Genomic DNA, 57,671 nt, shown 5'->3' with positions numbered 1-57,671 from the left:
CTATTGTTAATCGTGGCTATATTGCTTTTTATGAAATTTTGAATGACGAATTGTATCTTCGAGATATAAAAGTAGAAAGTTCTAAAGATTCGACAAATCTTGTTAGTGTTCGAGAAAAATTCAGCCCTTCAACCGAAGAACTTATTCCGTTGAGATGGGTAAATGGTGTTGTTCAGATTGGGTTAGGAATTGATGATTTCAAAAATGATTCGTTACGACCGTTAAATGATAATAATCTGATATTTGAAATTCAAAGAGGAAAAATAAAACGCAAAGTACAATTTAATAAAGATGAAATGAGAATTTTTAAAAATTTTCAATGGAATAAATTTAGAACAACTAATGAATATTTGCTTATTTACAGAAGATTACAAAATATGGGACTTTCTGAATCAGAAATAAATGTTCATATATATAATAATGTTTTGTATTATTCAAAGCGTATTTTTTTACAGAAGTAAATTTTAAATGAATTTTAATTCAATATAATCATAAAAAAACGCTGCTAAAAAAATGATTTAGCAGCGTTTTTTGATTTTATAATAGAACTAATTTTTATTAATGTGATCGTAATATTCTTCTTTTAAATCTTCTATTTTATCTTGTATTTTTCCTTGAATTTTTGATGAAATATTTTTCAATTTTTTTAATTGAAAAGCCAAAACAATTGTAGAAAAACCAACAAAAACAAAAGCTAAAGAAGTTAATACAACCAAGTAAGCTTCAGCAAAAATAGGATTAAAAATCAATAATAAAGAAAAAATTAATCCAAGCGCACTAGCAAAAGCTAAACCTCCCCAATTGTTTGAACCGTAGTTTTTGTGTTCGAATGCAAATCCTAATCCTTGCATTGAGCGGAATAATAAAGTAAAACCAATGAAAATTGGAAGCATTGCTGCCGAAACAGCAGGATGTGTTAATAAGATAAAACCAACAACAGTATCAAAGATTCCTCCCATTAAATACCAACCCCAACCTTCAATATTTTTCTGATTTTGTATAGCAAAAGCTAATTCCATTAAACCTGTAAATAAAAATGAAATACTAAAAATTATTGTTAACGTTGCGTAAGTCGCAATTGGAGTAGAATACGTGTAAATTCCAACACCAATTAATAAAACTCCAATAATTGCAGGAATGTACCAGTGTTTTACTGATTTTTGAATTGTTTTTAAAAATGTACTCATGTTTTAAATTTTGTTTTGATATATGAATTGTGAAATTACGATTTTTTAAATTAATTTAGAAGAATTGAAGTTAAGAATCTACTAAATTTATGAGTTTTTAGGTTGAAAAATCAATAAATTAATCTTGATAAATTCATTATTTAAATTCAACTTTGAAAGACGAAATGTTTACTCCTGTGTTTCTTTTGAAAAATCTACTGAAGCTAGAAACATCTTCAAATCCTAATTCAAATGCGATTTCTTTTGCTGTTTTGTCAGTGTAGTTTAAATATCTTTTGGCTTCAAGCGTAATTCGATTGTGTATTAATTTTGAAGGAGCTTGTTGTTTTAAAATCGAAAAAATATTACTTAATGTTTTAGGAGATTTATTTAACGCATCAGCATAGAATTTTACGCTATGTTCTTTTTTATAATTTAATTCGATTAATACAGAAAGTCTTCGGACAATATCTAGTTTATCATCACTAAAACTTTGGTAAATTTCAGATTGAGATTTAGCTAATCGTGTAATTTTAATTATTAAATGTTTTAATAAAGTTCTTAACATTTCGCCTTGAAACCGATCGTTAGATTCCCATTCTATTTGAAATCTACTTTCCAAGAAAATAATTTCTTTGTTTTCGTCTTCAGTTAATCTGATGAACATTGGATGATTTATTCCATAGAATAAAAATCCAACACAACCAACTTCTGTATCGTGATCTAAAATACAATAAAATTCCCTGTTAAATTGCCAAGCAACAAGATATTCAGGATATTCGAAATTAAATTTTTGATTGACAACTAAAGGCAAAAAAGATTTTTCAGGGAAGTTATATTCAATTCCATCAATGGTTACAATTTGCTGTTTTCCTTTGTTGTAGACTAATGTTTTTAAAGGTTCTACAGATTTGATTACTCCTAAACCACAAAAATCTGGATTATTCTTGTGCATAAAAAACTCTCCAGCTGAAATATCAATATATTTTCTAGTCATATTACAGTAACTTTTTGAATAAATATTTGTATTTTTTTTAAAATTTTAATAAAAAAAATAATTTTTAATTTAATAAAGCTACAGTTTTTTTTACAATTAAAATTGATTTTTTTTCTGTTTTTTTATTCTATTTACTTTTTTTTAATCATTTTAATTACAGTTAATTAGTTTTTTATTCTATTTTTTTTTGTAGTTAAGTAATTGAATGATAGTTGATTAATGAGCAAAAAAAAGAAGAGAGTTTCCTGTCTTCTTTTAATTTTTTACAACTTGAAATGAATTCAATAGAATCTCATAAGTGTTGATTAAGTTGAGGGCGATTTGTCAAATTAATTTTTTTCTTCTTAGCAATTTTTACTGACAAATTTCATTATCTATATTCCAAAGCTACACTATTTATTGAACTTTTAGATTACTTTTCTTCCCAAAAAGATGTCATATATTCCTGAATTTTAAATTTTAACATTTTTATATTTTTGAGATTTTAAGTGTGTTTTTAGTTTTTAAATGTTAAATAATTTATTATTTAACATTTAATTTATTTTTAATTTTACAATTAGTTTGTTGTGTTTTTCTTGAAACATTTTTTTATTGATTTTGAGTATTTATTTTTGTTTAAAATGCATTTTTATGAATGAATTAAAAATAGAAAATATGTTTTTTTATGTTTGTTCAAATAAATTTAAGAAAGAAAATAGAAAAAAACATTAATTAAAACAGAAAAAATATCTATAAAACTTATATTTAATAGTGTTTTTTTTAATTATATTTTATTTATAAGTGATTTTTTTATTTAATTAAACTTTATTTTTAGTTTATTGTTTTGTTTTTTTAGTAAATTTGAAGACCAAAAAAAAACATTTACATGAAAAACAAATTATTTCCATTAGCTTTTGCTTTAATGGGGAATCTCGCGTATTCCCAATTTGGCATTGGAACTTTACAGCCAAACAATTCTTCGCAATTGGATGTAGTTTCTGATAATCGAGGAATTTTAATTCCTAGGGTTCAATTAACTTCAACTACTGATTCATCAACAATTACAGCTGGTAATACTAATTCTTTGTTAGTTTTCAATTTGACTGACAATTCATTTATTAAACCAGGATTTTATTATTGGTTTGATAGTAGTTGGAAAAAACTTACAAATTCGACTGATTTAGAACAAATTATTGATCCGCATGTAGGAGATGTTACTTTACAAGTTATTAATGGAAATTTAGTTTTTGTAGATGTTCATGGTAATATCGGACAAATTCCTATTTCTGATTTGAATATTATTACAAATCTTGTCAATAATAATGATGGAACCTATAATTATACCAACGAAATTAATCAGCTAACAACGATTGATGTGCCTCAGGATGTAATTAATAATTTCGAAGATATTATTTCTAATACAACTGTATTGGAATCAACGGTAAATTATCTAACAAATACTAAAGTTGGTGGAAATTTATCTTATAACGGATCTATTTTTAGTTACATTGATTCCAATGATACTGTTCAAAATTTTACCATTGCTGATATTGAAACTACTACATATCTAACATTAAGTGATGATCTTCAGTCTTTTGAATATAAAAATGAAGATAATGAAATTGTAACCGTTAATTTATTAGCTGGACCGCAAGGTATCGAAGGTAAATCTGCATATGAGATATGGCAAGGTTTACCTGGAAATGATGGAAAATCTGTCATTGAATTTATGAATAGTTTAAAAGGAGAAATGGGATTAGTTGGTTTAACTGGACTAACAGGCGCAACAGGACCAACTGGTGCAACAGGACCAAAAGGCGCAACTGGTGCAGCTGGACCTTCAGGTGCAGTGGGACCTGAAGGACCAGAGGGACCAGTAGGACCAGCGGGGCCCGCCGGAACCAAAGGAGATACAGGTGTTGCTGGACCGGAAGGACCAACAGGACCAACAGGTCCGATGGGACCAACAGGACCAGTTGGAGCTATGGGACCAACAGGTCCAACAGGACCAACAGGACCTGCAGGAATCGGTGGGAAAACTACTGCTGGTGATGCTATTGGATTGACAGGTAATGGTTCGAATATGGATCCGTATCACTTGTCTGTAAGAGTTGATAACGGTTTAATTATCGATGATAACAAAGTAAAAATTGGTGGACAATTATCAGAATCAATTACTTTAACGACAACCTCTTCAAATACTTTGTCAATTGTCGGTTTAGAATCTGGTAAAACTTCAGATAAAATTCTTGTTACAGATAGTAATGGAGTTTTGAAATCGGCAAAAGCTGTTGCGCCAAATTATTTTAATTTACCAACACTTGTTTTACCAACTACGAATTCCAATCTTCCGAGTTATGTAACTTACACTTCTGGTATTTTTTCAGTGGATTTATTTGATTTATACACCAAGCAATTTGGTATGGTAGGTAATGTCGTAGGTACTTCAAGATCTGCTATAAGAAGCGAAAATGCAGAATCTACTTTGCCATTGTACGCTCAAAATGAATTAGAATATTTCATAACGTATTTTGATAATACGGTTTATAATCCTTTGACAATTACATTGTCTGAAGATGGTATTTTGACTTATACGATTGTTCCTTCAGGAGTTGCTACTTCAAAAACATATATGAATGTAGTTTTTAAAGTAAACTAAGAATAGATTATATATAATAATTTTTTTAGAAAACTCTTGAACTAAATGTTACTCAATTCATATTGAATAATTTTTCAGGACAAATTTATATTTAGTTTTTTCTTTTTTGAATTTTCATTGTTCAAAAAAGTTGTCATCTATTTTATTTATTCTGGATTGTTTTCAATTCGTATTTCATGAAACATGTAAAGGAACAAATATGAGAAAAATAGTAAATACAATAGCATTATTGATTTTGGGTTTACATTGTCAAGCTCAATCCAATGAATCGATTAATCGTGGACTTATTTTTACAAATGCTGGAACTCAAATTTCAACTAATTTAAATTTCACGAATGAATCTACTGGTAATTTCATAAACAATGGACAATTTCATTTTTATGGAGATTATAAAAACGAAGGGTTATTCAGTTTTTCATCTGCCTCAAATTCTGGGCATGTATTTTTTGAAGGAAAAAATAATTCATCCCAAAAAATTTCTGGAGATTCTCCAAGTTTCTTTTTTGATGTGACGTTTGAAAAACCAAATACAGATGAATCTTTTCAATTATCAAATGAAATTGAAAGTTCTGGTGTTGTAAATTTTAATAATGGAATCGTTAAAATAGAAAATACAGGTTCTTTTATGTTTTTAAAAGGAGCGAATCAAACCAATGCTTCGCATAAAAGTTTTGTGGATGGTTTGGTTACCAAACAAGGAAACGATGCTTTTAAGTTTCCAATTGGAGGCTCAGGTAAATATCGTTTTGCAAGTATTTCTGCTCCAGCTCTTGTTGTTGATCAATACAATGCGCAATATTTTTTCGAAAACACAAACAATTTATATCCACATAAAAATAAAACAGGTGTTATAGATCAGATTAATGAAAAAGAATTTTGGATTATCAATCAAGAGATTCACAGTAAAACCTCTGTGATACTTACATTATCATGGGAAAATAATGTAACACCTGCCGAATTACTCGTTGAAAACGCAAAATATTTACATATTGTCCGTTGGGATTCTAATCAAAATCTTTGGGTAGATGAAGGTGGAATTGTTGATTTTTCTAACAAAACAGTTTCTACTCCAGTTGAAGTTGATGGATTTGGTGTTTTTACTTTAGCTACAATAAAATCAAATTTAATTAATCCAGGTGACGTCGTTATCTACGATGGTGTTACGCCAGATGGTGATGGTATAAATGATTATCTGATTATTGATAATATTCAAAAGTTCCCAAAAAATTCGGTTAGAATATTCAATCGTTGGGGAGCAGAAATCTATAAAACAATCAATTACGATAGTGATAATAATGTTTTCAATGGTTATGCAAATACAGGAAATGTCATTGATGGATCTGAAAAGTTACCAACTGGAACTTATTATTATATTTTAGAATATGAATATAATCGAAATGGAGAATCTTTTGTGGTAAACAAAGCAGGTTTTTTACATTTAGAAACAAGTAATTAAAACTAACAAAGCATGAAAAAAATAATATTAATAGCATTGTTAGCTTTAAATAGTCTAACCGTAAATGCGCAACAAGATCCACAATACACACACTATATGTATAATACCACTAACATAAATCCGGCTTATGCTGGATCTAGAGGAACAATGAGTGTTTTTGGATTGCATCGCGAGCAATGGGTTGGTTTAAATGGTGCGCCAAAAACAAATGCTTTTTCTTTAAACACCCCAATTAAGAATAGTAATTTAGGTTTAGGAATCTCATTTGTTAACGATGAACTTGGTGTGATGAAAGAGAATACATTTTCTATTGATCTTGCTTATACAGTAAATTTAGATGGATATGAAAATAAATTAGCTTTCGGGTTGAAAGGATCTGCAAATTTATTAGATGTAAATTATGGTAATCTAAATTTACATAATCCAAATGATCCACGGTTAGGTAAAGATATTGCTAACCAGTTTACACCAAATATTGGAGCAGGAATTTATTATTACAATACCAAAAGTTATATCGGTTTTTCGGTTCCAAATTTTTTAGAATCTGATCGTTACGATGATAATATTTATGCAACACTTCAAACAAAAATGCATTTTTATTTAATGGGAGGTCATGTTTTTAATTTAAATCCAAATTTGAAATTCAAACCAGCAGTTTTATTTAAGGCTGTCCAAGGTGCTCCTTTACAATCGGATATTACTGCAAATTTTTTGTTCAGCGAAAAGTTAACTTTAGGTGCAGCTTACCGAATAGATGCTGCTTGGAGTGCTTTAGCGGCTTTTCAGATTACAAATGGTTTAATGATTGGATATTCTTATGATGGAGATACCACAAAATTAGCTCATTACAATTCGGGATCGCATGAAATTTTTTTACGATTTGAATTGTTTAAAAAATACGATCGTTTAATGTCACCTAGATTCTTCTAAAAATGAAAGTTATGAAAAAAGGAATAAAAATTCTCAGCTTCGTATTTGCGTTGGTTCTTGGAAATACGGTTGTTCAAGCTCAAGTTGGATTAAAACGTGCAAATCGCGAATATGATAATTTGGCTTATTATTATGCGATTGATACGTATGAGCAAATTGCAAATAAAGGTTTTGTAAGTGCAGAAATTTTACAAAAGTTAGGTAATTCTTATTATTTCAATGGAGAATATGCCAAAGCAAATAAATGGTATGAAATTTTATTTTCTGAATTTGATATTGACTCTCTAGATTCAGAATATTTTTATCGTTATGCAGAAACATTAAGAAATATTGGTGATAATTCAAAAGCTGATTTTTATTTTAAACAGTTTGCAATTCATAATCAAAATGCAATTCGAACGTCATTAATCAATTTAGATCATGATCAAAATGCTGCGATTGATAAAAATTCAAACAGATATATTTTGAATTCATTGAAAATAAATTCTCCATATTCAGATTACAGCGCAAATTTTCATGGAAATACATTATTATTTACTTCTGCTCGTGATACCGGAAATTTCGTGAAACGTATATTTAGTTGGACCGGTGGTTCTTTTTCTAAAATTTATCAAACAGAAATCGATTCGCTAGGTAATCTGTCTAAACCAAAGCGTTTTAAAGGAAAAGTTACTAGTATATTTAATGAATCTTCGCCAGTAATTACCAAAGATGGTAAAACCATGTATTTTACAAGAAATAATTTTTTACATGGCGAACGCGGTTATGATCATAATAATATAACATTATTAAAAATTTATCGTGCTGAATTTATCGATAATAAATGGACAAATGTTATTGAACTACCGTTTAACGATAATAATTTTAATACAGCACATCCAACTTTAAATGAATCCGAAGATATTATGTATTTTATTTCTGACCGTCCAGGTGGATTCGGAAATTCTGATATTTGGCAAATTCCAATCACAGCTGATGGTTTTGACAAACCAATGAATTTAGGTGCTGAAATTAATACAGATGGTCGAGAAACTTTTGTTTTTTTAACGGATAATAACGAATTGTATTTTTCTAGTGACGGGCGACCTGGTTTAGGAGGTTTAGATGTTTTTGCTACTAAAATCATGAAAGATGGAAGTTTCAGTCCTGTTCAGAATGTGGGTGCACCAATCAATAGTGAATTTGATGATTTCGGATACATCATTAATAGACAAACCAAAAAAGGTTATTTTTCTAGCAATCGAAAAGGAGGCGTTGGTAAAGACGATATGTATGGCTTTCTTGAAACTAAAAGCTTAAATTTCAATTGTGCTCAAGAGTTAGGATTAATTATCATTGATAGTAAAAGTAAAAACATACTTCCAAATGCAAAAATTGATTTGTTTGATATGGGCTATGATTTGAAGGCTTCAACAAATCGAATGAAAGATGGGAGTTATTATTTTGATATTGATTTTGAATGTAACGAAAGTTATCGCGTTCGAGTTGATTTTCCTGATTATGAAATCAAAGAAGAGGTTGTATTATTGGATAGCGAACCTGGTAAAACATTCAGAACAATTGAGATAACTAAAAAGAAAATCGAAATCAAACCTCAAGATGATTTGTTTAAAGTATTGAGTTTAAATCCAATTTATTTTGATTTTGATAAAGATTACATTCGTCCAGATGCTGCTATTGAATTGGCTAAAATTGTTTCGGTAATGAAAGATAATCCTAATATGATTATTGATATTCGTGCTTTTACTGATAGTAGAGGAAATGATGAATATAATTTGAAATTATCTGAACGTAGAGCTAAATCTACTGCCGAATGGATTATCTCTCAGGGTATTGCTTCAGAACGAATAACTTATAAAGGATTCGGTGAAACACTTCTTTTAAATCATTGTAAAAATGGTGTCAATTGTTCTGAGCAAGAACACGAACTAAATAGAAGATCTGAATTTATTGTAATTAAAATTTAATCTTTTTTTTTTTGAAACTGTCTTAATTTTTTTAGGGCAGTTTTTTTTATTCTTTATTCGTGTTGTTGTTTTTTGTGTAAATTTGTTAAATATTTAAATTAAATGTTATGAATAAAAAAGAGGGTAAATATAATGTTGGGGTTTTAGTTATGATTTTATCAACTATTCTGATTTTACTATGGTTGGGAGCAGCTAAATTCTATGATTTTGAGGCCAAGGCAATACAAGGTTTAGTGCAAAATCATCCTTTAATGAGTTGGACTTATAATGTAATGAATTACAGAACAGTTTCTAATTTAATTGGAATTGCTGAAATTTTAACCGCAATAATTTTGATTGTCGGTTTATTTAAAAAGATTTTTTTGAAATGGGCGGGCGCACTTATGATTATTACTTTTTTGTTTACAACAAGTTTTTTAATAACAACACCAGATGTTTTCAGTTTAAAAGAAGGATTTCTAGTAACAGATTTTTTTATACTTAAAGATTTAGTTTTTCTTGGATTGGGAATCACACTTTGGTGCGATGTAGATAAAAGCAAATTATATTAAATAATAAAACCGACAACGAGTCGGTTTTATTATTTATTTGAAGCAATCAATTCTACTAATAATTTTTTTGCTCTAAGTAATTTTATTTTTACATTATTCAATGGTTCATTGATTTCATCGGCAATTTCATTATAGCTCATTTCTTGAAAATAGCGCAACTGAATAACTTCTTGATAATGTGGTTTCAGTTGTTTGATACAATTTTTTAAAGTAGCTAAATTCTGTTCAAAAATCAATTCATCTTCCAATGTTGGTGAATCATCTGCAATGTTTTTGTAAATGAATTCTTCGTCTTCTGTCATTTCAACAAATTGAGTAGCTTTTCGTTTACGTAACATATCAATATGTACATTTTTAGCTATGCTGATTAGCCATGTATTAAAAGCATATTCCGGATTGTAATTTTTAATTTTATCAAATGCTTTTGAAAATGTTTCAATGCTAATATCTTCAGCATCGGTTTCATTTCCACTGCGTTTTAGCATAAAATTATAAACCTCGTTCCAATAATAATTTAGAATAGAAGTAAAAGCAACTTGGTCGCCTATTTTAGCCAATTCAATTTTTTCCTTAATGTTTATTTTCTTGTCCAATCTAGGCTATTTTTTTTCTAAACATGTTATTTAACGAATATTTCACTTGATTGATTGTTCGATGAAATTCTAAAATCGGAAACATCCAAATCAAATCTTTTTGTTGAAATTTTCCAAGCGATTTTCCAACAACAACCCAACTGATTACATATCTAAAACAAATGATGATGGTGGTTATAATCCATTCGATTTGTAAGCTCAATAACGCAATTGCCAATAGAAAAAACAAAAACTGCGAGGCGTTGAAAAATCTAACTTTAAATCGAGTTCCGTTGTTTAATTTCGACAAAACCATTTCGTCTTCATTTTTTTTAGATTGCCATTCATTTAACTTTGTGATGGATTCTAAATAGACAAATGCATTTTTTGAAATTGTATAAGTTGTGTTTTTACTCAGAGAAGCTTCATTTATAAAAAATTCATGTTCACCTAAACGATTATTCATATGTGTGATAAATCCGTTTACTTTGTAAAATTCTTCTTTTTTATAACCAAGATTTTTAGAAAAATATGAAAATGGAGCACCGTAATTTACCCAAGAAAAACTGTGTAATTGCGAAAAAACAGAATCGTATCGGATTATTTTATTAAAAAAACCTTTTGCTTTTTTGTACATCGATGGACCTAAAATTATGGTTTTATTAAAGGTGAAATTAGACGCCATGGAAATAATCCAAAACTCATTATCGATATTTTGTTCAGCATCAATAAAAAGTAAATATTCGTTTTTAGAAGCTTTAATTGCTAGCGTGTGAGCGTATTTTTTATTATTCCAAAAAGCTTCATTATTTTCAACTCGGCACAATCTAATGTTTGAAAACATTTGAGCATATTCTTTGAAAATATCCAATGTTTCATCTGAAGAAGCATTGTCAACCAAGACCAATTCGTAATCATGATAATTTTGATTAACTAAATTCGGAAGTAAACGTTTTACATCTTCTGCCTGATTTCTAGCATAAACAATTACAGATACAGGAATGCGTTTTGGGTTGTTCTCGTTTTCTTTCGAAAAAGAAAAACTTGAAAATACGCCTAAATAATAAAATAATTGAACAATAACTATTGCTATAAATACATAAAGTAATAGCATAGGTGCAAGGTTTAATAACTCAGGTGGTAAACTTAAATTTTCTTTCAATTTTTTTGATTCTTTAAATAATATTTACTTCAGGAACGATTTTAATGTTATAAAGTTCGTCAACTTTAGCTTGAATCTGATGTGCTACTGCTAAAATTTCAGCACCAGTAGCGTTTCCGTAATTTACTAAAACCAAAGCTTGATTTTTATGAACGCCAGCATCGCCAAATCGTTCACCTTTAAAACCTGCTTGTTCAATTAACCAACCTGCCGGAATTTTTATTTCATTTTCCGAAACAACATAATGTGGCATGTTCGGATTTTTTTCTAACAAAACATTAAATTCTTTTTTGGTAATCACCGGATTTTTAAAAAAGCTACCGCTATTTCCAATTTCTTTTGGATTTGGAAGTTTGCTTTCTCTGATTCGAATTACAGCTTTACTAACATCTTGAATCGTTGGATTAGAAATTTGCATTTTTTCTAATTCTTGTTTTATTGCTCCGTAATCGATATGTAAATTATGGTTTTCTTTTGTAAGTTTAAATTGAACGGACAAAATGATGTATTTTCCTTTTAATTCATTCTTGAAAACACTTTCGCGATAGCCAAATTTACAATCAGCATTATAAAAAGTTTCAATTTTTAATGTTTCTATGTTTAAAGCCTTACATGAATAGAAAAAGTCTTTGATTTCGATTCCGTAAGCGCCTATATTTTGCATTGGAGATGTTCCAACATTACCTGGAATAAGGGAAAGATTTTCTAAACCACCAAAATTATTTTTCAATGTAAATTGAACAAATTCATGCCAAACTTCACCAGCCATTGCTTCAACAAGTACAAAATCTTCTGATTTTTCAATTATAGAGATACCTTTCAAATTCAATTGAATAACCAACTTTTCGATATCATTTGTTAAAAGAATATTGCTACCACCTCCAAGAATAAAAAAATCGTTTTTAGAAGTACGTCCGATTAAATCAATTAATGGGTCAATTTGTTCTACAATAGTGAATTCACGAGCTTTTGCATCAATTCCAAATGTATTGAAAGATTTAAGTGAGTGGTTTTTTAAGATTTCCATTTTGTATATTTTGGTTTGCAAAAATAAGGAAACAAATGAAATTTTAATTTTAAAGTTGAAAGATTTCGTAATCTAAATGTGTCGATTTGACAATCAGTTCCGTACGATCTTCATGTGTGTCCGTTATGAACAATTGACCAAAAGTTTCATCGTTTACCATTTCAATAATTTGTTGTACTCTAAAAGCATCTAATTTATCAAAAATATCATCAAAAAGCAATATCGGTAGAACGCCACTTTGTTTTTTTAGAAAATCAAATTGTGCTAGTTTCAACGCAATTAAAAAAGATTTTTGTTGTCCTTGCGAACCATACTTTTTTATCGAATGATTTTCAATTTCCAACAACAAATCGTCTTTGTGAGTTCCAGCCGTGGTATAATTTACTGCTCGGTCTTTTGGCAAAGTTTGTTTCAATAATTCCAATAAAGGCATTTCGTCCAACTGACTGAAATATTTTAATTGAACTTGCTCTTGCGAATTGGTAATTTGCTGATGGTATTTTTGAAATGTTGGAACAAATAATTCCATGAAATCTTTTCTTTTCTGATGAATCGAAGTTCCTAAGTGGTGTAATTGTTCATCGTAAATTGATAAAGTTTCGTTGTCAAACGTGTAGTTTACCGCAAAATATTTCAAAAGCGCATTACGTTGTGTTATGATTTTTTGATATTGAATCAATTCTTGAAGGTAAACCGAGTCTAATTGCGAAATCACGGTATCTATGAATTTTCTTCGAGTTTCACTGCCTTCTGAAATTAAATCTTGATCCGATGGAGAAATAATCACAAGTGGAATCAATCCAATGTGTTCAGAAAAACGATCGTAAGGTTTTCCGTTGCGTTTGATTACTTTTTTTTGCCCTTTTTTTAAACTGCAAACAACATGTTCATTTTTTTCTTGTTTATCGAAAACACCATCAATAACAAAAAAATCTTCATTGTGTTTAATGTTTTGTAACGCAATCGGATTAAAGTAACTCTTACCGTTTGCTAAATAAAAAATAGCATCTAAAATGTTGGTCTTTCCAATACCGTTTTTTCCAACAAAGCAGTTGATTTTATGATTAAATTCAAAGCTTTTGTCACTAACATTTTTATAGTTTAATATCGTAAGATTTTTTAAATGCACGTTTTCTTTTTTTGTAAAAAATTAAAAATAAATGAAGGTGTTGCAAATTTCTGAAAAATATCGTTAAGAAAGACTTTTATATATGAATAAAAATCCTATTTTTGTGGCTTTAAAAATTCTAAAAAATTATGGCAACATATAATAAAAGAGGATATAAGGCTCCAAAACCTGAATTAGAAGCAGATGAAACTGTTACAGCTCAATATATTAATGATAAAGATAGTGAAACAGCAGAAGTTTTTGATACATTAGATTCTACTGCATCTAAAATGGGTAATTGGTTTACTAAAAATCAAAAGTTTATTTTTGGAGGTATTTTAGTGTTGGCAGTTGCAACTGTTGGATATTTAGGATACAACCATTTTATTGTTGAGCCTAATGAAGAAAAAGCTGCTAACGAAATGTTCCAAGCGCAGCAATATTTTGATCAAGCTGTAAATGGACAAGATACAGATTCTCTATATAACTTAGCTCTTAATGGTGGTGAAGGTAAAATGGGATTCTTGAAAATCGCTCAAGATTATTCAGGAACTCAAGCTGCATCAATTTCTAATTATTATGCTGGAATGGCATACTTGAATATAGGAAAATTTAAAGAAGCTATTCAACATTTAGAGAAATTTCAATCAGAAGATTTAATCTTAAAAGCCACTTCTTTAGGTGCTATTGGAGATTCTTTCTCTGAATTAAATCAACCAAACGAAGCTTTTGAATATTATGTAAAAGCCGCAAATCATAATAAAAATGATTTTACGACACCTCGTTTTTCTTTCAAGGCAGGTTTAACAGCTTTACAATTAGGTAAAAAAGAAGAAGCTTTAAAATTATTTACTTTAATTAAAGAAGAATATAAATCATCTCCTGAAGCTGCAAACGTAGATTATTATTTAGGAATGTCACTTTAGATTATGGCAACAGCTAATAAAAATTTATCAAACTATGACAAAACAAAACTAATCGATGCAAAACCTTTTCGATTTGGAATTGTAGTGTCTGAATGGAATGATAAAATAACGAACGGTTTATATCAAGGTGCAGTTGATGCATTGTTAGATTGTGGTGCTTTGCCTGAAAATATCATTCGTTGGGATGTTCCAGGAAGTTTTGAGTTGATATTTGGTTCTAAAAAAATGCTAGAAACACAACATGTCGATGTTGTAATTGCAATCGGTTGTGTGATTAAAGGTGAAACCATGCATTTTGAATTTGTTTGCGAAGGTGTAACTCAAGGAATCAAAGATTTGAATATTAAATTTCATGTTCCAACCATATTTTGTTTGTTGACAGATAATAACGAACAGCAATCAATTGATAGAAGTGGAGGAGTTCACGGTAACAAAGGTACCGAAGCTGCGGTTGCTGCCTTAAAAATGATAGCATTAAATCAATAAGATTTATTAAAATATTTTAAGCCTGTTTTTTTAAACAGGCTTTTTTTATGACTATTTAACAAGTTATAATTTAGTAAATACTAAGCGATTTGTTTATTTTTGTTAATTAATATAAAATCAAAAAATTCATGTCAAGTATAATCCGTTTGCTTCCAGATCACGTAGCCAATCAAATTGCTGCAGGTGAAGTGGTACAACGACCGGCTTCGGTTGTGAAAGAATTACTTGAAAACGCTGTCGATGCTGGAGCTACGATAATTAAATTGGTAATCAAAGACGCAGGTAAAACCTTAATTCAGGTTATCGACAACGGAAAAGGAATGAATGAAACAGACGCTCGTTTGTGTTTTGAACGTCATGCAACTTCAAAAATTGCAATTGCAGAAGATTTATTTAAGCTTCAAACTAAAGGTTTCCGTGGCGAAGCTTTAGCTTCTATTGCAGCTATTGCGCATGTTGAATTAAAAACCAAACAAGCCGATGCCGAATTAGGAACGCACGTAATTATCGAAGGAAACAAAATTGTTTCGCAAGAAGTTGCTGTGGTTCCTGATGGAACTTCATTTATCGTAAAAAATTTATTCTATAATATTCCTGCGCGAAGAAATTTCTTAAAATCTGATACGGTTGAGTTTCGTCATGTGATTGATGAATTCGAACGTGTGGCATTAGCTCATAATAACATTCAATTTGTGTTGATTAATAACGGAAGCGAAATGTTTAATCTTCCTGCTTCTAATTTTCGTCAACGCATCGTAAATGTTTTTGGAGGTAAAACCAATGAAAAATTGGTTCCTGTTCAAGAAACAACCGAAATTATCGAAATCAGTGGATTTGTCGCTAAGCCGGAATACGCCAAAAAGAGTAGAGGAGAACAGTTTTTCTTTGTAAACGATCGTTTCATTAAAAGCGGATTTTTACATCATGCGGTTACAGCAGCGTTTGAAGGTTTGCTGAAAGAAGGTACGCATCCAAGTTATTTTTTGTATCTAACATTGCCACCAAATAGCATTGATATCAACATTCATCCGACCAAAACAGAAATTAAGTTTGATGATGAGCAAGCTTTGTATGCGATTTTACGCGCAACAATTAAGCACAGTTTAGGTCAGTTTCAAGTGGCACCTGTTTTAGATTTTCAACGTGATGAAACTTTAGATACGCCTTATGCTTTGGAGAATTCTAAATCGGTTGAACCTACAGTTCAAGTCGATGCAGGTTTTAATCCGTTTTTAGATACCGATGTAAAATTAGGCTCGTACGAATATCAAAAAAACAATCGTTCGTATGAAGATGTTTTTTCGAGCAAAAGTTCAGGTTCATCTAAAAGTTTTAATTCAGGTGGATTATCTTCAAAGATGAATACTTCGAGCTTTCCATTTTATACAAAAAATACCGAAGTAAGTTCAAGTTGGGAAACCTTGTATGATGGAATAAAACCGGCAACAGAAGATATTTTAATTGCTCAAGGACATACTTTTGAATCTGAAGTTAAAACAGCAGCTTTGTTTGAAATGGATGATACAGAACGTTCTGTGAAAAATCAATCGTATCAAATTCAGAAAAAATATATTGTTAGTCCGATTAAATCCGGAATGATAATTATTGACCAACGTCGTGCGCATCAGCGTATTTTGTACGAACGTTACTTAGAAAGTTTATCGTTGCAAAATAATTCGAGTCAGCAATTACTTTTTCCGTTAACTTTATATTACGCAACTTTTGAAATGGAATTGCTTAAAAGTTTAGAAAAAGATTTGATTCAAATGGGTTTTTTGTTTGAAACTCTTGATAACGAAAAAATAATTATTTCTGGAATTCCAGTTACGATTTCAGAAAGTGAAGTTTCGATTGTTTTAGAAGATTTATTAAACGAATTACAAAGCGAATTTCCGGATGAAAAAGATGTATTAAAAGATAAAATAGCTAAATCGCTTTCGCAAAGTTTAGCTGTAAAAACCGGAACTTATTTAACCGACAAAGAACAAGAAAACATTGTAGATTCTTTATTTGCTTGTAAAGAACCAAATGTTTCACCATTTTTAAAACCTACATACATCACGATGCGTGTTGAAGATATCGATAAAAAATTTATGTTATGATGCCAATTACCAATGTTGTTAAGCAACTTTTAATAATCAATATAATCTTATTTGGAGCAACTTATTTTGTTCCTGTTTTAACCGAATATTTTGCGTTGTACTATTTCGAAAATCCGTTGTTTAGATTTTGGCAAATTTTAACGCATATGTTTATGCACGGCAGTGTATTGCATATTTTCTTTAATATGTTTGCTTTGTATTCGTTTGGTTCAACAATTGAACATTTTTGGGGCGGAAAGAAATTTTTATTTTTCTATATTTCATGCGGATTAGGAGCAGCGGTTTTGCATACGGCAGTGAATTATTATCAAGTAAATACAGCCGTTGATATTTTAGTTTCAAACGGATTTACAGAAAATTCTATTTTCGAAGTTTTAAATTCAGGTCGTGGTGTTTATAATACGAATTGGACTCATTTTTTATCACAAAGTCAATTAGAAGGTTTATTAAGTTCATACAATGTTTATGCAGTTGGAGCTTCGGGTGCAATTTATGGATTGTTAGTTGCGTTTGCAGTAATGTTCCCGAATGCAGAATTGGCTTTGATGTTTATTCCGATTCCGATTAAAGCAAAATACTTTGTTCCGGCGATTTTATTGTACGATTTATATTCAGGATTCAATGGAGGAGCTATTTTCGGAACAAGTACCGGAGTGGCACATTTTGCACATTTAGGAGGTGCTTTGATGGGCTTTATTATGGTTTTAATTTGGAAGAAAAATCAGTTTAACAACATGCGTTGGGATAGTTAATATGGAAATATTTCAGAATTTAAAACAAGGTTATAAATTAGGTAACATTGTACAACGTTTGTTGTATTGGAATGTTGGTATTTCTATTGTTTTTATTTTATTAAAAAGCTTTTATAAACCTGGCTATTTATTATTAGTTGCTAATACAAGTTTAAATTCTAATTTAGAAATTTTTATAACCAAACCTTGGACTTTAATTTCATATAGTTTTTTACATGCCGATTTTATTCATCTGCTTTTTAATATGCTGATGTTATATTTTATTGGTCAGTTGTTTCAAACTTTTTTTAATAAATTTCAGTTGCTAGCGGTTTATTTTTTTGGTGGAATTTTCGCTGGAATTATATTCTTAATAGGTTCACTTTTATTCGAAAATAACATGGAAGTCGTTGGTGCTTCTGGTGCTATAATGGCTTTGCTTTTTGCGATTACAGCTTATCGTCCGAATATGAATGTGCGATTGATGCTAATCGGAAATGTAAAAATTTGGTACATCGCTGCTTTCTTTGTTTTCTTAGATTTGATTCAAATTCCGTTGAATAATGCAGGTGGACATATAACTCATTTAGGCGGCGCTTTATTCGGATTTATTTATATTCAGTTGTTAACCAAAGGATTTGATTTAGGAAAATTCTTTGTATGGTTAAGTGATTTATTTTCAAAAGATAAAAAGAAATATACTAAATTTAAAAACGTTTACACAAACACAAATAAGAAACAAACATCGTACGCAAAATCGAATAATCAAAAAGATGATAATCAAAAACAAATCGATGCGATACTAGATAAAATAAGTAAATCTGGTTACGAAAGTTTATCAAAAGAAGAAAAAGAATTTTTATTTAAGCAACGCTAACCACATGAAAAACCTTTCTTGGTTTAACAAAATTGTTTATGTGCTCAATGTAATACTTGCTGTATTTACATTGATTGGTTATGTATTGCCTTTTTTGGCTCCAAAATTATTTCCTTTTTTGGCTGTTTTAACTTTAGTTTTACCATCGTTAATCATCTTAAATATTTTCTTTTTAATTTACTGGATTCTTCAATTTAAAAAACAATTTTGGCTTTCAGGTTTAATTTTTTTACTTGGAATTACATTTTTTACGAAGTTTTTTAAATTCTCAGAACAATCATTAGCAAAAGAAGAAGATGATTTTACGGTTTTAAGTTATAATGTTCGATTATTTAATTTGTTTGAATGGATTCCGAATGAAAATGTTTCAGAAAATATCAAACGATTTGTAGAAGAACAAAATCCGGATATCATTTGTTTTCAAGAATATTCTAAATCTGCAAATTTTGAGTTTGACGATTATAAGTTTAAGCATATTGTGATGCACGGCAATAAAATCAAATCTGGACAAGCAATTTATTCAAAATTCAGAATGATTAATGAAGGAGAAATTACGTTGCCAAATTCTGATAATAATGTGGTTTATGCCGATGTTATCAAAGGAAATGATACAATTCGTGTTTACAGTATTCATTTGCAATCGATAAATATTAGTCCCGACATCAACGAAAAGATTGATGAAAGTAAATCGAAATTGATTTTTAAACGAATCAGTAATGCCTTTAAAGAACAGCAAGTACAATCGGAATTGATTCAATCACATATGAACGATTTTAAAGGACGAAAAATTATTTGTGGCGATATGAATAATTCGGCTTTTTCATACGTTTACAACAATATTAAAGGTGATATGCAAGATGCTTTTGTCGAAGCCGGGAAAGGTTTTGGTAAAACATATAATTACAAGCATTACCCAGCACGAATTGATTATATTTTAGTTGATGATATTTTTGAAGTCAAAGAATTTGAAACTTTTAATACGTTTAAAAATTCCGACCATTTTCCAATTTTGGCTCGATTAAAAATTAAAAATGAACCTAATTAAGGTTCATTTTTAATTTTTAATCTATCAAGTTCTAAATCTATTTCTTCTACAAAAACTTCGTCGAAACGTTCAATATAAGGTTCGTACATTTTAGTTCCTTTTTCTATCAATTGTTTGGCTTTTTTTAAATGTAAATCTGCCTTATCAATTTCATTTTTATCTAAATATATTTTCCCTAATTGATAGTGCATTTCAGTAAAATTATCATAAACGGCTAATTGATTTTGATAATATTCAATAGCTTTGTCTATATTTCCGATTTTTGTGTAGCTTCTTGCAATATAAAAATAAGCTAAGAAATTATCCAATGGGTCAAAACCTCTTTTTTTGTCAAGTTCTAATAGTTTTTCTAAGGTTTCAATAGCTTCTTGATTTTTATCTAATTGATATAAAGCTTGTCCTTTTATCAATAAACAAGGTTCGCCATGACATGCAATTAGAGGCTGCTCTTTTTTCATTTCAAGAATTAAATCGACATCTTTGATTGCAGCTTCGTAATCTCTATAAAAATATAACATTGACCAAGCTTTGTATTCCAGTGCGTTGGTTTTGTTATTTTCTAAATCCATTGCAACTGCTTTGTTCAATAGTTTCATTGCTTTAATATGTTCGCCTGCTTTTTTGTAAGAATATGAATATCTTTCGGTGTATTCAGCATTTTTTGGATTAGCCATTAAAGCAGAATCTTTATAAATACGATGCATTTCTGAGGTTTGATATTTCTCCATCGAAAGCTTATGATATTTATCTGCTAATTGATTTCGTTCATCTAAACTAAGATGTTCAAATGGATTATTTTGTGCAAAACATCCAACAGCAAATAAACTTATTGCTATTATGTATAAATTTTTTAAGGACATAAATCTATTATTTTACCGTTTTCTATTTTGAACATTAAAAAGTAATGAATATCGATTTCTAAATTTCTTTTAGAATTCCAATCTTTGATTTCTGCTATTTTTGTGATTAGATGCTTGATTAATTCTTTGTCATATTTGGCTGCATCATAATTCATGTCCATCTGTTCTAGACCAAACCTACCAATTTCATAATTACAATTAATTGTAAAATGTATGGTTATATATCCATTTCCTTTGGTTAAAGGAGCGTCTTTCGCTAGCAATTGCATCAAACGTTTATTACCTTTTTTATAACGAATATCAGGGTCAAAAGAAAAATATTCTTTTGGTCTAAAATCCGTGCAAGTTTGGTATATATTCGAATTTTCTAGGTTTGGCTGAACCGATTTATATTCATCATAAATTGTTTTGGTTTCAGCGTAATGTACCAAAGTAAATTGATTGTTTTTGAGTTTGATGATTTCGTAAATTCTGTTTGGATACGTTTCACTATTTAAAATCTGTAGAAACAAACTTTGTTTGATTTTTTTTATTTCAAATTTATGTGTTTCAAATTCAGAATACATGAGTTCGTTATCGTAGTAATAATCGTATGTAATTTTAACTTCATTATTATTAAAATTCAATTGCTTAAATATTTTAAAATCGCTATTTGGACTTGATGGAGTTTTCTCTATTTCAGCTTGAAAGGTTTTATGATTTACTTTTTTTATAAATTCTAACGAATCTCTATCTCTTTCTTCTTTAACATTGAAAAAGAATGCTTGAAAATTTAATTTATTGTCTTTGTAATGTTCAAATTTGGCATTAGATTTTGACTTTTGAATAATTAATTTATTATTGTCAAAAGTGACCGTGTCTGTTTTACTTTTAGGAGTTTTAAATCCTAATAAAGCGTTACTATCTTTATTGAATAAATAGACAGAATCATTCTTAAATCCTAAAAAAACTTCATTAGGAACATTAAAATCTTCGGAAAAATATCCAGATACATAAAGTTCTGAATTGTTTTTGTTAGTTGTTTTACAACTTATTAATGCAAATAAACTAAATAGTAAAAGTATTTTTCTCATAATAATATAAACGCAACAAGCGATTAACTTAAAAGTTAATCGCTTGTTTTTTTAGATAATCTATTCCGTATCTTCCTTCGTTAAAAAGTAAATCCAGAATACTTAAGTTATTAATAAAACCGTATTTTTCTTCGAATACTTGCGTATAAGGTTCAAATTGGTTGGTATCTTTTTTTCCGTCAATCAAAGGTCTTAAATCTATCAAATTGGTTACTTGTTTGTGGTATTCATCTGTTTTTTCAAACGGAAGTTGAATTCCGAAACTGTCTGTAACTAATAGATGTGTTTCTAAATTTAAATCCAATAAAAACTCATATTTCTTATCGTATAAACTTCTAAAATCATCTTCGAAATATTCAAAGAAAGGCGAAGTTCTGTATGCTGATTCTAACGATTTAAAATGTTGTTTTCTCCAATTAAAATCATATTCAATACGAACGTCTTTATATTTTTGATTGTGTTCTAAACCTTTCTTAATCGGAATATTTAATAATTGAGTTCCGTTTGCTCCGTAAATATACATACGGTTTCGATTGGTTTGTTTTTGAAAATTATCGTCCATTTCAAAAGTAATTTTATCTGCTTGAATCATCGCAACAAAATGACTGATGGAAGGAAAATAACTCGGATGAATTAAAATATCCATTTTTTGATTTTAGTATTTAAAACTATCTTTCTTTTTCTTTCTGTATTTCACAAAAGAATAAACACCCCAAATTCCCATTAAAATCACAAAGTAAATAAAGAACGAATAAGGAGTTCCTGTTCCATGAACGGTTGTGAATAATCTTTCCCAACGAACTTTATCAAAGAATTTTCCCCAAGGAACATTTTGGTCTAAACTCATCCAAACGAATACTGGTTTACCAACGATATGATCTTGTGGTACAAATCCCCAATAACGACTGTCTTCAGAATTATGACGGTTATCTCCCATCATATAGTAATAATCTTGATTAAAAGTGTACGAATTTGTTTCGTTTCCGTTTATCAATATTTTTCCGTTTTCTACTTTTAGTTCGTTATTTTCGTATTCTTTAATAATTCCTTTGTACATCGGAAGATTATCCAATGTTAATTGAACCGTTTCTCCTTTTGCTGGAATATGAATAGGACCTAAATTATCTCCAGTCCAACCTGGTCTATTATGTGGGAAAATACGTGTTCCTTCATTTGGAAGTTCGTATTTTACGATAGAATCAAAAACGTTTTGACTTTTTAAATATTCAACATCGTTAGCTGTTAAGTTGATTAAAACTTCTTTGTCTAAAACAGCTTGTAACGGAATTTGATTGTTTTGAATTACACTTGCAGGTAATCCCATCGTTTTGATAATAAAAGTTCCATTGTCTTGTTTTTTTGCATCTCTAACATAAGGTTCAATAGCTTCTATTTGCCTTTGGTTAGTGAAACTTGCGATATAAGTAGACATGAATTCATTATAGCCTAAATTTGCAAAATAATTCAAATCAACTCCTTTGTCTGAATAAACAGTATAATAAAACTGAATTTTTGCACGATCACCTAAGTCTAGTTCTTTTCCATCGATATATACAATTCCATCTTTAATCTGAAGATTATCTCCTGGTAATCCAACGGTTCTTTTTACATAGTTCGATTTTTTATCAATTGGTTTATCAAAACGTTCCGTACCTCTATATCCAAAATATGGAATTGTATCTGTTGGCCAGTTGAAAACCATAATATCGTTATGAGCAGGTTTTTCAAATCCTGGAAAGCGGAAGTTTGGTATTTGTATCGAGCTTAAATATGATTTTTTATTAATAAAAGGAATGGTATCATGAACCATCGGAAAAGCTACAGGTGTTTTAGGCGTTCTTGCTCCGTAATTTACTTTACTTACAAATAAAAAATCTCCGACTAAAAGTGTTTTTTCTAATGACGATGTCGGAATGGTAAACGGTTGAATAATATAAGTATGAATAATTGTAGCAACTACAACTGCAAATAAAATTGAACTTATGGTTTCTCCTGTTTCAGTCTTAGGTTTTAAACTTCTGTCTTTGATGTATTTTACGTCCTGAACATAGTTTACAACATAAATATAAAATCCAAAAGTAACAACTCCTAAAATGGTATCTAAGGTTGAATTTTTACCAAAACTTCTTAAAGTTTCAACCCAAACTACCGGAAACATAATTAAGTTTACAACCGGAATAAATAACAAAATTACCCACCAAGTCGGTCGGTTTATGATTTTCATTAAAACAATTGCGTTGTAAATTGGTATTGCAGCTTCAAGAGGTTTTCTACCAGCTTTTATATAAAGTTTCCAAGTTCCTAAAAAGTGAATTACTTGTATAATTAAAAAAATAATCAACAATTCTGTTAATGCCATATTTTATGTTTTTTGATAAACGAAAGTAAAAGATTATTTTGATTTAACCTAAATTCAAGACATCTTTCATTGAATAAATTCCTTTTTTGTTAGCGATCCATTCAGCAGCAATCACAGCTCCTAAAGCAAAACCTTCTCTAGAAAAAGCTTCGTGTTTAATTTCTATTTCATCTACTTCTGAACGATAAAAAACGCTGTGTGTTCCAGGAATATTTGCAATGCGTTTGGCATCGATTAAAATATCAGTTTCATTTGGATTTTCAAGTGTCCAATTTTTGTAACGCGAGTTTTCGATGATTCCATTTGCTAATGAAATAGCGGTTCCTGAAGGTGCGTCAAGTTTTTGAGTGTGATGAATTTCTTCCATTGAAACTTTATAATTGTTCAATTTAGCCATCAGTTTAGCTAGATGATTATTCAGTTCAAAGAAAATATTTACACCAACACTGAAATTAGAAGCGTAAAGAAATGCTCCGTTTTTAGATTGACATAAAGCAGTTATTTCAGGATAACTTTCTAACCAACCTGTTGTTCCAGAAACAACTGGAATGTTTATATTAAAGCAAGTCGAAATATTTTCTATCGCAGTCGAAGGTAAACTAAAATCGATAGCTACATCAGCATTTTCAAGACCGTCAAAGTTGGTATTGCTTGTTTTTTTTAGGATTATTTGATGGCCACGAGTTAAGGCAATTTTCTCAATTTCTTTGCCCATTTTACCATAGCCTAATAATGCTATTTTCATTTTTTAAAATTTAAAAGTTAATTGAGCACCAAATTGGTAGGTTCCATTGAATTCATTATATTGAATAGAAGGTCTGAAACTTAAATCATCATCTACATTAAATTGTTGTAAATGTGCATCTACATTGGCGTCAACAATGTTTAAAGCGTAAATTGCTATGGTAATTACCAGTGATAAATCTCTGTTTTTTTGATGATACCGTTGGCCTCTAATCAAACGGTCATTATCTAAACGACCAAATTTTGGATCATTAGCATCATGAATTCCTTGAAGTCTTCTCTTGTATTCATTTCTGTAATCTAGGTATTTCTTTTGATTATCAACGTAAAAATAAATTCCTGTTCCGATTCCAGCATAAACAATGGGTACTTTCCAATAACTTTTATTGTAAACTTGACCCAATCCAGGAACAACAGCAGAATAAAATGCTGCCTTAGCTGGCGATAACGGATCAATTGCTTGTTTGGTCAAGGTGTTTGTTTTTAGCTTTAAACTATCCGCTTCTTGAGCAGAACAAACGCCATAACAAAATAAGCTGATAATAAAAAAACAAATTACTTTTTGCACTATTTTTCTAATAATTTAAGAATACGTTCTAAATCTTCTGCAGAATGGAACGGTACATTGATTTTACCTTTACCATTTGCAGCAATTTTGACATCTACTTTAGCACCAAAGAAATCTGTGAAAACTTTCTTTTGTGTTTCTGAAATGGTATAAGAAAATTTCTTTTTTGGAGCTTCTTTTTCGTTGTTTTCAGGCGTTCCTTCGTGATATGCTTTTACTAAAGCTTCAGTTTCACGTACAGATAAATTTTCTAAAATAATTTTTTGATAAATATCTGTTTGTGCATCCTGATCTTCAATATTAATTAAAGCTCTACCGTGTCCCATTGTAATAAAACCATCTCTAATTCCTGTTTGAATGATCGGATCTAGTTTTAATAAACGAAGGTAATTAGTAATGGTTGAACGTTTTTTTCCCACGCGTTCACTCATTTGTTCCTGAGTTAATTGAATTTCGTCAATTAATCGTTGGTACGATAAAGCAACCTCAATCGGATCTAAATCGTGTCGTTGAATGTTCTCAACCAACGCCATTACTAGCGATTCATTATCGTTGGCAATACGTATATAAGCTGGAATGGTTGTTAATCCAGCTAGTTTTGATGCACGTAAACGACGCTCTCCAGAAATTAATTGATATTTATTAAAGTCTGTTTTTCTTACTGTGATTGGTTGAATAACACCTAATTCTCTAATAGAAGTTGCTAATTCTTTTAATGTTTCTTCATTAAAATTTGTTCTAGGCTGAAACGGATTTATTTCGATAGAATCAAGTTCTAATTCAATTATGTTTCCAACAACTTTATCAGCATTTGTATCTTCTACAGATTTAATATCGTTTTCAGGATCTTTCAATAATGCTGAAAGTCCTCTTCCTAAAGCTTGTTTTTTTAATGCTTTGGCCATATTTAGTTGGCGTTTTTGTTAATTATTTCTTGTGCTAAATTTAAATAATTTGTAGCACCTTTACTTGTTGCGTCGTAATTGATAATGCTTTCTCCGAAAGAAGGTGCTTCACTTAATTTAACGTTACGTTGAATAACCGTTTCAAATACCATATCGTTAAAATGTTTTTGAACTTCTTCAACCACTTGGTTTGATAAACGTAAACGTGAATCATACATCGTAAGAAGTAATCCTTCGATGTCTAATTCAGGATTGTGAATTTTTTGAACACTCTTAATAGTATTCAAAAGTTTACCAAGTCCTTCAAGTGCAAAATATTCACATTGAATTGGAATAACAACTGAATCAGCAGCTGTTAAAGCATTTAATGTTAATAGACCTAAAGACGGAGCACAATCGATAATGATATAGTCGTATTGTTCTTTTATTTCAGCTAATGCTTGTTTAAGCATATATTCTCTATTTTCTTTATCTACTAATTCAATTTCAATCGCAACTAAATCGATATGAGCAGGAATTAAATGAACATTCGGAGCTGTACATTCTAAAGAAGCTTCTTCAGGTGTTACCGAATGCTCTAAAATTTGATAGGTTCCATATTCAACAGCTTCAACATCGATTCCTAAGCCAGATGTAGCATTGGCCTGTGGATCGGCATCGATTAATAATACCTTTTTTTCTAAAGCACCTAATGATGCAGCTAAGTTAACAGAAGTGGTTGTTTTACCAACTCCACCTTTTTGATTGGCAACAGCTATGATTTTACCCATTTGTATCTATAAAATTTAGAAATGTAAAAATACGATATTTTATGAGTTTAAGAAATCTAAATTATTAACAATTTGCTAAATGTTATGTTTTGAGATAATTACAAACTCTTAAAGGTTTTAATTTGTTGTAATTCAAACTCTAGAAGTATTTTAGCTGTTCTTTTTTTGTTTGATCATTGCTTCAAGCATATCCCACATTTCTGTTGGAATTTTTTCGAGCATATTAAACTCGCCTGCACCCTGAAGCCATTCGCCACCATCGATAGTTACTACTTCTCCATTGATGTAAGCCGAAAAATCAGAAACTAAATATGCAGCTAAATTGGCTAATTCTTGATGGTCTCCAACTCTACGTAATGGAACACGTTTTGTAATGTCGAATTTGTCTTTTAAATCGCCAGGTAAAAGTCTATCCCAAGCACCTGCTGTAGGAAATGGTCCAGGCGCAATCGCGTTCATTCGTATGCCATATTTTGCCCATTCAACTGCTAAACTTCTTGTCATAGCTAAAACACCAGCTTTTGCAGTAGCTGATGGAACAACATAACCAGAACCTGTCCAAGCGTAAGTAGTAACAATATTTAAAACGTTTTTATTGGTTTGTTTGGTATCGATCCAATGTTTACCTAAAGCTAACGTGCAATTTTTGCTTCCTTTTAAAACAATGTCGATTATCGTATCAAAAGCATTTGCAGAAAGACGTTCTGTCGGCGATATAAAATTTCCGGCTGCATTGTTAACTAAAATATCTACTTTTCCAAAAGCGTCAATCACACTTTGAAGCATATTTTCAACTTGGTCGTAATGACGAACATCACACGCAATTGCTAAGCAAGTTCCATCTGTTTTCTCTTCAAGTTCTTTGGCAGTCTTGGTTAGTTTTTCGATATCTCTAGATGTAATAGCAACCTTGGCACCAAGCTCTAAAAAATAAGTTGTCATTGATTTACCTAAACCACTACCGCCACCAGTAACAATAATAACTTTATCTGAGAGTGCATTATCTCGTAACATTTTTTCTGAAAAATTCATGCTTTTATTTTTTTGATTGTTACGTAAATATACTCAAAAATAGAATAAAATTATTACTGTGTTAATGTTTTAGTTTTCTTCGATTACGGTTTCATTTAAGCTTTCATTAACTTCTAATTCAAATAAAGTTAGTGTCGCTTGTTGATTCCTTTTTTCAGAACCTTCTGTAAGTATTTCTTTTGCTTTTTCTATTTTTCCTAATGCTAAAAAATAAGAACCTAAAAGAGCATAACCTCTGCCATCTTCTAAACTAATCATCTTTTGTGCAATTTTTTCAAGGTCTTTGTTTTCTGATATTTGTTGATTTTCAAACAGATTTTCAAAACCGCCTGTTGCTTCAATATATTTCATTCCAAACAATGCACCGCAAGCCGATGTTAAACCTTGATCACAAAGTTTTTGCATTTCGTTTAAATATTCTTCGGGTTTTTCAAAGGCAAACCAAGAAATTTCGTCTGTTTTTTCGGTGTAATTGTAAGAATAGAATTGTTGTAGTAAAATCGGATTTATGTTGTAAGTTTCAAAAAAGATTTCATATTCATCGTTTGCAGGAACTGATGTTTCTTTAAAAGTTTGTTTGTCAACCCAATTTGAAATTCCTTTGATTTTATTCTTCTCAATTTCAAAAATAAAAACACTTTTGTCCGGAAAAACATAAAGCAAATCGTCTTGAACAAAATATTCGGCTGGATAGGCGTCGTTAATAATTGCATGTCCATCACCATTAAAATGAATACTGGAATATAAGTTGTCTTTTTTAGTGTTTTTAAAATAACCGTTGATGTTGTTTGAAATGTTTTGAGCGTAACACGTAAATCCGATGAAACTAAATAAAACTAATTTGAAATTCATAAATTAAAGATTTGTTGATTTTATTTATTTTTGTTCAAATTTAAGGTTACTTTTTTTAATTTATTTGCAATACTTTACTTTTTAATCTAAAATGTAAAGTAGCTCACAACATTTTGTTCTTTAAGAATGAAGTTTATTTGATAATGTTTTCTAATTTAATTAATTGTTTTGTTAAAAAAGAATCTGCATTTAGCTTAGCAAGTTCAAAATAGTGTTTGGCTTTTTCGTTGTTTTTTATTGATGCGTAATAAATACTTAGTTGATAATAAGCTTTTCCAGGATTAAATTTTGCATAAAGAATGCAGATGTTTTCTATTTCTGTATTCTGTTTGAACTCAAATTCGGTATTGTTTGCAAATGCATCTCTAAGTTGATTCATTCTTATTCCTTCAATATAAGATTCGCAAGCAATATCAAGACCAGATTTGCAAAGAGATTGCATTTTAGGTAAGTACGTTTCATTTTCAGTAAACATCAGAAGGTTGCTTTCAAAGTTTTTTAAGTCATATTCATACGAAATATATTCATATAACAATTTAGCATTAACTTTTGAAGAATCAAATAAGGTTGAATCTTGGGTTTGATTCTTTTTAAAATAATTCAAATTATTATCAAATTCGTCAAATCTTACAATTTTATTAGATTCGATTTTAAAAAAGAAAAATTGAATTTGACTGGCGATATAAAGTTTGTTTTTGTCTTCTATAAAAATACCGGAAATGGTATCATTAATCAAAACATGTCCTTTTCCATTAAAATGAAATTTGTTGTAATTGGTGTATTTATAATCAGGATCATTGTGATTTGTTTCGAAAATCCCATGAAATGTGGTTTGTGGATTTTGAGCAAATATTGCTGAATGAATAAGAAATAGTATAATTAAGATTCGTTTTTTCATTTTAATTTAAATGTACAAAAAAACCTCGAAAGAAAATTTCGAGGTTTTTAGTATTTTGAAAATGTATTATTTACTTAAATACATTTTTCGTCTTGAGTATAATTCGTAGAAAGCATCGTCTTTTAAACTATCGATGAATAAAATACTTTCTCCTGTTGATTTCATTTCTGGTCCTAAGGCTTTGTTTACTTTAGGGAATTTATTGAATGAGAAAACAGGTTGTTTGATTGCGTATCCTTTTAATTGCGGATTGAAAGTAAAGTCAGTAACTTTTGCACCTAACATTACTTTTGTTGCGTAATTTACATAAGGTTCTCCGTAAGCTTTTGCAATGAACGGAACGGTACGAGAAGCGCGTGGATTTGCTTCGATGATGTAAACCGTATCGTCTTTAATTGCAAATTGAATGTTGATTAAACCTTTAGTTTTTAATGCAATTGCAATTTTCTTAGTGTGATCTTTAATTTGTTGGATTACGAATTCGCCTAAATTGAACGGAGGTAAAGTTGCATTCGAATCTCCTGAGTGAACTCCACAAGGTTCGATGTGTTCCATAATTCCGATGATGTAAACGTTTTCTCCATCACAAATTGCATCCGCTTCAGCTTCGATTGCTCCAGCTAAATAATGGTCTAAAAGAAGTTTGTTTCCAGGAATCGATTTTAATAAATCAATTACGTGAGTTTCTAATTCTTTTTTGTTGATTACGATTTTCATTCCTTGACCTCCTAAAACGTACGAAGGACGTACTAATAATGGGAAATCTAATTCGTCTGCTAATTTAGATGCTTCTTCAGCAGATGTTGCAACTCCAAATCTAGGGAATGGAATATTCAGTTCTGTTAATAATTCTGAGAAACGACCGCGATCTTCAGCTAAATCTAAAGCTTCAAAGCTTGTTCCTAAAATTTTAACGCCCCATTTTTCTAACTTTTCAGCTAATTTCAAAGCCGTTTGTCCACCTAATTGTACGATAACTCCTTCAGGTTTTTCATGTTGGATGATGTCGTAAATATGTTCCCAGAAAACCGGTTCGAAATATAATTTATCAGCCGTGTCAAAATCGGTAGAAACCGTTTCTGGATTACAGTTGATCATAATCGTTTCATAACCCATTTCGGCTGCAGCCATAACTCCGTGAACACAAGAATAATCAAATTCAATTCCTTGTCCAATTCGGTTTGGTCCTGAACCTAAAACAATTACTTTTTTCTTGTCTGTTACTTTACTTTCATTAGAAACATAAACAGTTCCGTCTGGTTTTTGAATTTCAGCTTCGAAAGTAGAGTAGTAGTATGGTGTTTGCGCTACGAATTCAGCAGCACAAGTATCAACTAATTTATAAACACGATTGATGTTTTTCTGCATACGTAAAGCGTGAACTTCACTTTCTAAACATCCTAACATGTGAGCGATTTGTCTATCAGAAAAACCTTTTTGTTTAGCATCTAATAGCAATTCTTTTGAAAGCGTTTCTTTAGTGAAGTTTGAAACTTCTTTTTCTAAAGCGTACATTTCTTCGTATTGCTTTAAATACCACATGTCAATTTTAGTGATATCATGAATTGTAGATAATGGAATTCCCAATGCAATCGCATCGTAAATTACGAATACACGATCCCAAGAAGCAAATTCTAATTTCTCTAAAATTTGATCGTAATTTGTGTAACCTTTTCCGTCGGCACCAATTCCGTTACGTTTGATTTCTAATGATTGCGTTGCTTTTTGTAAAGCTTCTTGGAACGAACGTCCAATTCCCATTACTTCACCAACAGATTTCATTTGTAAACCTAATGTACGATCTGCACCTTCGAATTTATCAAAGTTCCAACGAGGTATTTTAACGATTACATAATCTAAAGTTGGCTCGAATAAAGCAGAAGTTGATTTTGTAATTTGATTTTGTAACTCATCTAAATTATATCCTAAAGCTAATTTACTTGCGATTTTAGCAATTGGATAACCTGTCGCTTTTGATGCTAAAGCAGAAGAACGAGAAACACGAGGGTTGATTTCAATAGCTACAATATCTTCTTTTTCGTCTGGAGAAACAGCAAACTGTACGTTACATCCACCAGCAAAGTTTCCGATACTACGCATCATTTTAATTGCCATGTCACGCATTCTTTGGAAAGTTCTGTCAGAAAGTGTCATAGCCGGAGCAACTGTTATTGAATCACCAGTGTGAATTCCCATTGCATCCATATTTTCAATCGTACAAATAATAACTACATTGTCATTTTTGTCGCGAAGTAATTCTAATTCGTATTCTTTCCAACCTAATAAAGCTTTGTCAATCAAAACTTCGTGAATTGGAGAAGCTTCTAAACCGCGAGTTAATAAAGCGTCGAAATCTTCTTCTTTATGTACGAAAGCAGCTCCAGTTCCTCCTAAAGTAAATGAAGGACGGATAACTAATGGGAAACCAAATTCCTGAGCAATTTCTTTTCCTTCTAAGAATGAAGTTGCTGTTTTTGCAGGAGCAAACGGAATGTCAATTCTACTTAATAATTGTTTGAATTGCTCACGATCTTCAGTTACGTTAATAGCGTTGATGTCAACCCCGATTAATTTTACATTAAAATCTTCCCAAATTCCTTTTTCATCTGCTTCTAAACATAAATTTAAAGCGGTTTGTCCACCCATTGTAGGTAAAACTGCATCGATATCTGGGTGAGCAGTTAAAATCTCAATGATAGATTTTGTAGTTAATGGTTTCAGGTAAACGTGATCTGCCATTTTAGGGTCGGTCATAATCGTAGCAGGATTCGAGTTAATTAAGATAACTTTAATTCCTTCTTCTCTTAATGAACGTGCAGATTGTGATCCAGAATAGTCAAACTCACAAGCTTGACCGATGATGATTGGTCCAGAACCAATAATTAAAACCGTTTTAATTGAAAGATCTTTAGGCATTTCTATAGAAGTTGTATTATGTTAGCAAAGATAAAGATTCTAAAATTATTATTTACTTAAAATAATTTTAAAAAGTGTATAAAAAAAGGCGATACAGATAATAGTAACGCCTTTATTTATGATTATTCAATCATTATTTTTTATGTCTTGGTTCGCAAGAAACAGTTAATTTGTGTCTTCCTTTTGCTCTTCTACGAGCCAACACTTTTCTTCCGTTAGGAGTTGACATTCTGTCCATGAAACCATGTTTGTTTCTTCTTTTTCTTTTCGATGGTTGAAACGTTCTTTTACTCATTGCTCTTATCTTTAAATCTTTATAAAATTTTCTTAAGGTCAGCTTTGAAAGCGTCGCTTCAAAACCGAGTGCAAATATACAATTCCTTTTATTACTTACAAATCCTTTTTAGAAAAATATTAAATTTTATTTCTGAAGTTGATTTTTATCAACTAAAAATTTCAGAATCTTTACTATGTTTTCTATTCGAAGTTTTTTAAGCTCACAAGAATTTTTTACATTTGCAAAATTATAAAAATAATCTTTAAAATTATGCTTCATAAGAATATTAAATTAGCTATCTCTGTTTTATTATTAGCAACAGCAATTTGGCAATTTACAGAACGTAATATTGGAAACGGTATTTTCATTATTTTACTTGCTTTGATTGTATTGTTGTTTTATTTTAAAAATGAGATTCTTATCATGACTCTTTTTAAATTAAGAAAGCAAGACATGGAAGGTGCTAAAAAGATGCTGGCTAAAATTAAAAATCCAGATGGTGCTTTATTACGTAAACAGAACGGATATTTTAATTATTTAAATGGGATTGTTGTAGCGCAAGATAATTTAACTTTAGCAGAAAAATATTTTAAACGTGCGGTTGAACTTGGTTTGAATCAAGATGCTGATATGGCGGTTACGAAACTTCAATTAGCCGGAATTGCGTTTTCTAAAAATAAGCAAGCAGAAGGTGGTAAATTAATGGCAGAAGCAGAAGCTTTAGATAAACAAAATATGCTGAAAGACCAAATTTTAATGATGAAAAATCAATTAAAACAAGTAAAAGGTCAAAAAGTTCCGATGGGATATAACCACAGTAAAAAGAGAAGTTTTTAATTAAACTTGAAACGATTTATAGAAATTAAGACGCTTTTTAGGCGTCTTTTTTATTGACTACTATCAAATTGTTTTACTTTTGTAAAAAGTTTAAAAAAATGGGTGTAGCAGATATTTTATTTAAAAGGAAAAAAGAATTAGCTGAAAAAAATCTGAACGAAGGAAATGCTTTTTTAGCTGAAAATGCAAAACGCGAAGGTGTAATTTCGTTACCAAGTGGATTGCAATACGAAATTATTACAGAAACAACTGGCGATAAACCTTCGGCAACTGATGTAGTTACTTGTCATTATCACGGATATAATATTAAGAATGAAGTTTTTGATAGTTCAGTTGAACGTGGAAAATCTGCTTCATTCGGATTGAACAAAGTGATTTCTGGTTGGACAGAAGCTTTACAATTAATGAGTGTTGGAAGTAAATATCGTTTATTTTTACCTGCTCATTTAGCTTATGGCGAACAGCAAATTTCTAAAGAAATAGGTCCGAATAGTACTTTAATTTTTGAAGTAGAATTATTAGGAATAAACTAAAATCCAAATCCATTCGATTTCGAATGGATTTTTTATTTACCTAAAGCTTTGAAAATTAGTTTTAATTGTTTATTTTAGAAATTAATTATCATATGTTTTTGCTATGAAAGTTAATAGAAAATATAAAAGAAGTTTTTGGGCAGATTTTTTAATGATTATCATCATACTATTAATCTTTGTTCTTATTCCTCTCGGATACACGCCTTCCTTACAAAACTCGTTTGCTAATGCACTATTTATTATTGCTTTTGGAATTTTGTTGACTTACCTTAAAACTAAATTCTTTTTAGATTGTGCGTTGTCGGATAATAAATTTAAAATAACGTATTACAATAATATGGGAATTGAACGTAGTGTTTGTTTCTCGAACGATTCAAAATTTGTAATTATAAAACGGAATTCTATATTCGGAAAAAAAACATTAATTCGTGTTTTTCATGATCAAGGTGTACATACTTTTGAAGTTTTGGATGAATCTGTTATAAGTAATATTCCCGAAACTAATTTGGATAACGATTTTAATACGAAATCATTGTAATGAAATATGTACAAAAAAAACCACGCGAAAAGCGTGGTTTTTATATTTTAAAGAAATTCTTTAATTAGAATTGCTCTCTTCCAGCGAAATGGAAAGCAGCTTCGATTTCTGCATTCTCATCAGAATCAGATCCGTGAACAGCGTTTTCACCGATTGATTTTGCGTATTTTTTACGGATTGTTCCTTCTGCAGCATCAGCTGGGTTAGTAGCTCCGATTAAAGTACGGAAATCTTCAACAGCGTTATCTTTTTCTAAGATAGCAGCAACGATTGGACCTCTTGACATGAATTCAACTAATTCTCCGTAGAATGGACGCTCAGCGTGAACTTCGTAGAATTTTTTTGCATCAGCAACTGTTAATTGAGTTAATTTCATTGCAACGATTCTGAAACCACCTTCAGTAATCATGTTTAAGATTCCACCAATACTTCCAGCTTCTACAGCGTCTGGTTTAATCATTGTAAATGTTCTTGTACCTGCCATTTTAATTAAGTTTAATTTGATTGCAAAATTAATATATTTATTTTAATATTATCGAATTAAATTTGATTTTAATGTTGTGTTTTAATCACAAATTGTAATGATATTTTTGTTATTATCTTCAATTATAAATTCCTTATTTCCGTAAGGTTTAAGTGTTATTTCTTCTATAATATTGATTTTTTTTGATTGTATTTCTTCCCAAAATAAATAAATATCTGGAATCCATAAGATAAGATGTTGCTATTGATTTTTATTTGAAAACTGCGTATTGAATTTTGCAAAATGAATTTGAAAACTATCGCGTTCAATCATGCCATAAAATCCAGGAACAGTATCAATTAAATTAAAACCTAATTCATTTATGTAAAACGATAAAGTATCTTCAATATTTTCGACATAAAATCGAGGTGCTGATGCAATTATTTTAGCATTTTCCATTGTTTAAATTTCTTTGTTTTGACCAAACTGTAACAAATAACCGTTATTATCTTTGATAGCAAATTCTTTCATTCCCCATTCAAAAGTTTCTAAATCATAAACTACGGTTGTTTTATTTTTTAAGTCGTTCCATAAAGATTCAACTTCATCAACTTTAAAATAAAAGGAACCTGAAAATCCAATTTCTTGATTCATGTGTTCATTCGGATAAGCCAACATGATTTCGATTTCATCTTTATGTAAGGCTGCCCATTTCCAATCTTTGTTATATTCTCCACAAGTAAATCCTAAAATGGTGATGTAGAAAGTTATGGTTTCTTCCAAGTTTTTGGTCCATAACATCGGAGTTAAATTTTGAAATTTCATAGTTCTTAAATTAAAATATCACTTTCTAAATCTGACTTTTCAATCGTAAATGTAAAACCTAATCGTTCAACGACTTCAATGACTACTTTTTTATACCAATTTTCTGATTTTGGATGAATATATAATCTTTCAATCAATTGATTTACATCAGTCAAAACTTTTACGCCCTCGTTTACGTTCATATATAAATGCGAAACATCAGTAATTATGCGAACTTCATGTTCGTACTGAAAACTTTTTCGTTTGAACAAGAAAGGGAAGAAATCGTCATCAATCGGAATATGTTCTTTTTTGTAATCGATATAATTTACTTCACCAATAAATTGATTCGCTTTGGGTTCTATCATAGCTTTTTTCAGACTTCCGATGGTTGATTGAATAGCTAAACCTTCATTGTTTTTTGTGAAAACCTGCCACATAGCATAACTTTCGTACGAATTTGCGTGCCAACTACTAATGACAATATTCTTACGTTTGGCTTTATACGCATCTAAATATTCTGGATTATCTTCTAAAAGTTTTTTGATTTCTTGATAAGTTGGCTCACTAAAAGTTCCTTCGTATTGATCTTCGAATTTATCTGAACGCGACATAAACATACGATGCGATAATAACAAATCTAGAAATTTAGATAAATCTAAGTATTTCCAAATAATGGTTTCGTCTGCTGGAATTTGAAGTTTTTCGTTTTCTTGGAACATGTTTTTAGTATTGAGTAGATAGATTTTAGTATTGAGATGTTAGATTTTTTACATCCTTTGAATTCTTTATGACTTTCGTCTTTTTAACTTAATTACTCAATTTATATTCAATAAACGAATAGCCAAATCAATATCATTTTCAGTTCCGGTATGTTTTTTAGGTTCATCAGAAAGTTTAACAACTCCAGTCCAATCTGCATTTTCGGGTTTCGCTTCGGTAAGTTTTAAAACGATATTCATCGGTTTTAAACCAACATCATTAGTTAAATCGGTTCCAATTCCGAACGAAATTCCAATTCTATTTTTGCAGTGTTCGGTGATACGTTCTACTTTTTCGTAATTCAATCCGTCAGAAAAAATAATGGTTTTTGTAAGTGGAACGATTCCTAATTTCTGATAATGCGCAATCGTTTTATCACCAAATTCTAACGGATCGCCCGAATCATGACGAACGCCATCGAAGAGTTTGGCAAATTTTTTATCGAATTGTTGAAAGAAAACTTCTGTAGTATATGTATCGGTTAAAGCAATACCCAAATCGCCACGATAAACTTCTGTCCAATGTTCCAAACCAACGCTGTTGGCCATTTTAAAACCATATTTAGCAGCATGAAACATAAACCATTCGTGCGCGTGTGTTCCGATTGGTTTTGTTTGATATTTCATTGCTAAATGAACATTACTTGTACCTATAAAAGTTCCGTTACCTTTTTCTTTTAACGTTCGAACAACTAAATCATGCACATCGAATGAGTGACGACGACGTGTCCCAAACTCAGCAAAAACGATATCAAGATTTCTATATTTTTGAATTTTATCTTCGACCGTTTCAATAACTAATGCATCTGATTGACGCGTTTGGTTGGTTTCTTGATAATACAATTCGCAAATTAATGCCATAATCGGAACTTCCCATAAAATGGTTCGGTACCAAAAACCTTCGATACTAACTTTTAGTTCCGAGCCGTTTTGTTCAATTGAAATTTCGGATGGGTCATATTGGTAGCCTTGTAAAAAATCTAAATATGTTGGGTCTAAATAAAGACACGTTTCTTTTAAAAACTTTTTTTCATCTTTGGTTAATTTCAGATTTGCCATTTCGTTAATTGCTTCACGCAAACGATTGCTAAAATTATCTGGAAATTCGTGCTTTCCTCGATTAATAAATTGATAACGTGCTTTTGCATACGGAAATAATTTTATCACCGCATGTTGCATCGTAAATTTGTAAAAATCGTTATCTAATATAGAGGGAGAAATAATTTTTTGATTTAGCATAATTGAAATATTTAATCTAAAGTTACTAATTTCAACTTAAATAATGCTAATTATTTTCTTCTAATAAAAAAATAAAACCTGCTAAGTTGCAGGTTTATTCGTTATCGGGAATAAATTCTAAAATATCTCCGGGTTGACAATTTAATTCTTTACAAATCGCTTCTAAAGTAGAAAAACGAATCGCTTTTGCTTTTCCGGTTTTTAAGATGGAAAGGTTGGCGGTTGTTATTCCAATTTTATCTGCGAGTTCTTGCGATTGCATTTTGCGTTTCGCAAGCATCACGTCAAGGTTTACGATTATAGCCATAATTAAATAGTTAGTTCGTTTTCTTGTTTTTGTTTGAGTGCTTCTTTTAAAATTAGTGCAAATGCATTAAAAATGGTTCCTATAAACATGATAAATAGCGGATGTAGATTAAACCAATAATTTGGAGTTTGATAAACTTCAGATGGTTGAATAAATCTTGTAATTAATATGGCAATAGCGCTCAATACGTATAAAATAGTACAAATATTTTTTAATAATATGATGATTTCGTTACTATAAAAGATTCCGTTTTTGAATTGATTAGAAATTTTATAAAAAAGAATAATCGGAATTAGTAAAGCGATATTTAATAATTGGTAAATTGTTGCAATTAACTTATCTGTTGTTGTATAAAATTGAAATTTTAAATTGCTAAATTCAACAAATTCTAGATTGATGATTTTCCAAATGTTTAGTATTTCAATAACTGAAAAAATCGCATTTATTACTATTATTATCCCAATTAGAATGGTGTATATTTTTAATGATTTAAATTCTCTCATTGGTTAAATAGTTAATTCGTTTTCTTGTTTTTGTTTGAGTGCTTCTTTAAAAACCTGACTTAATACGAGAAAGAAGAAGCCGATGATTAAACCACCAAGTGGTGTTTGAAATTCAGTGAATATTTTTTCAGAAAATATGTAGCTTGTCTGTGTTGGATCATCAGGAGTTCGAATAATGATATATTGATTTAATATAATCGAAATGATATAATTAAAAATGAAAATAACACCAATTAATCTGAATCTATTAGAGTGTTTAAAACTAATAAAAATTCTCTTTTCAAAATCTCTTACGGATAAATTGAATAAAAAGATGGCTATAAAATACAAGATGTATAATATCCCAATCAATATGAAAAACATTTTTATATAAGTTCCTTTGTGGTCGGTTTCTTGAATATTATTGATTAATAAAGTCCATTTTGAATAGTCGTCAAAACGGAAACTACTTTTTGTAGCTAAGAAAAAGAGAATTCCAAGTAAAAAGATAGTTATCATTAAAAAATGCGACAGCCATCCAAATATTTTTAATGTTTTCATAAGTTATATAGTTAATTCGTTTTCATGTTTTTGTTTGAGAGCTTCTTTTAAAATTAATGCAAATGCATTAAAAATGGTTCCTATAAACATGATAAATAGCGGATGTAGGTTAAACCAATAATTTGGAGTTTGATAAACTTCAGATGGTTTTATAAATCTTGTAATTAGTATGGCAATAGCGCTTAATACGTACAAAATAGTACAAATGTTTTTTAATAATTTGATAATTTCGTTACTAAAAAAAAAATCCGTTTTTGAATTGATTAGAAATTTTATAAAAAAGAATAATCGGAATTAGTAAAGCGATATTTAATAATTGATAGGTTGTTGCAATTAACTTATCTGTTGTTGTATAAAATTGAAATTTTAAATTGTTAAATTCAACAAATTCTAGTTTGGTGATTTTCCAGATGTTTAGAATTTCAATAACTGAAAAAATAGCATTTATTACTATAACAATTCCAATTAGAATGGTGTATATTTTTAATGATTTAAATTCTCTCATTGGTTAAATAGTTAATTCGTTTTCTTGTTTTTGTTTAAGCGCTTCTTTAAAAACCTGACTCAATACGAGAAAGAAGAAGCCAATGATTAAACTTCCTAAAGGTGAGTCTAATTTTTCTAATACAATAGTGGAAAAATCGGTTGAACTTGTTATTTCTTTTCCTGAATGAATTGAAAAAACTTTACCTAAGATTAAAACAGCTATATAATTTGAAATAAAAATGATTCCTATTTTTCTAAATCTTTTTATGATTGAATGGTCAAAAAATATTCGTTTTTCAAATTTTCTAACGCATAAATTAAATAAAGTAATTGCATAAAAATACAATGAATAAATACAAAAACAAATTAACATAAATGTAAGTAGATATGTTTTTTTTGAATCATTTTGAATTTCTTTTCCCATAAATTCTATGAACCAACTTTCAGAATAAGTTGAGGTAAATTCACTATAAACTAATATTCCAAAGAAAATAGTTAATAATAGCATACTTGCCCAAAGAAAATGCGACAGCCATCCAAATATTTTTAATGTTTTCATAAATTATATAGTTAAATCGTTTTCTTGTTTTAGTTCGATATTTTCTTCTTTTTGATTTTTTGCTAGCTTAAAAACATTACTAAGTACGATAAAAAACAAACTGATAATTAAACCATTTAGTGGATTTAAAAAGATATTCGAAAATTCTATACTTAATGGAATGTTTTCTTGAAGTGATGCTTTTTCGTATAAATCGACATAATTTAAAAGACAAGTAAAAAGAAATCCGACTAAAAAAATATAGCCAATTATTTTAAAGTTTTTGATTACAACTTCATCAAAAAATTTCATTTCCATAAATAAATCTAAACAACGTCTTAATTTATAAATGGCGTAGATGTAGCTTCCAAAATAAAGGTAAGCAATGATTATTAATATAGTTTCGATAAGGAAATCGATTGGTGAATTGATATCCATGTTTTTTACCAATGGATTGTCAATTCCTAAATCAATATTTAAAAAAGCCAAAAGTAAAATAACTGTTAGTATAGTTAATGTGATTATAGCTATACCAAAAATTAATCTAAGAATGATGTTTAAGATTGTAATTGTTCTCATGTTTGTTAGTTAATAATTTATTATTGACAAATATAAATAAATTATCGAAAAACAATAATTATTTAAATAAAAAAAAATCACTCAATTTTTGGTTGAGTGATTCTTCGATTGTTTTTTAAGGTTTGATAATTAAAGTCGAAGGAATATTATCCATCCATAAAATCCTTGAGTCTATTAATTTTTTCCAGCTTTCTAGACTAACCAACATTAAATCTTGAGTTTCTAAAAACTCACGTTTTACTAATTTATCTTCTCTAATGGTTATGTGATTTGGTTTATATTGTTCAATAGAACGGACAATTTCTTTAATAGTAAAAGAATTTTTTACATATCCAGCAACATCTAAGATGACAACTTGTGAATCATTATTATGAATTAATTTTTGAGCATATTCTATTAAAAACGAATCTTCACTTGAAAAAATCGGAACAAAAACTTTGTTTATTTCTTTTAGATTTTTATCAATATAAACTCCAACAGGAACTTTTGCACCTAACATAATATATCTTGTTCTTTCATCAAACGGAGAATTTTCAAATAAACCTTCTTTACCAGAAAGCTTGTCTATGATGCGTTCTGGATTTACGATTCGAGTTGTAAAACCAAGTAATTTTCCGAGTAAAGTTCCTTCAAAAATTGATTGACCAATTCCGACTAAAAGTAAATCAAAATCACCTTTATTTGCAATTTCAACAATATCTGAATCAATATCATTTGAAACTTTAAACAACGTAACAATTGGTTGATTTAAAAATTTTGATTCTTCAATAATAGGATCGAACACTTCATGCTCATATTCTGTGTCATCGTAAGAATAGGTTTCATCACTAGATACAAGATGCATTGTTGTAATCAAAGAGTTTTCGGGTTGTTTTTTTACCAAACTATTAGCTAAACGTAGTAGCGAATTTCCGTTAATTTGATTTTTAAATGAACATAAAATTTTATATTTACTGTTATTTATTACTTCTTGCGGTATTATATTTTCTTTAGATTTAAACAGTTTATTTATCAAATCTAGAGCCGGACCTGTCATAAAAGTTGTTACTAATGCCATTATCACCATCATTGTAAAAACAGGTGTGCTAATAACCCCAAGTTCTAAACCAATATTAAGTACAACAAGTTCCATCAGTCCTCGTGTGTTCATTAAGGCGCCAATGATTAAACTATCTTTCCATTTTTGACCTACAAATTTTGCAGCAAATGCACTACCAATAAATTTACCAATAACTGCAACTAAAATAATCCAACCTGTAGTTTTAAATAGAGATGGGTCGTCAATTAAGAAACGTAAATCAGCTTTTAGTCCTGTGTAAACAAAAAATAAAGGTAAAAATAAAACAACTGCTACATCTTCTACTTTTTCCATAAAAATATGTCTAAACTTATTGTTTTCTGGCATAACAGTTCCAGCCATGAAAGCGCCAAATAAAGCATGTATTCCGATAAGCTCAGTTATGTAAGCAGAAATTATTAAAGTCAACAGAAAAATAGCAACGACTCCCTTATTTAAAGTTTCTGTTGTAGAATTTAAATCTGCGATTCTCTTTAAAAACGGACGAACTAATTTAAGCATCGCAATTACATAAGCAATCGCTAGAATTATAACAAAAATGGAACTTTCAAAAGTACCAGCATTTACAATTGCAATAACGATTGCTAAAATGCACCAAGCTGTAATATCATCGGCAGCAGCACAAGTTAAAACAATAGTTCCAAGTTTGGTTTTATGAATGCCACGTTCTTGAACAATTCTAGCTAATACTGGAAAAGCAGTGATGCTCATCGAAATTCCCATGAAAAGTGCAAAAGATAGAAAATCGACTTTCTCTGGAGCAAATTCTTCATACAAAAAATAAGCTAATCCAATACCTAAACTAAATGGTAAAATGATACTTGCATGACTAATAACAACGGCTTCATGTGCTTTATTTTTCAGAACTTTTAAATCTAGTTCCATTCCAATTACATACATGAAAAGAATTAAACCTAATTGACTGAAATTGTATAAGTTTCCAATAGAATTTGTTGGGAATATTAATGCGGAAACTTCGGGAAGTACCCAACCAAATAACGAAGGACCTAAAACTATTCCGGCTATAATTTCTCCGATAACACTAGGTTGTCCTATTTTTCTAAAAAACCAACCAAAAATACGAGCTATAACAACAATAGTTACAATTTGTGCTAAAAGTAAGGCAAGCGGATGATGTAAATTTACTTTTATTAAATCTATAAAATCAGACCAAGGTGATTTGTCTGAAGAGGCTACGACAACATCTGTCTCTAATATTTTTCCTTTTATTGAAATCCAATAAATCAATACAGAAAATATCCCAATTAATCCGATATAAAAAATAGTGTTTTTGTACTTCTTCATCTGGTTTTCATTTTATAATTTATAGTTCGAAATTAAAGAAAACTAGAATACTATTTTTCTTAAACTAAGTTTGAATATTGATTATTGTAATGAAAAAGTAAAATTTTGTAATGAAATAAATTAAAGCATATTTAAAAAATCTTCTCTGTATGATGTACCTAAAGTTAAAACTAAAGGCTTGCCATCAGAGAGAATAATTTTTGTTGTAATTTCATCATGTGTAAAGAAATTTACGACATCAATTGCAATAGTTTCACTTTTATTAATTCTACAAAATTTATTTTCAGGTAATTTTTTTTGCAAAGATTCGTAAGAAATATTTTTTAAGGTGAGTTGTGAATTATCTTTAAGATATGCAATTTTATCTCTACTGTCTGAATCTGCGGATTTTATATAAAGTATGTTTTCAAAAAATAAAACGGATTTTCCTTTATTTGTGTTAAGACTTATAAATTGTTTTTTTTCGTCTTTTTTTATTCGATTCACAACTTTCGTAATTGCTTTTTCCAAACGTTCTTTTTTTACAGGTTTGGTTATATAATCTACAGCGTCTAAATCAAAAGCTTCCACTGCAAATTCTTTGTAAGCAGTAGTAAAAATAATGTGTTTGTCGATAAGTAAATTGGCAACTGCTATGCCGTTTAAATCAGGCATTTCAATATCTAAAATACATAAATCAAAATCTAATAAAGGAGCTTCTGAAAGTAATTTTTCAGGATTATTAAAAACTTTTACAATTTCTATTTCAGAAATTTGTTCACATAACATTTTTAGATATGTTAGGCCAGGAAGCTCGTCATCAAGTAATACGCATTTGATTTTTATATTCAAGGAGTGAAATTTTTAAGGTTGAAACATGAATGTTTTTCTCTACAAAGTTATCTAATTTAAAATTGTCTCCATAAATAAGACTTAATCTTTGTTCGAGTGTTTGTAAGCCCAAACCGCTTTTTTCTTTTTCCATTTTTTTCTTTTCAGAAATTCGATTGGTTATACTTAGTGTAAAAACACCTTTCTTAAGTTCAAATAAAATGGTTATAAAAGCTTCTGGATGTTGTATGTCGGTGTGTTTAAAAGCGTTTTCTATTAAATCTACAGAAATCAAAGGAGCAATTAATGTTTTTTCATATATGCTGTCTTTTTCATCTATATTAATTTTTACTCTTAAATCAAAAAGAGGACTTAATTTTACTTTGTTGATTTCAATTAAATCTTTTGAAAAATCAATTTCTTCTTTAAGCGTGACAAATTTATTTTTGGTTTCATATAAAACATAATTAAGTACATTAGATAGTTTATCTACGGTATAATAGGCTTGATATGTGTGTGATTGAATAGAATTAAGTATGTTTTTAAACAAATGAGGATTAAGTTTTGCTTCTAAAGTTTCTAATCGTAAATTTTGAACTTTTATTTCTAAAATTTCAAACTGTTCCTCAGCTTCTTGTTTTAATCTTTCCGACTTCTGTAGTTTATAAAATAAAATAAAAATAATAGTTAAAAGTACTATTATGATTGATATTCCTATAATCCAAAACCAATTATACATGTTTGAACTTTTTTTGTAAATATAAGTAATTTACTAAAAGAGCAGTAATTAAATGAAAAAAACTGTCTCAAATCAGAGACAGTTTCCTTTCATTAGCATAGATTTATAGATAATTTATCTATAATTTTTTTATAGGAGCATTTTCTAATCCTAAAGTACGAATAGTTGTTTCATAATCAGAAAAGTTCATTTTATATTGTAAACGTCCAGGAATTACAACGATTCTAAAAATTTGATTTGTTACATAAGTGTTCCAATGTTGATTACTTAATGTGTTTAAATCGAAGTTACCTTCCATAAAAATTCTAAAATCACGTTTGGTAAAATCATAATTATAATCAAATTCATCTCCATTATTAAAATAAACCGTTTGAGGGATTAAACGCCAAACGTCTGTACCTCCGTCCTGTCCATACAATCTGTAAATTAAAATGTGGTCAAAAGATAAAATATCTCTTGAAAAACGACCAACAACAGAAAAATTATTGTTGTTTAAAGATGCAGGAAACTCAAAAACCTCTGCTTCAAAAATTTGATTTTCTCTAACGTCATTAACTTCGCAACTTTGTAATGAAGCCAATCCGACAATTGCAGTGAATAATAATATAATTTTTTTCATGACTATAATTTTTTAAAATTGTTGTTGTAAAGATACTTTCATTAACTGTGCCAAAAAATTATTTTTTAGCATTTTTTTTAGAATCTTAATAAATTTAGTAATCGGAAACTTTTTTTTAAAATGACTATTCTATTTATATTCAATATTTTGGAATGTAGTTAATTTTTTATTTTTTTTTAATTATATTTATTTAATAAAAAATCCAACCAAAATGAAAATAGAATATAGTGTATTTAAAGATGATTTCTTAGCGTTTCAACTTTTTTTTTCTTCACAATCTAAACGAGTTAAAAAAAGTAAAATAATTTCAACGTTTGTTCTTTTTTTAATTTTAGTAGCTCTGTCGATTATTTCGTATCTTAAAGGAAATCTTGTTTTAGCCATTTATTTTTTTGTAGTTGCAATTCTTTCACTTTTATTTTTTCCATACCTATATAAAAAACTTTTAAAAAGACAATTAATTAAATTTTGCAACGAAAATTATAAAAACATTCATTTAGAAAATACGATTTTAGAGTTTGACGAAACATCTATTTATTCTAAAAGTAAAATGGGTGAATCACGATTAAATATCAGTGAAGTTGAAAAGATAGATGAAATCGAAATGTATTTTTATATAAAATTATCAAACGCTTTAACTTTAATTGTTCCGAAACATCAATTAAAAAACGTTGATGAATTACGAACAAAATTAAAATCTTATGGTATAGAATTCAACTCTTTGTTAGATTGGAAATGGTAATTTTAACGAATTAATCAACTATAAATAAAATGAAAAAAATAATACAAACCATGACACTTTTATTTGTTATAATGTTTTCTGTTTCATGTGCAAAAAAACAAGATTTAGGCAATGATTATTTCAAAGAAAATAAAAAAATCGTTTATAAATACGCAAGTTCCGGGGCTTCATGGCCCAAAGTTCCTTGGGATAATAAATATAGGGATGTTGAAAACGCAGATGTAGAAAGCTTTCAATCTTTAGAACCTTATTATGGTTATGCAAAGGACAAAAATAATTTTTATTACAAAGGTTATAAAATTGATAATATCGATTATGAAACGTTTACTATTTCAGGAAATAAACATGATGGAATCGTAAAAGATAAAAATCACGTGTATGAATTTTCTAAACCAGGTATCCCAATCCAAAATGTTGATGGAGCAACATACGAAGAAGTTAAATTCCCAAATTCATCTAAAATTTGGTATAAAGACAAAAATCATTATTTTTTTAAGAATAAACCGATTCAAGTTGATGTAAACACATTTACAGCTATTAACGAAAATATTTATGTCGATCAAAACCACATTTATTTTTTTAAAACAAATGGAAATTTTGATATTTATGAAGACAAAAATATACTAAATCAAGAAATTAAAGATACTGCAAGAACTATTCAAACAGCAAATTATCTTTATACACTTACCAAGGAAGCAAAATTCAAAAGAATTCCAAAAAATAAAAATTCAAAAGTTCAATATTTCGCTCCTAATAACGTTTTTATTATTGTTGACAATCAAGTTTATTGTAATGGTGAAGAAATGAATATTGATTTTAATACCTTTGAATTTTATAATTATCCTAATTCCAATTCGCCAACTTGCTTTTCTAAAGATAAAAACAACGTTTATTATTACGATCAAATTTTGGCAGGCGCAAACCCGAAAACAGCGAAGTTAACCGATGATAATTATATTGTGGATGGCGATTTTAAATGGATACCAGATTATAACTCTGCACATCATTCAATTCGGAAAATGAGAATTGATGAAAAACTTTAAAATTTTATTAAATATAAAACGAGGAAATTTCTAATCCGAAATTTCCTCGTTTATATATTTTACATTTCAAGAATTTGTTTAGCATCTTGAATGATTTCTGCATTTGAAGTTTTATTAGTATTAATTCCTTTACTGTGATTTCCATAAGGTTGATAAGTATCAGGAGCAGTTACCGAAAACAAACCTAAGGTTGGAACTCCAGAAGCTGTTGCTAAATGCATGATTCCACTATCTGCTCCAATGAAAACATCACAATTTGCAAAAAAACCACAAATTTCTCTAACATCTTTACTGTAATAATGCGGAATAGAAAAATTCAATTGCGAAACATTCTCAACAGGTAAAACTTCTATAATATTATAATCAGGTAAAGTTGATTTTAATTCCTTGTAAAAGGTTGACCACCATTCTTTTGAATAACATTTTGCTCCAGTTGCAAAAGTAAATAAAGCAATAGTTTTGGCATTTTTTTCTTTTAGCTTATCTAATTCGATTTTTCCTTTTGCTATTTCATCTTTTGAAAGCATCATTTTTAAAGAAGGTACAGTTGATAAATTTGGTACGATCCCTAAATGCGATATACTTTCTCTAAAGCTATAAACAGGAAACTTAGCAATGTGATTTAAATTTTCAAATTTATGTGTGAATTCAGATTCATCTAAACCGAAAAATTTATATTTAGCATTAGCTAATTTAGTAGACAAGCGTCCTGACGATGAGTTTTTGGCTACATTGATGACAATGTCATATTTGTATTTTTTTAAGCGGAACCAACCACCAATATATTTTCCTAGTTCTTTAAAATGCTTTTTAGGAAGATTTATTTTTTGATCAACTTGTGCGAAATTTTCAAATAAAATATTTCCGACACCACCTTTTAAGAATAAATCAATTTTAGCATTAGGAAAAGTAGCTGTAAGTTCTTGAATCAATGGTGTTATCAACAATTGATTTCCCAAGCGATGATTTGGGCGTGTAATCAAAATACGTTTTATTTCTTCTTTATTTATCTGTTCTCCGTTGGTAATCAATTTAGAATCTCCAATATTTTTTGTGATTCCTTTCATCAAACCACGGCGATAAATATTTACCTTTTTAAGTAAACTCATAATAATATAAATAAGTGAAATAATAGAATGCAAATATAGTTATTACTTACAAAATGTTTATCGATTTTAATTATTTGAGAAATAAATTTTTCATTTAAATTTTATGAAGTAAATTTGCATTCTTTTCAAGGAAATGGTGTTCTTCCTGAGACAAACCGCTTTTAAATGCTGATGACACCTGATTTTTAAATATTTTTGAAAACATATGAAACTTAATCTTTATAAATCAGGATTCTATAAAAACTTAAAGTGGGTTTTATTATTAAGTTTTTTAGCTCTTGTTGTGGAACTTTCTGTTCATTTCTTCTTATTTTCATTAAATGCAGTTACGGAATATAGGTTACAAAATCAATATCTTGTTTATTTTCTTCCGATTGCTGGTTTTTTGATTGGTTATGTTTATTATATATTCGGAAAATCTAGTGAAGGTGGAAATAATCTTTTGATTGATGCTTATTATAGTTCTTTAAAACGGATTCCTTTAATTTCAACACCATTAGTTTATTTTGGAACTATTGCAACGCATCTTTTTGGAGGTTCTGCAGGTAGAGAAGGAGCAGGGTTACAAATTGCTGGTGGATACGTTGATTTTCTTATTAGGTTGTTTAGATTTTCTGAAAAAGAACGTCATATTTTGATTAAAGTTGCCGTAGGTGCTGGATTTAGTGCTGTTTTTGGAACCCCATTTACTGCTGTTTTTTTTTCTTTCGAATTTTTTAATATCGGAAAACCAAATTTTAAAGGTGCTTTAAGTATAATTTATGTTGCTTTTTTGGTTGAATTTATTTCCAATTTGTTGGGTTTAGAACATACTTTTTATGATGTAAAACAAATACCAACCTTTGAATTTAAATATCTTTTTTATTTAATTGTTGCTGGAGTATGTTTTGGATTGAGCGCGCGATTGTTTAATTTTTCTCTTACGCATATTCACAAATATTTTGCTAAATTTATTCCTCATTTGCCTTATCGATTATTTGTTGGAGGAATAATTATTGTTATGTTGACTTTAATTTTAGGAACCAATACTTACTTGGGAATTGGAATTAATACCATTTTAAGTGCATTTGACCATGCGCAAGGTTTTGAGGTTTTTTTATTTAAAATTATTTTTACCTCAATTACATTAGGAAGTGGTTTTAAAGGTGGAGAAGTTACACCTTTGTTTTTTGTCGGTGCAACTTTAGGAAGTTTTTTAGCTACCTTTTTGCCTTTGCCAATTGGATTTCTTACAGCTTTAGGATTTGTAAGTGTTTTTTCAGGTGCTGCAAATACACCAATTGCATGTATGATTTTGGCTGTCGAATTATTTGGTTTTGAAATTTTTCCTTATGCTTTTATTACTTGTGTCATTTCTTATTTTATTTCTGGTTACACGAGTATATTTAATAAACAAAAAGTTACTAATTTTAAACTATTCAAAAGACCTGAATTTTTAGGCAAACGAATTAGTGAATTGTAATTTTTAATTTATCGAATCATGACATTGAATCAACAACCCGAACTTAAAGAAGCTATTCTGAAGCAATCCGAAAAGGAAAAAGATAAGCTTTTGATTCGTTTGATTAATAAAGATAAAAAGTTGATGCAGCAATTGCACTATTTGCTTCTTGAAAATGAAGATGATTTGATTGACAGAATCCAAACTGCTAAAACAGAACTTGAAAAAATATTCGAACGAACACAACGTGATGTTTTACGTAAAACGATGAATTATCGTCACAAAGAATTGACTTCTTATTTACGAATTGCAAGTGGTTTAGTTAATGAACACGCTTCTGTTACTAAAAATAAAGAAAGCGAACTTGATTTGCGACTTCTAATTTTAGAAGAAGCTTTTGATACATTTCATAATTTATATCTGGAGAATAGTTTTGGTTATAAATCTGATTTGCATTTTATCTACCAAACGACTCGTATTAAATCCGTAATTTCTTTGTACGAAAAGCTTCATGAAGATTTACAATATGAATATCGCGAACGTTTATCTAACATAATGAAGTTTGTTCATACTTCTATTTTAAGCGATTTTTTAGTTCAACTTAATGTTAATTATCTCAATTATTTGGAAGATTAATTTTCAATTTATACGTGTGATTTTAGCATGTTGTAGTATAAAATACATAATGAAATTGATATGAAATTACCTATTAAATAATAATCGTTGTATATTGTTTCGTTTTTTCTACCTTCTTGTGTATTTTCATCATCAGCTTTTTTAAGTCTTGTTCCTAGTTTTAAAGCTCCAAATAAAGTTAATGCATGTGGAAATCCGCTTAATAAAGAAAAAGTTACAAATGTTCGTTCGATAAATCCTTTCAGAATTGATTTTAGATTAAAGGAGATTTTTACATTTTTATCTTTAGGAGATATTAGTTTGAAAACAATTGTAAATACAATTTCAATACAAATTACCAGTATTATTTTGATGTATATGCTCATATTTTGGAAGTTTTAGTATGATTTCTTTTATCGAATTATATGAAGACATATTCAAGCTTTTCTCTCTTTTCCAGATTAATGAGCGTTCTTTGTTTAATTTTTCCGAAACAATTTTATAGTCTTTATATGTAATTAAATTACTAATTAATTTGTAATCTTTTTCAATTTTCCATTTATCAATAATATTTTGCAAAATTGAAAAGCTGTTATTACTGATTGTTTCCAATGTGTCATCATCTATTTTTATAAAGAATCGATTTTCATTCGCTTTCATTTTATTCAATTGATTGCGAGCAAAAGTCAATCCTTCGCCTAACATTTCGTAGGCAATTTCAGAATTTATAGGTGTAGAAATTTCTCCGAAAATTAAAACGTAGCGCAGTTTTATTTGGAAATTATTTTTAATAATGTATTCTTCAATTTCCAAAATAATGTTAAAAGATGTTTCTAAATCTTTAATTACTGCCTGAAATTCATCTCCTAAAGTTATTGTTAAAGGTGATAATATGTAGGTTTTATATTTTTCATTGATAAAATCTCTACAATTCTTTAATTCATTTATTATAATTTGTTGATTTTTATTTCTGCTATCAATAACATCGCACATCAAAATATATCTCTTCATCTTGTGATTTTATTTATTTCAAATATAATGAAATTAATAACTTTATTTCATAAAAAGTGAAGTAATATAATTTGTTTCATATATTGTGAAATTATAAAAAGAAAAAGTAAACCTTTTGAGTTTGCTTTCTATATTAAAATCCATGTAAGTTTATATCTTCTGAAGGTTGCAAAACAATTCTGATTTTTGCTTTTTTCTGAATTACTTTAAAATGATGTTCGTCTTCTGGAGTAATTAAACTAATTGCTTTTCCGACGGCGTTTGCACGACCTGTTCTACCAATTCTATGAACATAATCAAGTGGAGAACGAGGCAATTCGTAATTAATCACGATGGGTAAATTGTCAATATGAATTCCGCGAGCAATCAAATCAGTTGCGATTAAAACATCAATTGCTCCTGTTTTAAAATCGTCTAAAGCATTATATCTAGCTCCTTGAGATTTTTTTCCGTGCATTGCAGCAGCTTTAATTCCGTTTTTATTTAGTTTTTCAGTTAAATTATCTGCTGTTCTTGAAGACGAAACGAAAACTAAAACTTGTTTATAATTGTTAGATTTTATTAAATATCTTAAAAAAGGACCTTTTCTTTCTAATGATACTGCAAAAGCCGATTGTTCAATTTGAACTTCGGTTTGTTCGTTTGCTGGAGTTTCAATTTCGATTACAATCGGTTCAATCACCAAACGCGATTTCATTTCTTTAACTTTATCATTCAATGTTGCAGAAAAAAGTAAGTTTTGTCGTCTTTTTGGTAATAAAGTAATGATTTTATTCATTTCTTCATCAAATCCCATCTGAAACATTTTATCAGCTTCATCAACTGCAAAAATCGAAATTTCGTCTAAACTTAAAGCGTTGTGTTCAAGTAAATCAATCAAACGTCCTGGAGTAGCAATCAGAACTTCAACACCAAGCATGCCTTTCATTTGTGGATTAATCGAAATTCCGCCAAAAACAGCCATTGTTTTAATCTGACGATTTAAATGCTGATTAAAATCAACAAAAACATTTTGAATTTGAATTGCCAATTCACGAGTCGGAACTAAAATCAAAGCTGAAATATTTCTATTTCTAACATGAGCCGTTTTTTGTAATTTATCTAAAATCGGTAAAACAAAACTCGCAGTTTTTCCCGACCCAGTTTTGGCAATTCCCATAACATCTTTTCCTGAAAGAATAGCCGGAATTGCTTGTTCTTGTATAGGAAAAGGTTTTTGATAACCTAATTTTTCGATGTTTTGTATCAGATTTGCTGTTAATCCAAGGTCGTTAAATGATTGCATTTATGTAGTTTAAATTATTGAATTGCAAAGTTAGTTAAAATTGCATGATTAAATGAAAAAAAGCAACCGATTACGATTGCTTTTTAGTTTTATTTTAGAAAGTTATTTCATTCGGATTTAATCCTGTGAATCCTGTTGAGGGCATTTTTAAAATCAAATCTAAATCTTCGTCAGAAATTTTAAATTCTGATAAATGTAAATTGTTTTTGATGTTTATTGGTGTTACTGATTTTGGTAAAGGTAAAATATCTTGTTGCAAAGCAAACTGAATACAAAGTTGTCCAACGTTAACATTATGTTTTTGTGCAATGTTTAGTAATAATTCATTGTCTAAAATTTTTCCTTGACCAATAGGACTCCAAGCTTCAACTAAAATATCGTTTTGTTTACAAAAGGCTACAACTTCATTTTGAGTATGTCCAGGATGAAATTCAATCTGGTTAATCATAGGTTTAATTTCGGAAGATTCTAATAAAGCTTCTAAATGATTTACCATAAAATTACAAACTCCAATGGCTTTAACTTTACCGTCTTTATATAGTTTTTCTAAAGCTTTCCAAGTCTCCGCATTTATTTGCTTCCAATTTTCAAATTGTGTTGCATTTGCAGGCCAATGAATCAAATATAAATCAATATAATCGAGTTGTAAATTATGAAGCGAAGTTTCAAATGCTTTTAAAGTTTGTTCATATCCGCGGTCTGTGTTCCAAACCTTAGTTGTGATAAAAAGTTCATCTCTTTTAATTGGAGCTTGTTTAATGGCTTGACCAATTCCTTTTTCATTGTGATAAAAAAAAGCGGTATCAATATGTCTGTATCCTTCGTCAATAGCAGTTAATACAGCCTGAATTATTTTTTCGCCATCTTCAATCTGCCAAGTTCCAAAACCAATTGCAGGGATTTCAATGTTATTGTTTAATCTAAAAGTTTTCATTATAAATTTTTTATTTATTTAAAATTACATAATCATTCAATTTTTATTCAAAACTGAGGCGTTAAATTTTTTTTAAATCTTTAGGATGATTTATCTAAAAAACTAAAATGCTTTTGATATAAAACATCAAAAGCATTTTGTTAGTATAAAAAATTATTTATTTTTCTTTTTGGCATCGCGTTTTTTCTCAACACCTCTGTTTCTAGGAGCAGTTTTTCTAGGTTTTGTTTTACTAGGTCCTCCAAGATTGACTTTTTTATTTTTATCTTTTTTCTCATGGAAGGCAGCACCTTTTTCTGGGTCAATTTTCTTTTTCTTGAAAACGACCGTAGTTTTTGTTTTTTCGAATTCTAGTTTTTGAACTTCAATTTCAATATCTTCAGGAATTGGAAAAATCTCAATTTCATGATTCATCAACATTTCAACTTCAATTTGTTTTTCTTCCTCTTTTGGGTCGATTAAACTTATTGCAACTCCGTCTTTATCTTGACGACCGGTACGACCGATTCTATGAATGTATTGTTCTGGAACTTCAGAAAATTGAAGATTAATTACGTGGGTAATATCAGAAATATCTAATCCACGTGCCATAATATCGGTTGTAACTAAACCTCTAATTTCATTATTTTGAAAAGAAGCCATGGTGTTTAAACGATAGTTTTGAGTTTTATTAGAATGTATTACCCCAAATTGTTCAGGGAATTCAGTTTCTAATGCTTCAAGTACATAATCGGCAATTCGTTTATTATTTACAAAAACCAAAACACGACTCATGTCTTCGTTTCTGTGTAACAAATCTTTTAAAATATTAAGTTTTGTAAGAAAGTTTGGTGCGTGATAACCAAATTGTTTAATTTTTTCAAGAGGTGTTCCCGATGGTGCTAAAGATACTTCTTCTGGAAATTCAAAATACTCATCTAACAATTCATCAACTTCTTCTGTCATTGTTGCAGAAAATAAGATGTTTTGTTTTTTAGTTTTCATCATTGATAAAATCGTAGTTATTTGAACTCTGAAACCTAAGTTTAAGATTTCATCAAATTCATCGATAACTAATTTTTGAATTTCATCAAAACGTAAAACATTATCCAAAGCTAAATCCATTACTCGACCTGGAGTTCCGACTAAAATATCAACTCCATCTGCTAAGTTTTTACGTTGCGTATTGATGTTTACACCACCGTAAATTCCTAAAGTACGAATTGACATATATTTGGTTAGTTTCTCAACTTCTTCAGCAACTTGAACAACAAGTTCACGAGTAGGAACTAAAATAACAACACGAGGAGATTCTGTTTTAGCAAATTTCCATTGTTTTAATATAGGAAGTAAATAAGCGTAAGTTTTACCGGTTCCTGTTTGAGCGATTCCCATAACATCTCTTCCTGATAAAATTACATTAAATGATTTTTCTTGGATTGGAGTAGGGGTTGTAATTCTTAATTCGTTTAAAGCTTTGTCTAAAGATTTAGGTAAATTAAATTGCTCAAATGTTGTCATAAAATAAATTTTTGCAAAGATACATTTATTTTACAGCAATAAAAGGTAAAAATTTGTTATATGATTTTTTTAATTACGCGTAATTTATGTGTATGACGACCTGTGTCGATATTCAGAATTCCAAGATGGTCCAATCTATCTACACGAACTTTTCCACTTGCGTGAATGATGTAGTTGTTTTCCATAATAATTCCAACATGAGTTATATTTCCTTCTTCGTTATCAAAAAAGGCTAAATCTCCAACTTCGCTTTCTTCAATAAAGCTCAAGGCTTCACCAATGGTAGCTTGTTGCGAGGCATCTCTTGGGATATTATGTCCGTTTAAACGATAAACCATTTGTGTAAAACCAGAACAATCGATTCCGAAAGGAGTTTTTCCGCCCCATAAATATGGCGCATTCAAATACATAAAAGCAGTTTGTAAGATGTTGCTTTTAGGCTGGACTCCTGTTATTAAATTACCTTCGAAAATATAATTTTGATTGTTGATTTTTTTATTACTCAAAAAGCTTAAACTACTTCCTAAAGAAATTGGTAATAAAAAATGATTTTCGTTGGTGATGTATTCAATTAAATCACCATTTAAAAATTGATTTGTATTTTGAAGAAAAAGGTAATCTTCTTCAGTAATAACTAAAAATTGTTTGTTATCAATCCAACCTTGATAATTATCTATAGCCGTTTCAATTTTTGACCATTTTTTATTTTGTTCGATAATTTTAAAATGTTCACCAAAGAGAATTTGAGAAACCATTTCGCTTCTATCCGAAGGTTCAATTCTTAAAGGAACAATAGCAAGATTACAGATTGCAAACATTTATTTTATATTTAAGTAAAAAATGAGTCTTATCATAAAATAAGACCCATTTTAAGAATATTTTAATTTTGATTAAGCTTTTTCAATCACAATTGCAGAAGCGCCACCACCACCATTACAAATAGCAGCTGCGCCAATTTTTGCATTGTTTTGTTCTAAAACATTGATTAAAGTAACAACGATTCTAGCTCCAGAACATCCAAGAGGGTGACCTAAAGAAACAGCACCTCCGTTAACGTTCACTTTGTTTCCGTCGATGTTTAAAATTTTGCAGTTAGCTAATCCAACAACAGAGAAAGCTTCATTGAATTCGAAGTAGTCAACTTCACTTAATGAAATTCCAGCTTTGTCAAGTGCTTTTGGTAATGCTTTAGCAGGAGCAGTTGTAAATTTCACTGGTTCTTGAGCAGCATCTGCATATCCTTTGATGTAAGCTAAAGGTTTTAAACCTAATTCTAATGCTTTTTCTTCACTCATTAAAACTACAGCAGCAGCACCATCATTGATAGTAGATGCGTTAGCAGCAGTTACAGTTCCTTCTTTAGTGAAAACTGCATTTAAAGCAGGAATCTTATCTAACTTAACGTTTGTGTATTCTTCATCTTTAGTAACCATAACTGGCTCACCTTTACGTTGAGGAACAGCAACTGGAACAATTTCGTTATTGAATTTTCCAGCTTCCCAAGCAGCAGCAGATTTTTTGTAAGAATCTATTGCAAAGTTATCTTGTTCTTCTCTAGTAATGTTATGTTCTGTAGCACATAAATCTGCAGCAACTCCCATAGCATTGTTATCGTAAGCGTCAGTTAAACCGTCTTTTTGCATTCCGTCTAACATCGTCATAGGTCCAAATTTAGAACCGTTTCTTAAGTTTGCATAATGAGGAATTAAACTCATGTTTTCCATACCACCTGCAACTACGATATTTGCGTCACCAGCCATAATTGCTTGAGCACCTTGCATAATCGCTTTCATACCTGAAGCACAAACTTTATTGATTGTAGTAGCAGCAACTTCTTGAGATAAACCTGCAAATAAAGCGGCTTGTCTTGCAGGTGCTTGTCCAACACCAGCTTGAACAACATTACCCATTAAAACTTCGTCAACTAATTTTGGGTCTAAATTGATTTTATCTAATGCGCCTTTAATTGCAGCAGCTCCTAATTTTGGTGCAGGAACTGTAGAAAGAGCTCCCATAAAACTTCCGATTGGAGTTCTAGCAGCTGATACAATTACAACTTTTTTACTCATAATTTCTGTTATTTGTTTGTATTGCGAAAATAATAAAAATCGAATAACTATTAGAATAAAATGATATAATAATTGAAAAAGTTCAATTTTTGTTATTTTAAAATAAAATGTTTAAATTTTATTGTGTTGATTTTAAGAAAGTTTAAAAAAATAGATAGATATTCGATAAAAAATAGCGGTAAACATTTGCGAAGTTTAAAAAGTCATCTTACATTTGCAACCGCTAATCAGATATTTATTTGATTTAG

General features: G+C 29.5%; 62 protein-coding genes and 1 riboswitch (1 of these 63 running past the window's edge). Of the genes, 19 read left to right on the top strand and 43 right to left on the bottom strand.

What is annotated here, in order from left to right; all coding sequences use genetic code 11:
- Positions 1-461: the 3' portion of a hypothetical protein gene (locus tag HW119_RS00310; RefSeq protein WP_177760696.1), read on the top strand. It extends 175 nt beyond the left edge of the window; only the last 461 of its 636 coding nucleotides appear in the window; the start codon falls outside the window, past its left edge; the stop codon is at positions 459-461.
- A gap of 87 nt (positions 462-548) precedes the next feature.
- Here HW119_RS00310 and HW119_RS00305 read toward each other — a convergent pair whose 3' ends face one another.
- Positions 549-1,187 (bottom strand): HdeD family acid-resistance protein, encoded by a 639-nt coding sequence (locus tag HW119_RS00305; RefSeq protein WP_177760694.1) that lies wholly within the window; start codon positions 1,185-1,187, stop codon positions 549-551.
- Between the two features lie 136 nt (positions 1,188-1,323).
- Complete coding sequence (locus HW119_RS00300) at positions 1,324-2,163, bottom strand: helix-turn-helix domain-containing protein (RefSeq protein ID WP_177760692.1); 840 nt, start codon at positions 2,161-2,163, stop codon at positions 1,324-1,326.
- Between the two features lie 865 nt (positions 2,164-3,028).
- Between HW119_RS00300 and HW119_RS16830 the strand changes: the two genes are divergently transcribed.
- From HW119_RS16830 to HW119_RS00275, 5 genes are all read left to right on the top strand, one after another.
- Positions 3,029-4,801 carry a collagen-like protein gene (locus tag HW119_RS16830; protein ID WP_218620383.1) on the top strand — a complete coding sequence of 591 codons (1,773 nt, stop codon included), beginning with the start codon at positions 3,029-3,031 and terminating at the stop codon, positions 4,799-4,801.
- 199 nt (positions 4,802-5,000) lie between these two features.
- Complete coding sequence (locus HW119_RS00290; protein ID WP_177760690.1) at positions 5,001-6,257, top strand: gliding motility-associated C-terminal domain-containing protein; 1,257 nt, start codon at positions 5,001-5,003, stop codon at positions 6,255-6,257.
- 12 nt (positions 6,258-6,269) lie between these two features.
- The gene (locus HW119_RS00285) at positions 6,270-7,187 is read left to right on the top strand and encodes a type IX secretion system membrane protein PorP/SprF (protein ID WP_177760687.1); all 918 of its coding nucleotides are present in this window, start codon (positions 6,270-6,272) and stop codon (positions 7,185-7,187) included.
- Between the two features lie 11 nt (positions 7,188-7,198).
- Positions 7,199-9,154 (top strand): OmpA family protein, encoded by a 1,956-nt coding sequence (locus tag HW119_RS00280; RefSeq protein ID WP_177760686.1) that lies wholly within the window; start codon positions 7,199-7,201, stop codon positions 9,152-9,154.
- A gap of 107 nt (positions 9,155-9,261) precedes the next feature.
- Complete coding sequence (locus tag HW119_RS00275; RefSeq protein ID WP_177760683.1) at positions 9,262-9,705, top strand: DUF417 family protein; 444 nt, start codon at positions 9,262-9,264, stop codon at positions 9,703-9,705.
- 29 nt (positions 9,706-9,734) lie between these two features.
- Here HW119_RS00275 and HW119_RS00270 read toward each other — a convergent pair whose 3' ends face one another.
- From HW119_RS00270 to recF, 4 genes are read right to left on the bottom strand one after another with little or no spacing between them, the layout of a single operon-like run.
- On the bottom strand, positions 9,735-10,286 hold the full coding sequence (locus tag HW119_RS00270; RefSeq protein WP_177766476.1) for an RNA polymerase sigma factor: 552 nt from the start codon (positions 10,284-10,286) through the stop codon (positions 9,735-9,737).
- A 13-nt stretch (positions 10,287-10,299) separates the two neighbouring features.
- Positions 10,300-11,439 (bottom strand): glycosyltransferase, encoded by a 1,140-nt coding sequence (locus tag HW119_RS00265; RefSeq protein ID WP_177760681.1) that lies wholly within the window; start codon positions 11,437-11,439, stop codon positions 10,300-10,302.
- A gap of 13 nt (positions 11,440-11,452) precedes the next feature.
- The gene (gene murB / locus HW119_RS00260) at positions 11,453-12,466 is read right to left on the bottom strand and encodes a UDP-N-acetylmuramate dehydrogenase (protein WP_177760679.1); all 1,014 of its coding nucleotides are present in this window, start codon (positions 12,464-12,466) and stop codon (positions 11,453-11,455) included.
- A gap of 49 nt (positions 12,467-12,515) precedes the next feature.
- Positions 12,516-13,595, bottom strand: a complete 1,080-nt coding sequence (recF, locus tag HW119_RS00255) for a DNA replication/repair protein RecF (RefSeq protein ID WP_177760677.1) — start codon at positions 13,593-13,595, stop codon at positions 12,516-12,518.
- 128 nt (positions 13,596-13,723) lie between these two features.
- Between recF and HW119_RS00250 the strand changes: the two genes are divergently transcribed.
- The 6 genes from HW119_RS00250 (at position 13,724) to HW119_RS00225 (ending at position 19,741) form a co-directional block, all read left to right on the top strand.
- Positions 13,724-14,500: a tetratricopeptide repeat protein gene (locus HW119_RS00250; RefSeq protein ID WP_177760675.1), complete on the top strand. Its 777-nt coding sequence runs from the start codon at positions 13,724-13,726 to the stop codon at positions 14,498-14,500.
- 3 nt (positions 14,501-14,503) lie between these two features.
- Positions 14,504-14,986, top strand: coding sequence for a 6,7-dimethyl-8-ribityllumazine synthase (gene ribH / locus HW119_RS00245; RefSeq protein ID WP_177760673.1), 483 nt, complete (start codon positions 14,504-14,506; stop codon positions 14,984-14,986).
- Between the two features lie 128 nt (positions 14,987-15,114).
- Complete coding sequence (gene mutL / locus HW119_RS00240) at positions 15,115-17,088, top strand: DNA mismatch repair endonuclease MutL (protein WP_177760671.1); 1,974 nt, start codon at positions 15,115-15,117, stop codon at positions 17,086-17,088.
- Positions 17,088-17,840, top strand: a complete 753-nt coding sequence (locus HW119_RS00235) for a rhomboid family intramembrane serine protease (RefSeq protein WP_177766475.1) — start codon at positions 17,088-17,090, stop codon at positions 17,838-17,840. The genes mutL and HW119_RS00235 overlap by 1 nt, the downstream gene beginning before the upstream one ends.
- A gap of 1 nt (position 17,841) precedes the next feature.
- Entirely contained in the window at positions 17,842-18,696 is an 855-nt protein-coding gene (locus tag HW119_RS00230) for a rhomboid family protein (RefSeq protein ID WP_177760669.1), read from the top strand.
- A gap of 4 nt (positions 18,697-18,700) precedes the next feature.
- On the top strand, positions 18,701-19,741 hold the full coding sequence (locus tag HW119_RS00225) for an endonuclease/exonuclease/phosphatase family protein (protein WP_177760668.1): 1,041 nt from the start codon (positions 18,701-18,703) through the stop codon (positions 19,739-19,741).
- Here the strand turns inward: HW119_RS00225 and HW119_RS00220 are convergent.
- From HW119_RS00220 to rpmH, 13 genes are all read right to left on the bottom strand, one after another.
- The gene (locus tag HW119_RS00220; protein ID WP_177760666.1) at positions 19,738-20,601 is read right to left on the bottom strand and encodes a tetratricopeptide repeat protein; all 864 of its coding nucleotides are present in this window, start codon (positions 20,599-20,601) and stop codon (positions 19,738-19,740) included. The genes HW119_RS00225 and HW119_RS00220 overlap by 4 nt on opposite strands.
- The gene (locus tag HW119_RS00215) at positions 20,592-21,674 is read right to left on the bottom strand and encodes a hypothetical protein (RefSeq protein WP_177760664.1); all 1,083 of its coding nucleotides are present in this window, start codon (positions 21,672-21,674) and stop codon (positions 20,592-20,594) included. The genes HW119_RS00220 and HW119_RS00215 overlap by 10 nt, the downstream gene beginning before the upstream one ends.
- 28 nt (positions 21,675-21,702) lie before the next feature.
- Positions 21,703-22,320 (bottom strand): WbqC family protein, encoded by a 618-nt coding sequence (locus HW119_RS00210; RefSeq protein WP_177760662.1) that lies wholly within the window; start codon positions 22,318-22,320, stop codon positions 21,703-21,705.
- Positions 22,321-22,329: 9 nt separating this feature from the next.
- Positions 22,330-24,033, bottom strand: coding sequence for a signal peptidase I (gene lepB / locus HW119_RS00205; RefSeq protein WP_177760660.1), 1,704 nt, complete (start codon positions 24,031-24,033; stop codon positions 22,330-22,332).
- A gap of 43 nt (positions 24,034-24,076) precedes the next feature.
- On the bottom strand, positions 24,077-24,778 hold the full coding sequence (gene dapB / locus HW119_RS00200) for a 4-hydroxy-tetrahydrodipicolinate reductase (protein ID WP_177760658.1): 702 nt from the start codon (positions 24,776-24,778) through the stop codon (positions 24,077-24,079).
- Between the two features lie 3 nt (positions 24,779-24,781).
- Positions 24,782-25,345, bottom strand: a complete 564-nt coding sequence (locus HW119_RS00195; protein ID WP_410503964.1) for a DUF5683 domain-containing protein — start codon at positions 25,343-25,345, stop codon at positions 24,782-24,784.
- Complete coding sequence (locus HW119_RS00190) at positions 25,345-26,250, bottom strand: ParB/RepB/Spo0J family partition protein (RefSeq protein WP_177760656.1); 906 nt, start codon at positions 26,248-26,250, stop codon at positions 25,345-25,347. Before HW119_RS00190 ends, HW119_RS00195 begins: the two co-directional genes overlap by 1 nt.
- A gap of 2 nt (positions 26,251-26,252) precedes the next feature.
- Entirely contained in the window at positions 26,253-27,020 is a 768-nt protein-coding gene (locus HW119_RS00185) for a ParA family protein (protein ID WP_177760654.1), read from the bottom strand.
- A gap of 150 nt (positions 27,021-27,170) precedes the next feature.
- Positions 27,171-28,052 (bottom strand): SDR family oxidoreductase, encoded by an 882-nt coding sequence (locus HW119_RS00180; RefSeq protein WP_177760652.1) that lies wholly within the window; start codon positions 28,050-28,052, stop codon positions 27,171-27,173.
- Between the two features lie 69 nt (positions 28,053-28,121).
- Complete coding sequence (locus tag HW119_RS00175; RefSeq protein ID WP_177760649.1) at positions 28,122-28,904, bottom strand: hypothetical protein; 783 nt, start codon at positions 28,902-28,904, stop codon at positions 28,122-28,124.
- Between the two features lie 133 nt (positions 28,905-29,037).
- The gene (locus tag HW119_RS00170; RefSeq protein ID WP_177760647.1) at positions 29,038-29,802 is read right to left on the bottom strand and encodes a hypothetical protein; all 765 of its coding nucleotides are present in this window, start codon (positions 29,800-29,802) and stop codon (positions 29,038-29,040) included.
- 66 nt (positions 29,803-29,868) lie between these two features.
- Positions 29,869-32,718: a carbamoyl-phosphate synthase large subunit gene (gene carB, locus HW119_RS00165; protein WP_177760645.1), complete on the bottom strand. Its 2,850-nt coding sequence runs from the start codon at positions 32,716-32,718 to the stop codon at positions 29,869-29,871.
- Between the two features lie 133 nt (positions 32,719-32,851).
- Positions 32,852-33,013, bottom strand: a complete 162-nt coding sequence (rpmH, locus tag HW119_RS00160) for a 50S ribosomal protein L34 (RefSeq protein WP_035665819.1) — start codon at positions 33,011-33,013, stop codon at positions 32,852-32,854.
- Between the two features lie 252 nt (positions 33,014-33,265).
- Here rpmH and HW119_RS00155 point away from each other — a divergent pair, with 252 nt between their 5' ends.
- The 3 genes from HW119_RS00155 (at position 33,266) to HW119_RS00145 (ending at position 34,903) form a co-directional block, all read left to right on the top strand.
- On the top strand, positions 33,266-33,832 hold the full coding sequence (locus HW119_RS00155; RefSeq protein WP_177760636.1) for a DUF2892 domain-containing protein: 567 nt from the start codon (positions 33,266-33,268) through the stop codon (positions 33,830-33,832).
- A gap of 98 nt (positions 33,833-33,930) precedes the next feature.
- Positions 33,931-34,365 (top strand): FKBP-type peptidyl-prolyl cis-trans isomerase, encoded by a 435-nt coding sequence (locus HW119_RS00150; RefSeq protein WP_177760634.1) that lies wholly within the window; start codon positions 33,931-33,933, stop codon positions 34,363-34,365.
- A gap of 103 nt (positions 34,366-34,468) precedes the next feature.
- Positions 34,469-34,903, top strand: a complete 435-nt coding sequence (locus HW119_RS00145; protein ID WP_177760632.1) for a hypothetical protein — start codon at positions 34,469-34,471, stop codon at positions 34,901-34,903.
- 64 nt (positions 34,904-34,967) lie between these two features.
- Here the strand turns inward: HW119_RS00145 and HW119_RS00140 are convergent, their stop codons facing one another.
- From HW119_RS00140 to HW119_RS00065, 16 genes are all read right to left on the bottom strand, one after another.
- A complete protein-coding gene (locus HW119_RS00140) occupies positions 34,968-35,387 on the bottom strand; it encodes a nucleoside-diphosphate kinase (RefSeq protein WP_163430291.1) in 420 nt (139 codons plus the stop codon).
- 240 nt (positions 35,388-35,627) lie between these two features.
- Complete coding sequence (locus HW119_RS00135) at positions 35,628-35,825, bottom strand: hypothetical protein (RefSeq protein WP_177760630.1); 198 nt, start codon at positions 35,823-35,825, stop codon at positions 35,628-35,630.
- 3 nt (positions 35,826-35,828) lie between these two features.
- The gene (locus HW119_RS00130; protein WP_177760628.1) at positions 35,829-36,191 is read right to left on the bottom strand and encodes a VOC family protein; all 363 of its coding nucleotides are present in this window, start codon (positions 36,189-36,191) and stop codon (positions 35,829-35,831) included.
- Positions 36,192-36,196: 5 nt separating this feature from the next.
- Positions 36,197-36,892: a hypothetical protein gene (locus tag HW119_RS00125; RefSeq protein WP_177760626.1), complete on the bottom strand. Its 696-nt coding sequence runs from the start codon at positions 36,890-36,892 to the stop codon at positions 36,197-36,199.
- Between the two features lie 96 nt (positions 36,893-36,988).
- Positions 36,989-38,170, bottom strand: a complete 1,182-nt coding sequence (gene pncB / locus HW119_RS00120; RefSeq protein ID WP_177760624.1) for a nicotinate phosphoribosyltransferase — start codon at positions 38,168-38,170, stop codon at positions 36,989-36,991.
- 94 nt (positions 38,171-38,264) lie between these two features.
- Entirely contained in the window at positions 38,265-38,477 is a 213-nt protein-coding gene (locus HW119_RS00115) for a helix-turn-helix domain-containing protein (RefSeq protein ID WP_091102619.1), read from the bottom strand.
- Positions 38,478-38,479: 2 nt separating this feature from the next.
- Positions 38,480-38,980, bottom strand: a complete 501-nt coding sequence (locus HW119_RS00110; RefSeq protein WP_177760622.1) for a hypothetical protein — start codon at positions 38,978-38,980, stop codon at positions 38,480-38,482.
- A gap of 3 nt (positions 38,981-38,983) precedes the next feature.
- Complete coding sequence (locus HW119_RS00105) at positions 38,984-39,520, bottom strand: DUF2975 domain-containing protein (RefSeq protein WP_177760620.1); 537 nt, start codon at positions 39,518-39,520, stop codon at positions 38,984-38,986.
- 3 nt (positions 39,521-39,523) lie between these two features.
- The gene (locus HW119_RS00100; protein WP_255498085.1) at positions 39,524-39,748 is read right to left on the bottom strand and encodes a hypothetical protein; all 225 of its coding nucleotides are present in this window, start codon (positions 39,746-39,748) and stop codon (positions 39,524-39,526) included.
- Positions 39,749-39,755: 7 nt separating this feature from the next.
- Entirely contained in the window at positions 39,756-40,025 is a 270-nt protein-coding gene (locus HW119_RS00095; RefSeq protein WP_177760619.1) for a hypothetical protein, read from the bottom strand.
- A gap of 3 nt (positions 40,026-40,028) precedes the next feature.
- Positions 40,029-40,565, bottom strand: coding sequence for a DUF2975 domain-containing protein (locus HW119_RS00090; protein ID WP_177760617.1), 537 nt, complete (start codon positions 40,563-40,565; stop codon positions 40,029-40,031).
- 3 nt (positions 40,566-40,568) lie between these two features.
- Positions 40,569-41,123 carry a DUF2975 domain-containing protein gene (locus tag HW119_RS00085; protein WP_177760615.1) on the bottom strand — a complete coding sequence of 185 codons (555 nt, stop codon included), beginning with the start codon at positions 41,121-41,123 and terminating at the stop codon, positions 40,569-40,571.
- Between the two features lie 115 nt (positions 41,124-41,238).
- Positions 41,239-43,506, bottom strand: coding sequence for a cation:proton antiporter (locus HW119_RS00080; protein ID WP_177760613.1), 2,268 nt, complete (start codon positions 43,504-43,506; stop codon positions 41,239-41,241).
- Positions 43,507-43,626: 120 nt separating this feature from the next.
- A complete protein-coding gene (locus HW119_RS00075) occupies positions 43,627-44,274 on the bottom strand; it encodes a LytR/AlgR family response regulator transcription factor (protein ID WP_317171495.1) in 648 nt (215 codons plus the stop codon).
- A 31-nt stretch (positions 44,275-44,305) separates the two neighbouring features.
- Positions 44,306-45,055, bottom strand: a complete 750-nt coding sequence (locus tag HW119_RS00070) for a sensor histidine kinase (protein ID WP_177760609.1) — start codon at positions 45,053-45,055, stop codon at positions 44,306-44,308.
- Between the two features lie 118 nt (positions 45,056-45,173).
- Positions 45,174-45,674 (bottom strand): hypothetical protein, encoded by a 501-nt coding sequence (locus HW119_RS00065; RefSeq protein ID WP_177760607.1) that lies wholly within the window; start codon positions 45,672-45,674, stop codon positions 45,174-45,176.
- Between the two features lie 211 nt (positions 45,675-45,885).
- On the opposite strand from HW119_RS00065, the gene HW119_RS00060 reads away from it, so the two are divergent.
- Both HW119_RS00060 and HW119_RS00055 read left to right on the top strand, forming a co-directional pair.
- The gene (locus HW119_RS00060; protein ID WP_177760606.1) at positions 45,886-46,416 is read left to right on the top strand and encodes a YcxB family protein; all 531 of its coding nucleotides are present in this window, start codon (positions 45,886-45,888) and stop codon (positions 46,414-46,416) included.
- Positions 46,417-46,445: 29 nt separating this feature from the next.
- Positions 46,446-47,459: a DKNYY domain-containing protein gene (locus HW119_RS00055; protein ID WP_177760604.1), complete on the top strand. Its 1,014-nt coding sequence runs from the start codon at positions 46,446-46,448 to the stop codon at positions 47,457-47,459.
- A gap of 59 nt (positions 47,460-47,518) precedes the next feature.
- Here HW119_RS00055 and HW119_RS00050 read toward each other — a convergent pair whose 3' ends face one another.
- Positions 47,519-48,568, bottom strand: coding sequence for a glycosyltransferase family 9 protein (locus tag HW119_RS00050; protein ID WP_177760602.1), 1,050 nt, complete (start codon positions 48,566-48,568; stop codon positions 47,519-47,521).
- 120 nt (positions 48,569-48,688) lie between these two features.
- Positions 48,689-48,756, top strand: a riboswitch (Fluoride riboswitch).
- 17 nt (positions 48,757-48,773) lie between these two features.
- Between HW119_RS00050 and HW119_RS00045 the strand changes: the two genes are divergently transcribed.
- Together HW119_RS00045 and HW119_RS00040 are read left to right on the top strand one after the other, a co-directional pair.
- Positions 48,774-50,030 (top strand): chloride channel protein, encoded by a 1,257-nt coding sequence (locus tag HW119_RS00045; protein WP_177760600.1) that lies wholly within the window; start codon positions 48,774-48,776, stop codon positions 50,028-50,030.
- Positions 50,031-50,048: 18 nt separating this feature from the next.
- Positions 50,049-50,645 carry a hypothetical protein gene (locus tag HW119_RS00040; protein ID WP_177760592.1) on the top strand — a complete coding sequence of 199 codons (597 nt, stop codon included), beginning with the start codon at positions 50,049-50,051 and terminating at the stop codon, positions 50,643-50,645.
- A gap of 8 nt (positions 50,646-50,653) precedes the next feature.
- Here the strand turns inward: HW119_RS00040 and HW119_RS00035 are convergent, their stop codons facing one another.
- From HW119_RS00035 to HW119_RS00005, 7 genes are all read right to left on the bottom strand, one after another.
- Entirely contained in the window at positions 50,654-51,010 is a 357-nt protein-coding gene (locus HW119_RS00035; protein ID WP_177760590.1) for a hypothetical protein, read from the bottom strand.
- Entirely contained in the window at positions 50,970-51,635 is a 666-nt protein-coding gene (locus HW119_RS00030; RefSeq protein WP_177760587.1) for a SatD family protein, read from the bottom strand. The genes HW119_RS00035 and HW119_RS00030 overlap by 41 nt, the downstream gene beginning before the upstream one ends.
- A gap of 133 nt (positions 51,636-51,768) precedes the next feature.
- Complete coding sequence (locus tag HW119_RS00025; protein ID WP_177760585.1) at positions 51,769-52,920, bottom strand: DEAD/DEAH box helicase; 1,152 nt, start codon at positions 52,918-52,920, stop codon at positions 51,769-51,771.
- Positions 52,921-53,014: 94 nt separating this feature from the next.
- Complete coding sequence (locus HW119_RS00020; RefSeq protein ID WP_177760583.1) at positions 53,015-53,854, bottom strand: aldo/keto reductase; 840 nt, start codon at positions 53,852-53,854, stop codon at positions 53,015-53,017.
- A gap of 153 nt (positions 53,855-54,007) precedes the next feature.
- A complete protein-coding gene (locus tag HW119_RS00015; protein WP_177760581.1) occupies positions 54,008-55,354 on the bottom strand; it encodes a DEAD/DEAH box helicase in 1,347 nt (448 codons plus the stop codon).
- Between the two features lie 56 nt (positions 55,355-55,410).
- On the bottom strand, positions 55,411-56,172 hold the full coding sequence (locus tag HW119_RS00010) for a C40 family peptidase (protein ID WP_177760579.1): 762 nt from the start codon (positions 56,170-56,172) through the stop codon (positions 55,411-55,413).
- Between the two features lie 72 nt (positions 56,173-56,244).
- The gene (locus HW119_RS00005; RefSeq protein ID WP_177760577.1) at positions 56,245-57,423 is read right to left on the bottom strand and encodes an acetyl-CoA C-acyltransferase; all 1,179 of its coding nucleotides are present in this window, start codon (positions 57,421-57,423) and stop codon (positions 56,245-56,247) included.
- Positions 57,424-57,671 lie beyond the last annotated feature (248 nt).

The sequence above is a fragment of the Flavobacterium sp. I3-2 genome, assembly GCF_013389595.1.
Lineage (GTDB): Bacteria > Bacteroidota > Bacteroidia > Flavobacteriales > Flavobacteriaceae > Flavobacterium.
The sequence above is the reverse complement of the archived record's forward strand: the minus strand, read 5'-3'. Positions and strand labels throughout refer to the sequence as shown.

What these genes read in the sequence shown, in the direction of transcription:
- HW119_RS00125 (WP_177760626.1), bottom strand. Translation starts at nt 36,892, where the DNA reads ATGTTCCAAGAAAACGAAAAACTTCAAATTCCAGCAGACGAAACCATT.
- HW119_RS00170 (WP_177760647.1), bottom strand. Translation starts at nt 29,802, where the DNA reads ATGAAAAAACGAATCTTAATTATACTATTTCTTATTCATTCAGCAATA.
- HW119_RS00115 (WP_091102619.1), bottom strand. Translation starts at nt 38,477, where the DNA reads ATGGCTATAATCGTAAACCTTGACGTGATGCTTGCGAAACGCAAAATG.
- HW119_RS00140 (WP_163430291.1), bottom strand. Translation starts at nt 35,387, where the DNA reads ATGGCAGGTACAAGAACATTTACAATGATTAAACCAGACGCTGTAGAA.
- HW119_RS00015 (WP_177760581.1), bottom strand. Translation starts at nt 55,354, where the DNA reads ATGACAACATTTGAGCAATTTAATTTACCTAAATCTTTAGACAAAGCT.
- HW119_RS00075 (WP_317171495.1), bottom strand. Translation starts at nt 44,274, where the DNA reads ATGTTATGTGAACAAATTTCTGAAATAGAAATTGTAAAAGTTTTTAAT.
- HW119_RS00155 (WP_177760636.1), top strand. Translation starts at nt 33,266, where the DNA reads ATGCTTCATAAGAATATTAAATTAGCTATCTCTGTTTTATTATTAGCA.
- HW119_RS00040 (WP_177760592.1), top strand. Translation starts at nt 50,049, where the DNA reads ATGACATTGAATCAACAACCCGAACTTAAAGAAGCTATTCTGAAGCAA.
- HW119_RS16830 (WP_218620383.1), top strand. Translation starts at nt 3,029, where the DNA reads ATGAAAAACAAATTATTTCCATTAGCTTTTGCTTTAATGGGGAATCTC.
- HW119_RS00130 (WP_177760628.1), bottom strand. Translation starts at nt 36,191, where the DNA reads ATGAAATTTCAAAATTTAACTCCGATGTTATGGACCAAAAACTTGGAA.
- HW119_RS00185 (WP_177760654.1), bottom strand. Translation starts at nt 27,020, where the DNA reads ATGGGTAAAATCATAGCTGTTGCCAATCAAAAAGGTGGAGTTGGTAAA.
- HW119_RS00045 (WP_177760600.1), top strand. Translation starts at nt 48,774, where the DNA reads ATGAAACTTAATCTTTATAAATCAGGATTCTATAAAAACTTAAAGTGG.
- HW119_RS00215 (WP_177760664.1), bottom strand. Translation starts at nt 21,674, where the DNA reads ATGAGAAAAATACTTTTACTATTTAGTTTATTTGCATTAATAAGTTGT.
- HW119_RS00250 (WP_177760675.1), top strand. Translation starts at nt 13,724, where the DNA reads ATGGCAACATATAATAAAAGAGGATATAAGGCTCCAAAACCTGAATTA.
- HW119_RS00220 (WP_177760666.1), bottom strand. Translation starts at nt 20,601, where the DNA reads ATGTCCTTAAAAAATTTATACATAATAGCAATAAGTTTATTTGCTGTT.
- ribH (WP_177760673.1), top strand. Translation starts at nt 14,504, where the DNA reads ATGGCAACAGCTAATAAAAATTTATCAAACTATGACAAAACAAAACTA.
- lepB (WP_177760660.1), bottom strand. Translation starts at nt 24,033, where the DNA reads ATGGCATTAACAGAATTGTTGATTATTTTTTTAATTATACAAGTAATT.
- HW119_RS00020 (WP_177760583.1), bottom strand. Translation starts at nt 53,854, where the DNA reads ATGAAAACTTTTAGATTAAACAATAACATTGAAATCCCTGCAATTGGT.
- HW119_RS00090 (WP_177760617.1), bottom strand. Translation starts at nt 40,565, where the DNA reads ATGAAAACATTAAAAATATTTGGATGGCTGTCGCATTTTCTTTGGGCA.
- HW119_RS00230 (WP_177760669.1), top strand. Translation starts at nt 17,842, where the DNA reads ATGGAAATATTTCAGAATTTAAAACAAGGTTATAAATTAGGTAACATT.
- HW119_RS00235 (WP_177766475.1), top strand. Translation starts at nt 17,088, where the DNA reads ATGCCAATTACCAATGTTGTTAAGCAACTTTTAATAATCAATATAATC.
- HW119_RS00080 (WP_177760613.1), bottom strand. Translation starts at nt 43,506, where the DNA reads ATGAAGAAGTACAAAAACACTATTTTTTATATCGGATTAATTGGGATA.
- HW119_RS00135 (WP_177760630.1), bottom strand. Translation starts at nt 35,825, where the DNA reads ATGGAAAATGCTAAAATAATTGCATCAGCACCTCGATTTTATGTCGAA.
- HW119_RS00030 (WP_177760587.1), bottom strand. Translation starts at nt 51,635, where the DNA reads ATGAAGAGATATATTTTGATGTGCGATGTTATTGATAGCAGAAATAAA.
- HW119_RS00055 (WP_177760604.1), top strand. Translation starts at nt 46,446, where the DNA reads ATGAAAAAAATAATACAAACCATGACACTTTTATTTGTTATAATGTTT.
- HW119_RS00190 (WP_177760656.1), bottom strand. Translation starts at nt 26,250, where the DNA reads ATGGCCAAAGCATTAAAAAAACAAGCTTTAGGAAGAGGACTTTCAGCA.
- HW119_RS00180 (WP_177760652.1), bottom strand. Translation starts at nt 28,052, where the DNA reads ATGAATTTTTCAGAAAAAATGTTACGAGATAATGCACTCTCAGATAAA.
- HW119_RS00280 (WP_177760686.1), top strand. Translation starts at nt 7,199, where the DNA reads ATGAAAAAAGGAATAAAAATTCTCAGCTTCGTATTTGCGTTGGTTCTT.
- HW119_RS00285 (WP_177760687.1), top strand. Translation starts at nt 6,270, where the DNA reads ATGAAAAAAATAATATTAATAGCATTGTTAGCTTTAAATAGTCTAACC.
- HW119_RS00305 (WP_177760694.1), bottom strand. Translation starts at nt 1,187, where the DNA reads ATGAGTACATTTTTAAAAACAATTCAAAAATCAGTAAAACACTGGTAC.
- HW119_RS00010 (WP_177760579.1), bottom strand. Translation starts at nt 56,172, where the DNA reads ATGTTTGCAATCTGTAATCTTGCTATTGTTCCTTTAAGAATTGAACCT.
- HW119_RS00035 (WP_177760590.1), bottom strand. Translation starts at nt 51,010, where the DNA reads ATGAGCATATACATCAAAATAATACTGGTAATTTGTATTGAAATTGTA.
- murB (WP_177760679.1), bottom strand. Translation starts at nt 12,466, where the DNA reads ATGGAAATCTTAAAAAACCACTCACTTAAATCTTTCAATACATTTGGA.
- rpmH (WP_035665819.1), bottom strand. Translation starts at nt 33,013, where the DNA reads ATGAGTAAAAGAACGTTTCAACCATCGAAAAGAAAAAGAAGAAACAAA.
- HW119_RS00290 (WP_177760690.1), top strand. Translation starts at nt 5,001, where the DNA reads ATGAGAAAAATAGTAAATACAATAGCATTATTGATTTTGGGTTTACAT.
- HW119_RS00145 (WP_177760632.1), top strand. Translation starts at nt 34,469, where the DNA reads ATGAAAGTTAATAGAAAATATAAAAGAAGTTTTTGGGCAGATTTTTTA.
- HW119_RS00110 (WP_177760622.1), bottom strand. Translation starts at nt 38,980, where the DNA reads ATGAGAGAATTTAAATCATTAAAAATATACACCATTCTAATTGGGATA.
- HW119_RS00150 (WP_177760634.1), top strand. Translation starts at nt 33,931, where the DNA reads ATGGGTGTAGCAGATATTTTATTTAAAAGGAAAAAAGAATTAGCTGAA.
- HW119_RS00050 (WP_177760602.1), bottom strand. Translation starts at nt 48,568, where the DNA reads ATGAGTTTACTTAAAAAGGTAAATATTTATCGCCGTGGTTTGATGAAA.
- HW119_RS00225 (WP_177760668.1), top strand. Translation starts at nt 18,701, where the DNA reads ATGAAAAACCTTTCTTGGTTTAACAAAATTGTTTATGTGCTCAATGTA.
- pncB (WP_177760624.1), bottom strand. Translation starts at nt 38,170, where the DNA reads ATGCTAAATCAAAAAATTATTTCTCCCTCTATATTAGATAACGATTTT.
- HW119_RS00005 (WP_177760577.1), bottom strand. Translation starts at nt 57,423, where the DNA reads ATGAGTAAAAAAGTTGTAATTGTATCAGCTGCTAGAACTCCAATCGGA.
- HW119_RS00060 (WP_177760606.1), top strand. Translation starts at nt 45,886, where the DNA reads ATGAAAATAGAATATAGTGTATTTAAAGATGATTTCTTAGCGTTTCAA.
- mutL (WP_177760671.1), top strand. Translation starts at nt 15,115, where the DNA reads ATGTCAAGTATAATCCGTTTGCTTCCAGATCACGTAGCCAATCAAATT.
- HW119_RS00300 (WP_177760692.1), bottom strand. Translation starts at nt 2,163, where the DNA reads ATGACTAGAAAATATATTGATATTTCAGCTGGAGAGTTTTTTATGCAC.
- HW119_RS00025 (WP_177760585.1), bottom strand. Translation starts at nt 52,920, where the DNA reads ATGCAATCATTTAACGACCTTGGATTAACAGCAAATCTGATACAAAAC.
- HW119_RS00275 (WP_177760683.1), top strand. Translation starts at nt 9,262, where the DNA reads ATGAATAAAAAAGAGGGTAAATATAATGTTGGGGTTTTAGTTATGATT.
- HW119_RS00085 (WP_177760615.1), bottom strand. Translation starts at nt 41,123, where the DNA reads ATGAGAACAATTACAATCTTAAACATCATTCTTAGATTAATTTTTGGT.
- HW119_RS00095 (WP_177760619.1), bottom strand. Translation starts at nt 40,025, where the DNA reads ATGAGAGAATTTAAATCATTAAAAATATACACCATTCTAATTGGAATT.
- carB (WP_177760645.1), bottom strand. Translation starts at nt 32,718, where the DNA reads ATGCCTAAAGATCTTTCAATTAAAACGGTTTTAATTATTGGTTCTGGA.
- HW119_RS00175 (WP_177760649.1), bottom strand. Translation starts at nt 28,904, where the DNA reads ATGAATTTCAAATTAGTTTTATTTAGTTTCATCGGATTTACGTGTTAC.
- HW119_RS00210 (WP_177760662.1), bottom strand. Translation starts at nt 22,320, where the DNA reads ATGGATATTTTAATTCATCCGAGTTATTTTCCTTCCATCAGTCATTTT.
- HW119_RS00065 (WP_177760607.1), bottom strand. Translation starts at nt 45,674, where the DNA reads ATGAAAAAAATTATATTATTATTCACTGCAATTGTCGGATTGGCTTCA.
- HW119_RS00070 (WP_177760609.1), bottom strand. Translation starts at nt 45,055, where the DNA reads ATGTATAATTGGTTTTGGATTATAGGAATATCAATCATAATAGTACTT.
- HW119_RS00105 (WP_177760620.1), bottom strand. Translation starts at nt 39,520, where the DNA reads ATGAAAACATTAAAAATATTTGGATGGCTGTCGCATTTTTTAATGATA.
- dapB (WP_177760658.1), bottom strand. Translation starts at nt 24,778, where the DNA reads ATGAAAATAGCATTATTAGGCTATGGTAAAATGGGCAAAGAAATTGAG.